Origin of the sequence: Marinobacter sp. UBA3607, from assembly GCF_002375525.1 — a bacterium.
GTDB lineage: Bacteria > Pseudomonadota > Gammaproteobacteria > Pseudomonadales > Oleiphilaceae > Marinobacter > Marinobacter vinifirmus.
In genome coordinates this window covers 239,200-296,870 of the sequence record NZ_DFLY01000032.1, presented here as the reverse complement: position 1 = coordinate 296,870, position 57,671 = coordinate 239,200, and the positions used below count along the sequence as shown (strand labels likewise).

Sequence of the window (57,671 nt, the reverse complement as noted above, 5' to 3'; positions counted from 1 at the left end):
AAATTACAGGAAGGCTCAGGGAAACACGCCTATCACCCCTCTCCTTGATAAGAGCCTTGATGCAATCATTGTTTCGCATTTGAGCGACGGATCATTGTGGAGTGCGGATGACTTCCCTGATGAAACTATTCTCGAGGTGCGTCCGGCTAGCCGCATTTCGGATAGTAGCCTCGACATGCTGGGTTTTGATGGCGAAAAGATCCAAGCCTGGATAGATCAGGGGCGTGCAGATACCGATGTGATCCTGGACAAGTTATCCCGTTACGCTGGTGCCAGGTCTAGCCTGAGAGAGGCAGATGCAACGCTTGGGGACAAGGTGGATAAGCACGCGGAGGGGCTTGAGAGTACTTCTTTGGAGGCAGTGATGCGGAGATTGCGGGGTTCGGATTAAACAGGTTAAAGACTTTTAGTATAGGACTAATCACCAAAGGAACTGACATTGATCCCTATGAACAATATTACCGAAGCGGCTGAACAAAAAGGATTTTTCTCCAAACTCTCTACCGGCGATTTCGGCCTGGCTAAAACCTATTGGCTGTACGGTGTTGTGGTCGGCATCGTTATTAACGTCGTCATACAGATTGTGCCATCTATTGGCGCAATTGCTGTCGTCCTCGCATTAGCGACTGTCTATCAGGTGATGGTTCTGCTGGGTATATGGCGCGCTGCAACCCGGTACCAGGGCCGGAAGGTATGGGCCATTTTGGCGAAGATCGCCACGGTGCTGGGTTGGATGGGGGTGCTCACTAATATTGGTGTGTTCTTCCAGATTGTTGGCTACCTGTAAGGAACAGGGCATGAGAACTTTCCTGCTTATGGTGTGGTTGCTTGTATGTGCCACACCGCTAAAAGCCATTGAAGTGAATCAGGGAAACCTCCCTGGCCTGGCGGAGGCTTATGGCTTTGTGCTTGGCCAGAAACTGTCGTTGGAACGCATTGCACGTGAGTATCCTGATCTGGCTCGGGACGCTTTACTAGCAAGGCTATCGTTTGAGCGAACGTTTGGAGATATTCATGGAAAGCTCCGACCGAAGATGGTTGCGTTCATGGGCCAGGAGCTTTTCCAACAATTCCATTCGGATTTGAACGCTCAGTTAGAACAAATAAACGGGCAACAAGAAATAACACGGGAGATTGCAGAGCAGTTCCTCGAGGAGGTGGGTAACCGCCGAGCCAAGGGCGATATTTACAGCCCCACACTGGAATACCTGCTGGCTATAAGGTTTGGCGATAACCCCGCGCAGGAATACACGAAAGGTTTTCGCCAGCGATACCACACTGATGGCACCGGCAAATCTCTTGGTGTGATTTTAAACCTGCAGTTGCCGAAATCCTGGCAGGAGCTTGAGGGAAACCGTCCGCATATCGTACGCAAATGGAAAAGCGAAGCAGGCACAGGCATGGAGCTGATTATGCTCCAGGTTAGAGGGACTGAGGGTGTTTCCGTAACCCGCGCAGATGTCGCGGAGATGATGCAATCAGGCGAGATAGAGGGGCTTATTCCGGAAGGTGGCGCTTTGCTGGATTACGGTATGGTGTCGGTTGAGGGGTTGCCGGGTTACTTCATGGATTTCGATGTACTGATGGAGCGGGCAGGGATGGCTGTGTACCAAAAAATGCGGCAATACTCATTCTTCTATCACGACCGCATGATTTCTGTGCAGTGCTCTGCCGGTGCACTCGAAAGTGATTATGAGAGCGCCGAGGTTCGGTTTGAGAGGGTGAAGCCGCTATGTGTGCAGGTTTTTAATTCCGTGGTGTTGCCGGATAAGTATTTGCGGCCGGAGCCGGAAAGGCGCGGTAATGAGGGTGTATTAATGCCGGCTATTTAGGGTTGTCTTAAAGGTATTCAGTGTGTGAATGAATTGCTGGGCTCAGGATGAGCATGTTGTTTCGAAGGATTTGAAGCTGCGTTGTATCTAACTTCGAAGATATGGAGTTCTTATGTTCTCGGCACCTCTGGAGAACGCGGTAGCGTCTGTTGAGATTGGTCTGGTTACCGATGTATTTCTTGGCCTTTTGTTGGCTGTATTTTTGTTGTCGTGTGTTTGGAAGCGCGGTAACAAACATCATCCTTTCACCCAGTACGCACCAACACTGCTAACAACGCTGGGTATCTTGGGGACCTTCTTCGGTATTGTTGCCGGCCTCCTGGCTTTCGACGTTCAAGACATTGATGGCAGCATCCAGGGCCTGTTGTCCGGGATGAAAACCGCTTTTATCACCAGTTTGGCCGGTATGCTCCTGTCCATCGTTTACAAAGTCCTGGTGTCCACAGGGATCCTGACCGTGGCGGCCACGGAAGAGATCGATGAAGACCAGATAGGTGCCGCAGAACTTTATGGCGTAATGGTTGAGCAGCGTGAGGGTATTTCCGCGCTGAATCAGGCCATTGGCAGTGGCGATGAGTCCAGCCTGACCGGCCAGATGAAGTTACTCCGCTCTGATGTGAACGATGCTGAAAAGCAGTCCCGCAAGGAATTCAGCGAGTTTCAGGAAAAGCTCTGGATCAAGCTTCAGGATTTTGCCGATATGATGTCGAAGTCCGCGACTGAGGCGGTGATCGATGCGCTCCGCCAGGTGATTACTGACTTCAACCAGAATCTGACCGAGCAGTTTGGCGATAACTTCAAACAGCTGAATGAAGCGGTTGAGAAGCTGGTTGAGTGGCAGGATAACTATAAAGGCCAGCTGGATGACATGACCCAGCAGTACGCCCAGGGCGTTACTGCGATTACGGAAACCCAAACGGCGGTTTCCAGTATTCGGGAGAGTGCGGGCCAGATTCCGGAATCCATGAACCGGCTTGGTGAGGTGATGACGGTGAACCAGCATCAGATTCAAGAGCTGGGCCGGCACCTGGATGCGTTCAAGGATGTTCGGGACAAGGCGGTTGAGGCTGTCCCGCAGTTGAAGGAGCAGATTGGGTTGACGGTTGAAGGCGTTGAAAGCGCTTCGAAAATGCTGACCGATGGTATCGCCAAAACCAGTGAGGCTCTCAAGGAGTCGATCTCTCAGAGTGCGAGTGAATTCCAGGAAAGCGCATTCAGTGCCAACCAGTCTTTGGTCAGCGCGTCGGATGTTATCCAGAAGAGTTCAGAGCAAACCGGTGAGCTGTTGAAAGACCTGAGTGAAGAGCTGAATAACAGCTTCCGAAACCTCGTGGCTGATATGAACGAGCAGAACAAATCGATCTCAGAAGCACTTCGAGATTCTGGCAAAGCGGTTGTAGAAGAAGCGGCGCGCAGTCGTGAAAGCTTCGAGACCGGCCTTGAGTCTATGCGCAATCAGTTGGTTAACAGCCTGGAGCAGATGGCTGAGCAGCAAGCTAATCAGGTTCAGGGGCTGATCGCTGGTCTGAAACAGTCCATGGAAGAAGCGATGCGCAAGAGCGCGGAGTCTGTTGAGGGTAGTGTGGAAATTCTGGATCAGGCTCTGCAAACCGAGATTAACCGCTCAATGGAGCAGATGGGGCAGGCGCTGGTTTCGATTACCGGTAAGTTCACAGAGGACTACCAAGGCCTGGTGCAGGAAATGAATCGTGTTGTCCGGACTCAGTCTGCGTAAGGAATCGACATGGCTGAGTTTTTGAAACCCAAGGCTTCCGAACAGGAAGAGAACCATTGGCTTTCGGTGTCGGACCTGATGGCAGGTTTGATGGTGGTGTTTCTGTTCATCGCGATTGCCCTGATGCGCGACGCGTTGATTGAGCGTGACCGGATTAAGGAAGTGGCGGTGGCCTATCAGGAAACCCAGGTGAATATCTACAAGGCGTTGATGGGGGAGTTCTCTGATGACCTTCCTCGCTGGGACGCGGAGATCGATAAAGATACCCTCACTTTTACGTTCAACTCGCCAGAGGTTCTGTTCGCGAGGGGAAAGATTGAGCTGAGTGACGACTACCAGGAGTTACTTTCCGACTTTTTCCCGCGGTATATGGAAGTACTGAATCAGTTCAAAGATTCTATCAATGAGGTGCGGATTGAAGGGCACACCAGCAGTGTCTGGAACAACTCCACCAGCCCCACTGATGCCTACTTCCTGAACATGGCGCTCTCTCAGGGGCGAACGCGGAGCGTGCTTGAATATGTTTACCGGCTGGCTGAGGTTAGCCCGCATCAGGACTGGATCAAGTCTCACGTGGCGGCTGTTGGTTTTTCATCTGCAAAGCCTGTGTTGAATTCTCAAGGCACCGAGAACTTTGAGAAAAGTCGTAGAGTGACTTTTCGGGTTATCTCCAATGCTGATATTCGGATAAAGCAGATCCTGGAGATTGAAGGATGAAACTGCGGTTTCCGGTTGATGCGTTGTGGGCTCAGGTTAACAAGATGGGATGCAGCAAGCGTGAGTACTCCCTGAATCATCGCATTCAGACACCGCTTCCTGAAATCGTGACATCGAAGAAAGGGGTTGATGTCACGATTGATGAGGTCGATACCGAGTTTGGCCTGCTTAGTTGTAATGGTGCCCAGGTTGTTCTTTATATTCCGGATCATGGCCGAAATGTTGATGGCGTGCTAAAGGATGCAAGCACCGGCAGAAGGGTGCACGTGGCAGACTGCACAACTCTGGAACAGATGCGCCAGAAGAATCGGTTTCAGCGCTATCGTGCCGTTGTGAATGTGACCGGTGATTTCGAGGTTTTCGGCTTTTCAATGCTGAGCCAAAAGAGCGTTGAGGGCACTGCAAGGCTTCAGGTTTGTATTAACTGCCTCAAGCACCTCAATTACCGGGGCTATGTGACAGACCCCCGGAGGCAGTCAGAGATTCGGCGTAGCTTTAGCCTGAAGGATTTCTTCGCCGAACACAGCACGCTTTTTCGTTATTTGCCCAGCTCGTTTATTGAACGAAAAGAAGGCTATACGCCGGACTGGCCGCAGATCTCGGAGAACTTCAGGGCCAGCAAAGGCTATCACTGCGAGAGTTGCCGACTGGACCTCGGTTCACACAAGCATCTTCTGCATACTCATCATATTGACGGCAACAAACGGAATAATCAGGAAAGCAATCTGCAGGCTCTATGTGCTGACTGCCACCGAAAGCAGCCATTACACGACTATATGTCGATCAAGAGCAAGGATATGGCGCTGATCCAGCGACTCCGGAAAGAGCAGGGCATACTGGGCAGTGCGGCTGACTGGGACGACCTGTACAAACTGGTGGACCCGCCCTATGACGGGCTTTTGCGTTATCTGAAAGGTGCCGGAGGCGGTAAGCCGGAAATTGGTTATGAGATAACCGACGCCAACGGGGCGGTTGTGGCGGAAGTTGAGATTGCCTGGCCACACGCGAAAGATGGCATTGTTGCCGATGATGAGGAGAAGAAGGTGCTGGAAGGGTTGGGCTGGAAGGCCAAGACGCTTAAGGTGGCTCTTCGGGAGTTTAGGGAGAAGCGGTAAGCATGATTCTTCAGATCAAGCAGGCTGAGTACCTCTTGATCAAAATAAACTGACACGGGATGTAACATGAAAATCTCCACCCTCCTGGATCAAATCGAAATCGGCCAGATTGCCCTGCCGGAGTTTCAGCGAGGCTACGTCTGGAACCGGGATCAGGTTCGTGGCCTGGTGCGGTCTTTGTACAAACGCTATCCGGTGGGCAGCTTGCTCGCCTGGATTACGGACTCTTCTGAGGCGCAGGGGAGGGGGACCAGTGCGCTGGCGTCTGGGCAACAGGTGAAGATGTTGTTGGATGGCCAGCAGCGAATGACCTCGTTGTACGGCATTATTAAGGGTGAGCCCCCTGCTTTTTTTGACGGCGATGCCAATGCCTTCAAGGGGCTGTATTTCCATGCGGAAACAGAAGAGTTTTCCTTCTACATGGCTTCGAAGATGCAGGGCAATCCGCTGTGGGTGGATGTGACGCGTCTGATGAAAGAGGGCGTGGATACCATTCTTGAGGAGATTCTGGAGTCCACCCAGGATTTCAAGCGCACTACTCACTGTGGCAATCGCCTTAACCGGCTGCGGGATATCCGTGAGATTGATGTTCACATCGAAGACGTCTCCGGCCCGGAAATGACTCTGGATGTGGTGGTGGACATCTTCAACCGGGTAAACAGTGGCGGTCGCAAGCTGTCCAAGGGTGATCTCGCCCTGGCCCGGATCTGCTCGGTAGAGCCGGATGCCCGTTCCCGTATGCGCAAGGCCCTGGATGACTGGAACGAGGCAGGGTTTGCTTTCACGCTGGACTGGCTGCTGCGCAGTGTGACCACGATTGCCACGGGCGATGCGCGTTTCGTGGCGCTTCACGACCTGGATGCCGCGACTTTTAACACGGCCCTGCAGCGCGCTGTTAACCATATCAACACAGTTCTCGATTTGATCGGCGCCCGGTTAGGCCTCGACCATCAGCAGGTGCTGACCGGCCACTTCGCTTTCCCGATTCTGGCGCGTTTCCTGGATGATGCCGGTGGCGCTGCACAGGGCCATGCAACTCAGAACAAGATCCTGTTCTGGTATGTGCAAACTGCCATCTGGGGTCGTTATTCCGGTTCCACTGAGAGTGTGCTCTCCCGAGATCTGAATATCCTGCTGGACGCCGGGCCGGAGGAAGGGCTGGACGCGCTCATCCGGGAGTTGCAGCTGTGGCGAGGCAACCTGCGTATTCGACCTGAGCACTTCACGGGCTGGAGCCGTGGTAACCGGTTCTATTCCATCCTTTACATGCTGACCCGGGTTGGCGAAGCACAGGACTGGGGCTCGGGCCTTCCGCTGAAAAAAGGGTTGTTGGGCAAGAACACATCCCTGGAAGTTCACCATGTTTTCCCGCGGGATTACCTCAAGAAAAACGGCCATGACGACAAGAAGGCGGTCAACGCCCTGGGCAACTTCTGCTTTCTGACCAAGAGCAGCAACCTGAAGATCAGTAACCGGCCACCCCGGGACTATTTCCCCGAAGTGGAGGGCCAGCACCCGGGTGCCCTCGCCAGTCAGTGGATTCCTCAAGATCCGGAGCTACGTAAGCCGGAAAACTATATGGAGTTCCTGCGCCAGCGCCAGGCACTGCTGGCTGAAGCGGCTAATCGTTTTCTGGATACTTTGTATGACCTGCCATCGGACGAAGAAGCTCCTGAATATCAGGTTGTAGAGCAGGGCGAATCTGCTCCGGGTGGAATTGCGGATGAGCAGGAGGAGAAGCTTCTGGATGAGGTGAATGCCTGGATTACGGAGCGGGGCCTACCGTCGGGAGATAAGGAGTTCGAGTTGAGAGACCCGGATACAGGTGAACTGAAGGCTTTTCTGGATCTTGCCTGGCCGGAAGGTTTGCAGGAGGGGTTGTCCGACCCGGTTGCATTGATTCTCAATGAGGAGATGGATGTCTTTAAACTGGCGACTAATGCGGGATTTCAGGTGTTTGATGATGCCGAGAGCTTCCGGGTTCATACTGCCCGTAAGGTACTTGGTGACCTACATTATGGCCTGCCTGATTGGGCGCAGCAGGTTGAAGAGGCTGCTATTCCGGTAGTGAACCATATTCTGAAGAGCGAGCTGCCTGCGCCTGAGTGCGGCGCTGAGATCCAGATGGATACCGGTGAGGTAGCCGGTGAGTTCGAGTTTGTGTGGGATGATCAGCGGGTTGCTGTGTGGGTGTCGGCAGAAAGGGCACCCCAGCGTGCAATGCTGGCAGCCCAGGGCTGGCGGTTATTCTCCCTTGAGGAGGTGGTGGAGTTGCCTAAGTTGTTGGAGGTGGCTTTGGAGAGGTCTTAGTTGAGGTGGCAATCACACCTGGGAAGGTTTACGATTACTAAAGTTAATTTAGTTTTGTAAACCGGTGATTCTATGATTGGTGACCGCTTGAAACGCGCCCGGGCTGCTGCTGGCCTTTCAATGAAGGCTTTGGGGGAGCAGGTTGGGGTAAGTGCGAACATGATCAAGAAGTACGAGCATGACGATAGTATGCCGACTTCTCCTGTGCTTATTCGCTTGTCTCGTGCCCTCGGTGTCCGCTCAGAATACTTCTTCCGTCCAGTTCGGGTATCGCTTAATCGCGTCGAGTATCGAAAACGTGCCAGCACGACTAAAGCAGAGCTCAAGAGAATCGAAGCAGATGTTCTCGATCAGGCTGAGCGTTGGCAGGAACTTGCTGACCTGTGGCCCGAGTTTCCGGTTGCCGGGTTTTCGGGTGTTGAGGGATTGCCTGAGAGAATAACCGATTACGCTGAGCTGGAAAGCGTTGCCAACCAGGTTCGCCGCAGCTGGAAGCTGGGCCTGAATCCGCTGCCGGACGTCATTGATGTTCTGGAGTCCAAGGGCATTCTGGTGATTACTACCGATGTTGATGTGGCTGGCAAGTTTGATGGTTTGCAGGCAACCGTAGCCGGGCAGCCATTAATCGTCGTCTCTAATCAGTGGCATGGTGACCGGCAGCGGTTCACGCTGGCACATGAGTTTGGCCATCTACTTCTGGAGGGACGGTTATCGTCAGATCTTGATGAGGAGAAAGCGTGTAACTATTTTGCGTCTGCGTTCCTTTTGCCCGCTGAGAGCGCGTGCGAACAGATAGGAGAATCTCGCCACAGCATCGAGGTTCGTGAACTCTACATGCTCAAGCATGAGTATGGTCTCAGCATGCAGGCGTGCTTGTATCGCCTCAAAGTGCTCAAGATTATCTCCGATAGCTTGTTTGATAAGTTAATCAAACGATTTTCTGCGGCGGGATGGCGCAAGCAGGAGCCCGGAGACCAGGTGCCTCAAGAGAGCACCATTCTATTTCAACAGCTCGTTTATCGTGCGCTGGCAGAGGGAATTGTTGGTGAGTCAAAGGCTGCAGAGCTTCTCAAACTTCCCTTGATGCAATTCCATCAGATGCGGAAGTTGGAGGCGTTTGATGCAGTTGCTGATCAGTGATGCAAACATCCTTATTGACCTTGAAGAGGGTGGGTTACTGAAGCAGCTCTTCGGCCTTCCGTATGAATTCCGGGTGCCGGATATTCTGTTCTACGAGGAGCTGGAAGACCAGCATGGTTACCTGGTAGAGCTTGGGTTGGGGTTGGGGGAACTGGATGAAGAGGGAATGCGTTCAGCCTTCGAGTACACCCGCAAATACAATGGCCCCAGCCGAAACGATTGCTTTGCACTGGCACTGGCCCGTCAGGAAAGATGTCCACTGCTGACAGGTGACATGGCCCTGAGGAAAGCTGCTGAGAAAGAGGCGATATTGGTCAATGGAACCTTGTGGGTTGTCGAGCAACTGGTCATTCACTCTGTGGTTACTATTGATCAGGCCAGAAATGCCTACCAACGGATGAAAAATAGTGGGCGCAGATTGCCTTGGGCTCTTGCTTTGCAGCGGCTGGAGGCTCTTTGAAGCAATAGAGATGTTGTTGTCTTGGCCCCGAGCCTTCAGCTATACCTCATTCAAAACAAAGACATATTTCTGAATCTAAGCTAAGGTTACTATCTTGTAGTAACCACCCACGGAGCCCTCATGATCCCCGGTTTGTTGGCCACGGAAGTTTCAGCAGCCCTGCGTGAATTCATTGTTACCGGTTACGAAACCGAGACCGATCCCTTCAAGGGGGAGTTCCGCCGCCTGGTGGAGGAGCAGCAAGACGGTGAGGCGTTTATCAAAGGGCCTTATGTTTCTGTTGGCCTGCCTTTTCTGACCGGCTCTTCTGGCCAGGATTTCTTCAAAAGTTTTGAAACCGAACACCCGCCTTATGCCCATCAGGAGCAGGCCTGGCAGAGGTTGGCTTCAGATCGCCGTGCTGCAAATACCCTGGTAGCTACGGGCACCGGCTCGGGTAAGACCGAGTGTTTTATGTATCCGGTTCTTGATCACTGCCAGCGTGCGGCCGCGCCGGGTATCAAGGCGATTGTAATTTATCCGATGAACGCTCTGGCAACGGATCAGGCCAAGCGCTTTGCTGCGGAGATTCATCGGCAGCCGAGATTAAAGGGCTTACGTGTCGGGCTGTTTGTGGGCGGGGATGGCCAGGGCGCCAAGGCCATGGGCCCAGACCAGGTGATCACCGACAAGGAAACCCTGCGCAATAACCCGCCGGATGTGCTGCTCACCAACTACAAGATGCTGGATTACCTGTTGATGCGCCCGCAGGACCAGAAGCTGTGGGCCCATAACGGGCCGGATACCCTCCGTTACCTGGTGGTGGATGAGCTGCATACCTTTGATGGGGCCCAGGGCACGGATTTGTCGTTGTTGATCCGCCGGTTGCGCGCCCGGTTTGATTTGAAGCCTGATCAGCTTGTATGTGCGGGTACATCCGCCACCTTGGGTGGTGATGACAGCATTAATGGCCTGCTTGCCTATGCTTCGGATATTTTCTCAAGCCCGTTCCGGCGTGATTCGGTGATTGCCGAGCAGCGGCAGAGTGATTCGGAGTTTCTGGATAATCTGGCGTTTCTGGGCTTGAACAAGGAAATCGGGCCGGAAGATCTTTCCCTGGCGTTGAACGAAGGCCTGCAGGCGTATCTTTTGAAGGCCTACGAGCTTTATTTCAGCAAGCAGCCGGAAGTGCCACTGGATTCTAAAGAAGGAAGGATTCAGCTGGGCAAGGACCTGAAGCAACATGGCCAGCTGGCGAACCTGCTAAGGCAGCTCAAGTTGGGGCAGGGTACACCCCGATTCCGCGAGTTGGTAGAAAAGCTGGCCTCACAGATCCCACCGCTGTTCAGGCGCCAGCCGGAGCAGGCTTTGATTGCTCTGCTGGCATTGCTGTCCCATGCCCGGAATGATGTTGGCCTGCCTTTCGTGCAGCTGCGCTTGCAGCTATGGTCCCGTGAACTCCGGCGTATTGTTGGGACTTTGCGGGAGCCCAAGCCCCTTGGACTTGTCGACGACGACTCTGAAAACGGGCGCTCTTCGGTATTACCGCCATTGCTGGCGTTCGGTGATGATAAACCTCCGAAAGATCAGCGCCAGGTTCGCTTGCCGCTGGTGCAGTGCCGCGAATGTCACGGTACCGCCTGGTTGACTCGCATGGAGAAGAGCCACGTTTCTGAACAGGTGGTGGAAACAGAGCTGCAGAATATCTATAGCGCGTTTTTTGGAAACCACGAGGAAACAGCTTTGCTGCTGCCCTGGCAACAGGGAGCGGGAATATCTCCGGCTGGCATGCACCTGGATAATTTTCGGGTGTGTCGGGACTGTGGCCGCACCGCAACCGCGGATTATTCCGGTGAGTGTAAGGGGTGCCAGGCCGGGAACGAGGCTCTGGTGCGAGTGAGCAAGCCGCATCAGCTGAAGGAGGTGAAGCGGGACAATGTAAATCGGATGGTTCACGAACACGATTGCCCGTACTGCTCAGCTAAATCTTCGTTGGTGGTATTTGGTGCCCGGGCCGCTAGCTTGAGTGCGGTGGCCATTCACCAGTTGTTCAGCAGTCGTGATAACGATGACCGCAAGTTGCTTACCTTCAGTGATTCCGTTCAGGACGCCACCCACCGGGCCGGTTTCTTCGCGGCGCGTACCTGGCAGAACAACGTGCGCATGGCGCTGACGCAGCTTCTTGAAAGCCAGCTGGAACCGGCTCAGTTACTCCAATTGCCGGAGCTGTTTGAGGCTTACTGGCTAAACCATGGCGAACACCAGGGGCGGTTGGACCTTCCCAAATACCTGCGCGAGTTTATGCCGCCGGACAAGCGCTTTACCTCCGAGTTCGAACATTTCGAAACGACAGGTGAGGTGCGTGATTCCGCCTGGTTGCTCAAGCTGATTCGCGGGCGCATGTTGTGGCAGGTGCTGGAAGATCTGGGCTGGCGGTCTCAGGTGGGGCGTTCTCTTAATCGGTTGGGTATTGCCGCGCTGGACTGGCCGGTGGAACCCGTGGCCCGTGCTGCTGCATCGTGGCGCGAGATCGCTGATAACACACTGGGTTATCGGATTGATAAAGAAGCGGCTGATGGCCTGATGACAGGACTGGTTCAGCACATGGTGAATCTGGGCGCTTTCGGGCTGAAAGACCTGGCCTTTTACCGTGAGAAATCCGGCAAAAGTTACCTGCTCAAGTTTGTGGATTATGCTCCGCCTTTGGGGCCGTCATCGCCCAGGCCCCGATACCCCGCGCTCGCCACAGCGGAAGGTTATGAGCCGTTGAGCCATAACAACGCCTCGCGCTCCTGGTATGAAAACTGGCTGAGCTGCCTTAACCCGGATGCCATGGCGGACCGCAAGCAACTGGAACACGTGCTTGCCGCGGCACTGGATGCGTTAGCCGGCGCCGGCATGGTGCAAACCGAAACCAACGAACGTGGCGTTAAACTCTGGGCCCTGAACCCGGAGGTGTTGACTATCGCTACGGATATTCAGGCGGTGGAGTGTGAAGGCTACCGCCCGGTGCATGTGCCGGCAGGTAAAGCTCGTGGCTGGCTCGGGCTGCCAATGATCAGTGCGGCCGGGCCGGAGCTGTTGTACGAAAACGTGGTACCTGTGCGCAACACGCTGTACCGGAATTTGTATCGCCACGGTGAAATTCACCGGGTAATTGCCCACGAGCACACCGGGTTGCTGGCGGCCAGTGAGCGTATTCGTGTGGAGAATAGCTTTATCAAGGGTGACAAACCCTGGGAATACAACCTGTTGTCGGCCACGCCAACCCTGGAAATGGGTATCGATATTGGTGATCTCTCCAGCGTGCTGCTGTGTTCGGTGCCGCCGGCCCAGGCGAATTATCTTCAGCGGGTTGGCCGGGGTGGCCGCCGCGACGGCAACTCCTTTGTACTGACAGTGGCCAACGGCCGCCCGCACGATCTGGTGTTCTACGCCGATCCGGGACGGATGCTGGACACTCCGGTTGAGCCCCCCGCAGTGTTCCTGAAAGCCCGCCATGTACTGCGCCGGCAGTTACTGGCTTACACCATGGATTGCTGGACCCGTTCAGCCAAGGGTGATAACCAGGTGCCGCATACCATGCAGCCGGTGCTGGACGCCGTGGAAAAGGCGCAGGAGGACCGCTTTCCGTACACGCTGCTCAGATTTCTGAAGCACAACATGCAGGAAATCTGGGATGGCTTCAGCAGTCATGTTGCGACGGAGTTGAGCGGAGAAGACCTCGAGCTGCTTCGGCAGTATTTGTTTGGTGGGCCGCAGTTTGATGAGGACCGCCTGGAGCTATACCTCGTCAACCGGCTCAAGTTGGTGGCGGATGAGCGTAATCTCATGGCCACGACCATCAAGAATCTGGACAAGCAGCTGGAGAAGTTGCGCAAGCTACCCCAAGACGAGCACACCCAGGCCGAGATTCTGGAATTGGAACGCGAAGCCGCCGGTTATCGGGGAATGCGAATTCGCTTGAACAAGCGAGAAACCCTGAATTTCTTTACCGACGAAGGCCTGCTGCCAAATTACGCTTTTCCGGAGGAGGGTGCCACGTTGCATTCGGTGATCTTCCGCTCCGAGAAAGGCGGAGGTGACGGAGCAGATCACGAATTCGTGAAGCGCGAGTACGAATACCAGCGCCCGGCTCAGGCCGCGTTAACGGAGTTGGCACCGGAATCGGTGTTCTACGCCGGCAACCGCAAGGTAAAAGTGACCCGGGTAGAGACTTCCAAAGGCCGTAACATTCAAGACTGGCGCTTTTGCCCTCGCTGCCATTATTCCGCGCCGGCTGATGACCCGACAGCGGGCTTCAGCGATAAAACCTGCCCTCGTTGCCACACAAACCAGTGGGGTGATGAAAGCGCCCGCACCAAGATGCTGAAGATGACCCAGGTCTATGCGTTCACCAACGCAAGGGATGCGATTCTGGATGACCGCTCTGATGACCGGGAGCCGGTGTTCTTCAACAAGCAGATGCTGATCGACTTCAAGCCCTCTGATGTGCCGATTACCTGGGTGCTGGATGATAAAGACAAGCCGTTTGGCTTCGAATTCATTCGTTCTGCCAACTTTCTTGAGGTGAATTTTGGCCGTCGCGAAGGGGAGGAGATGTACTTCGATGTGGCCGGTGAGCATATCCAGCGGGCGGGCTTCCCGATCTGCCGCGAATGCGGCTCGGTGCAGACCAAGGCTGTAGCCAAGGGCAAGAGAGAAGCGGAACATCTGAAATCCTGCAGCTATGCTCGTGGGCCCAAAAAGTTGCCGGGCGGCAAGGAAGATACCGGGCTGGAAAATTGTCTGTACCTGTACCGGCAGTTCTCATCCGAGGCCTTGCGAATTCTCTTGCCGAGGTTGTCTACCGGTGGCACTGAGGAACAAGTGAATTCGTTTGTGGCGGCCTTGCAGCTTGGCCTGAAGCGGCGGTTCGGGGGCAAGGTGGACCATCTGCGAGTGGCTTATCAGAGTGAGCCGATTGGCGAAACCGATGAGCGCCGGCACTTTATCGTTCTTTATGATTCGGTTCCGGGCGGCACAGGTTATCTGCACGAGTTGCTCAGCCGTGCCGAAAACATGCAGGAAGTCTTCCGTAAAGCCTACGACGTGATGGATGCCTGTGATTGTTACGACAACACCATGGATGGCTGTTATCGCTGCCTGCTGGAATACCGTAATGCCTACGGCATGGAAAGCACCAGCAAGGAGCTGGCGCTGGAAATGCTCAAGGATATCGTTGATGGCGATCACAAGTGGGTTCAGGACAAGCAAGGCCTGAGCGCGTTGGGTGGTAACCCCTGGATAGATTCTGAGCTGGAGGCCCGCTTTCCGGAGGCCCTGGCGCGATTCTCCGGCGAAGACTGCGTGGGTAGCCACAAGGTGCGGGTAGGTAAGGATATTATCCGAGGCAAAAGTGGTTACCGGCTGACGATTGGTGATCTCGCCTATGAAATCGAGCCCCAGGTAAATCTTGGCATGGCAGAGGGCGTTCAGTTCGCCAGCAAACCTGATTTCGTGCTCTGGCCAGTGCGCTCTGGTTTGCTGCCGGTCGCTATTTTCCTGGACGGCTATAAGTTCCACGGTGACAAAGCCAGTGAGGACTTGCTTAAACGCCAGGCATTAATGCGGGCCGGCTTCGTGGTCTGGACCCTGAACTGGTATGACGTCAACAAGGTGATGGGCGATAAGGCTATGGACGTGCCCCTGCCATTGAGCATGACTTCGCCGGAACAACATCACCAGGCGATCGCCGGGCTGGCCAAAGTGGCTGGGGTAAATAACACGGCACAACACCTGAACAAGTGCACCTTCGACTTGCTAATGCATTTCCTCACTGAGCAGGATGCCACATTACTTCGGCAACAGGCGTTATTCTTCCTGTTGCAATGTCTGCCAGCCCGTTCGCTGGCGGAACCTGGCGTAAAAACAGCCGTTCTTGAAAGTCTGAATGGGCTGCCAGCAAGTTTCACTGACCTGATGCCGGAACCGGCCGCGTTGGCGGGTTCGGTTGAGCTGACTGACGATAAAGCAGCCGCCGTAATTTCACTGAGCCTGTTGGCAGGGCGCGAACTGTTAAAGAGCTTCGACCTCAACAAAGCGCTGGTCTCCGCCAGTTACACCCTGAAGAAAGGCAGCGAAGACCAGGCCCGTTACCAGTGGCAGCGATTCTGGAGCGCGGTTAATTTCCTTCAATTCCTGCCGGTGTTTTACGCCTGGACCCCGAACTCCAAGAACAGCGGCATAGCCGCCGGCCTTGAGTGGGGTCAGACCCGGGGTCAGACCCAGGCCCAGAATGACAAGTCTGAAAAGCAGGGGCAGACACCTGCCTGGTTTGAGAATCTTGAGGATGAACTCCGCATAGAGCTGGAAGTTCACCAGATTAGTTGGCCTGAAGACGCGTTAGTGGCTGAGGCTGTGGTTGCCGGTGAGCTGGACGAGGTGGTGGGCGAGGCCGAGCTGATGTTTGCGAATGCAAAGATCGCTTTGCTGCTTGAGGACATTGAGGATCAGGTGGCGGCCAGACCTTACCTGGAAGCCGATGGATGGCGGCTCTGCGCTTCGGTTGAAGAGCTGGTTGATGCCGTGAATGAACTGGAATCGGGAGCCTGAGATGGCGAGTGTTGCGTTCTCTGACAAGTACTTTGAAAGCCTGCTGAAGCTGACACCCAACGAGCAAAGCCAGGCCAATAAAGCCGTCATGTTGTTCCAGCAGGACCGGAACCACCCCAGTCTGAACTATGAAAAACTGCCGTCTTTCAGGGATGACAAGGTGCGTTCGATTCGAGCCAATCAGGATGTGCGCATTATTCTGGCCGCCGCCGAGAAAGAAGATTTGTACTTGATGCTGTATGTGAATCACCACGATACGGCCTACAAATGGGCGGAAAAGCGAAAGATCGAGATCAACCCGAATACCGGTAGCTTGCAGGTGTTCACGGTTGAGGAGAGTGCGCTGGAGCCGGCATCGGGAACCCAAGAGACGCCCGCTCAGCCCGGTTTGTTTGATGCGATACGAGACCGCCAACTGCTGCAGCTCGGTGTGCCTGAAGACGCTCTGGCGGTGGTTCGTAGCATGAAAATTGAGGCAGATCTGGAAACGGCCCTGATTAACGAGCAGATACCCAAGGATGCTCATGATGGTCTGTTCATGTTGATGGCCGGAGCCAGTTTCGAGGAAGCCTGGAACGAAGTGGTTCCAGCGGCACCGGAGTCGGTGGATACCGAAGACTTCACTACTGCACTGACACGCCCCGAATCTCGTGCTCTGTTCACGGTCGCGGAGAACGAGCAGGCTCTGCAGGAAGTGCTTAATCAGTCCATTGAGAAATGGCGCGTCTTCCTGCATCCGGCCCAGCGTCGCTTGGCAGAGGGTAAAAAGAACGGGCCGGTTCGGGTACTGGGTGGTGCCGGTACGGGTAAGACGGTGGTTGCCATGCACCGCGCCAAGTGGTTAGCCAATCATCTTGATGAAGGTGATGGGAAAATTCTGTTCACGACCTTTACCAAAAACCTGGCTGCGGATATTCAGCAAAACCTGAACAAGATCTGCAGCCAGGAGTCGCTGGCAAAGATTGAGGTGCTGAACCTGGACGCATGGGTGATGAACTTCCTGAAAAAGCAGGGCTACGATTACGGATTGCTTCTGGATAGCCGTGAGGAGAAGAAGCTCTGGGAGCAGGCCTATTCGGAAAAACCTGCCAGTATTGATCTTGGAATGGCGTTCTTTCAGGAAGAGTGGGCGAGGGTGGTTCAGCCTCAGTCAGTCGGCAGTGTGGATGAGTACAAGAAGGCATCCCGTATTGGCCGCGGTACCCGCCTGAATCGTCAGCAGCGGGTTGAAATCTGGCCGGTTTTCGAGCGCTACCGCCATCTGCTTGCCAGCAACTATCTGAAAGAAACCGATGATGCCTACCGGGATGCCCGCGAATTGATTGAGAATAAGCCGGAGCTTCGTCCTGACTTGGCCGCTGTAATTGTGGATGAGGCCCAGGACATGGGCAGTCAGGCATTCATGCTGATTCGCGCGCTGGTGCCACCTGGCCTGAATGATCTGTTTATTGTGGGGGACGGTCATCAGAGAATCTATGGCAAGAACAAGGTGGTTCTCGGCCAGTGCGGTATTGATATTCGGGGCCGTAGTGCCCGCCTGAAGATTAATTATCGAACCACTGACGAAACCCGAAAGATGGCCGTTGGCATTTTGGAAGGGGTTCAGGTAGATGACCTGGACGGTGGGGAAGACACTCAGCAGTTCTATCATTCCCTGATGCATGGCCCGGCACCCGAGGTGTGTTGTTTCGACTCTTTGGAGCAGCAGGCGGAAGCTATTCTGACAGCCATTAAATCCAATAATCTGGCACCGGAAGCTTGCTGCGTTATTGCCCGCACCCGCAGGGAAGTGAATGAACTAAAAGCAGCACTCGAAAGCCGGCAACAGCTTTGCCATGTTCTGGAAGGACAGAGTGCCGCCACTCCAGATGATGCTTTGAACCTGGCCACCATGCACCGGGTAAAGGGCCTGGAATTTGATGGGGTGTTTCTGGCATCTGCTAATCAGGGGCTTGTGCCGCTGGACTTTGTGGTGAACTCCGCCGCCGATGCGGTTACCCGCCGGCAGCGAGAGAATGAAGAGCGTGCATTGGTCTATGTAAGCCTAACCCGCGCAAGGAAGTTAGCCTTTGTGTTTGGCTATGGGCGGATGAGTGAGTGGTTTTCAGGGTTTACTGATTGACGTTCATGAAAGGGAGTTTTGACCATGGAGCAGCAGACTCTGCAGGCCAAACGTGACCAGAATGACCAAACCCAAGAGCGATACACCGCCTGCCTCCTCGGCGGAGCCATAGGCGATGCCCTCGGTGCCTCCGTGGAGTTCATGTCCCGCGCTGAAATCCTGAACCGCTTCGGCCCCGAAGGTATAACTGACTACGCCCCGGCTTATGGTGGCAAAGGCAAGATAACCGACGACACCCAAATGACTCTGTTCAGCGCCGAAGGCCTGTTGCGGGGGCGAATGCGGGGAGTCAGTAAAGGCATTGCCGGGTTCGACCACACAGTTGCCAATGCCTATTTGCGATGGCTGGCAACACAGGGCCACGAGTGTCGTGCGGTAACCGCAGAAAAAGACGGGTGGATGTTTCAGCAGCGAGAGCTGCACAGCCAGCGTGCTCCCGGAATGACGTGCCTGAGTGCGCTGCGGGATTACCCGGGTGTTCCAGAGACCGCCGACAATAACAGTAAGGGGTGTGGCGGGGTAATGCGGGTGGCTCCGGTAGGGCTTTACTGGCGCACCTTCAGCGGCAACTCCGGCTTGGAAAGGGTATTTGAAGATGGGTGTATGTGCGCCGGCCTCACCCACGGCCATCCCAGCGGTTATCTGACCGGTGGCGTGTTGGCCGTTTTGATCTTTGAGTTATTGAATGATCAAACACTGCTAAATGCCCTGGGTGCCGCCAAGACATTACTGGTTGCAGAGCGCGGTCACGAGGAGACGTTGGCGGCCCTGGATAAGGCGGTAGAACTGAGCCAGTCCGGCAAGCCCCACCATATCGCTATTCAGGAACTCGGCGAAGGCTGGGTCGCAGAGGAAGCACTGGCGATTTCTGTTTATTGCGCCCTGGTGGCTGAAAGTTTCGAGCAGGGCATTGTGCTGGCAGTGAATCACGATGGGGATTCAGACTCCACGGGGGCTATCACCGGGAATATGCTTGGCGCCATGCTTGGCACCGGGGTGATTCCGCAGCGCTGGTTAGAGCCGTTGGAGCTTCGGGACGTTATTGAGGCCGTCGCGTCCGATTTGTGGACGTGCCAGGAGTGGCATTCTTTTATGGATGACGATGGGCTTTGGGAGCGGTATCCGGGGTATTGAACCAGCCACTTAGCAAGTGGAGTCATCAGTCTCATCGCAGCACCAATATCGCCGCCGAAGCGCAAGATATTTATATCCGAGAACATCTTAACTTAGATATCAGGATGACATTCAGGTTCAGCTTGTAGACGCCAGGCCTTTAAGAACCTGCGGCCAACAAGCCTTGCAGCGGCTGCGCAGTAGGTCACTGTGGCCAATTTCTTTCAGTCCAAAACTGGATGGTTTCAGAAACTGTTTTTCTATCCTGGCGTTGGGCAGAAGGCGCAGAAAATCTTCCACGTTTGCAGGCACGGCGATGTGGTCATCTGTCGCGGTTAGTGACAGCACGGGCGCTTTTATATCCGAATAGTGATGCCGCTGTATTTCCCTTCCAATACTGTTTTCTACATATCCGGGTGAGCTGCACCACCGTCGCCACTGCCTGGCGACGCCAGCGGGCAGGTCTTCGCCAAAACCGATGAGTTTGGTGGGCCAGTAGCCTTTCACCGCAACGGAAACGGGTTGCCAGCCATGGAACAGCAGCTTGGCTGCCAGCCTGGTTTTGGGTTTCAGGTTGTTGAAATGCCCCGACGATGCGGCAATCAGAACATAGCGGTCAATTTGGGCGAAATTGGGCATCAAACCGATCAACTGCGCACCGGCACTGTGGCCCACCAGGGTCACCGGCAGGTTCGGGGCCAGGGCGACCAGCTGGTCCAGCGCTGCCGGCAAATCCAGGGTCCCCCAGTCCACCAGGTCGGCAGAGAGTTCCGCGAGGGGGGTATTGTTGCGGGAGTCCCCGATGCCCCGGTTGGAAAACGCCAGCACGGCAAAGCCCTGTTCGCTCAACATGGTGGCAAAATTGAAATAGACCTGGTGCCGAAACCCCGTGGCCGGGGAGAGCAGGACGGCACCGCGAGGTGACTCTGTGGCTGGCCTGAAAAAGTGCCCGGTGAGCCTATAGCCGTCTTCACAGGTTATTAGGGTTTTTTCCATTGTCGATCCATTTAATCATCAGCTAAAAATAGATAGCGCAGAAATTGCGGCAAGGCTGTATTGGCCAAGATGCCGGGCATGTGGATTAACCCTCAGCCCGGAATCCTGAGGTATCCGTTCAGTTTCACGTTCATGGTGATTTCTTTTCTTGAAGGTGTGGCACAAAAAACAGAACAATATTCTTTAAAGGAAGGATATTCTGTTTCGGCCAAAGCTGTCAAACGGTAGAATGCAGGCCATGGCGAGTTCAATCAGGCGAATATCCATTTAATGAACCAATCCAATATTTTAGAGAATCGGTTTCCGGGCCGCAGAGCTGCGCTGAAAAGAGAGATTCTGGAACAGGCGCTGCATTGCTTTAACGATCTGGGGGTGGAAGCGACGACTATCGATGCCATCAAAGCCCGATGCGACACCAGTGTGGGGGCGATTTACCATCACTTCGGGAACAAAGAGGGCATCCTGAGTGCGCTCTTTTTTGCGGCCATGGATGATCAGCGACAGCAACTGGAGCGAGAGTTGGCCGGGGCAAACAATCTGCGCGAGGCGGTGTTTTGCATTATCGAGAGCTATCTGGACTGGGTCGCGGCCAACCGCGAATGGGCCAGATTCCTTTATCAGGCACGTTCCCCATTGGCTAAGGGACCATTTCAGCAGGAACTGAAGGATCGAAATATCCAGAATTACCAGAAGCTGAAAGAGCAGTTAATTGGTTTGGGCAAGGGCGATATCAACATTGTCCAGCCCTTCGAGATGCTCTTCTCTCTCATCATAGGTCCGTCGGAAAACTATTGCAGGGCTTGGCTGTCTGGCCGGGTAAAGACATCGCCTCAGGAGTACCGAAAAGAATTTGCGGAATCCGCATGGCGCTCGCTAAAGAGGTGATCGGCCTGGTCATCGACTCACCGGAAGTCAGAACCCTTCCGCAGCGATGGCTGAATCCTTGAGTAGTTTGCCTCGATAAGCGTAATCTATTCAACGGCGAACACCGCAGATCCAAGAAGCCACTTTCTATACCCCGGGCCTGGTAAAGCAACAATGAGTTCAAACGAACTAAAGCTCAAACGCCGGCGCTCAGCCCTTCGTGGCCGTCAACTGGAACCGGCTGTAATGTCGGAGCTGCGGGGTCTGCTCGGTGACGAAGGTGTCGATCCGTCATTGCGACACCGCGATCGCCTGATCGAGCACCTTCATGCACTGCAGGACACCTACGGTTACCTGTCCATGCCCCGTCTCCGGGCCCTTGCGACTTTCATGAATCTGCCCATGGCCGCCATTTATGAAACGGCCACTTTCTATGCCCATTTTGATGTCATTCACGACGAACAAACACCACCGCCCGAGATAACTCTGCGGGTGTGTGACTCACTTTCCTGCCGCTCGGCAGGAGCGGAAGCGTTGCATCGAGCGCTATCTGATGGAGCTGATCCCGCCACGGTGACGGTACAGCGAGCGCCCTGCATGGGGCGCTGCGCCCGGCGTCGCTGGCCCACGCCCGGGGCCATGACACCACTCATTCTGCCATGAACGTCAATCTGGACGCCTGCATCACCTGTGGCTTATGCGAGCGTGCCTGCCGCGAAGTGCAGGGCAACGATGTCATAGGTCTGGCGCACCGTGGTGCTGCGTCCAAAGTGGTGTTTGATTTTGATGACTCCATGGGCGACAGCACCTGCGTTGCCTGCGGCGAATGTGTGCAGGCCTGTCCGACCGGGGCCCTGATGCCCGCCACCCTGATTGATGTCGAGGGCTGCGGAGACTCCGCCACCGCTGACCGAACCGTAGATTCCGTTTGCCCCTATTGCGGTGTGGGCTGCCAACTGACCTATCACGTGAAGGATGAACCTGCGCCTGCCGAAACAGAAACATGCGAGCATCGTGCCCGCATCCTTTTTGTTGAAGGCAAAGATGGGCCGTCAAACCAGGGCCGGCTCTGCGTTAAGGGGCGTTTCGGCTCATCATCGATCCCCGAGGGCAGGCCCTGGATGCCTATGCCTGGCGCAGCGTGCGTTTTTCACCCGGAGGCGATGTTGCACTGTTCAACGCCATGCTCCACGTGATCATCCACGAGGCACTCTTTGATCAGGCCTACATTGATGCCCACACCGAGGGCTTCGGGGCACTGGCGTCAAGTGTTGCCGATATGACACCGGAGGTGATGAGCCCGCTCTGCGGTGTTGAACCAGAGCTCATTCGCCAAGTGGCCCGCGCCTACGCGGGGGCCGACAGAGCGATGATCTTCTGGGGCATGGGCATTTCCCAGCACGTGCATGGCACTGATAACGCTCGCTGCCTGATCTCAATGGCCCTGGCCTGCGGGCATACGGGCCGGCCGGGCACGGGCCTGCACCCGTTGCGTGGCCAGAACAATGTGCAGGGTGCCTCCGATGCCGGGCTGATCCCCATGGTATTGCCCGACTACCAACCGGTAGGAGATGCCCAGCTACGGGCCGCTTTCGAAGAACTCTGGGGCACTGAACTTGACCCGGAGCCCGGGCTCACGGTGGTGGAGATTATGGATGCCATCACAACGGGCACGATAAAGGGAATGTACATCCTCGGCGAGAACCCCGCCATGTCAGACCCGGATCTGACTCACGCGAGGGCCGCGCTGGCTGCCCTCGAGCATCTGGTGGTACAGGATCTGTTCGTCACCGAGACCGCCCAGTTCGCCGACGTTATTCTGCCTGCGGCCGCCTGGTCGGAAAAATCAGGTACCGTCACCAACACCAACCGGCAGGTGCAAATGGGCCGTGCTGCGCTGTCGCCGCCAGGGGAGGCAAGACCTGACTGGTGGATTATTCAGGAAATGGCCCGGCGTTTCGGACTGGGTTGGGACTATCACGGCCCGGAGCAAGTGTTCGCTGAGATGAAGCAGGGCATGCATTCATTGGATCACATCTCCTGGTCCCGACTGGAACGCGAAGGTTCTGTGACCTATCCCTGCTCCGCCGATGATGCGCCAGGGCAGGACGTTGTCTTCTCGGATGCCTTCCCGCGGGCCGGGGGCCGGGGCAGATTTTCGCCGGCCTGGCCACTGCCGCCGGACGAGCCGGTGGATGAAGCCTATCCCATCGTGTTGACCACAGGGCGATTGCTTGAACACTGGCATACCGGCGCCATGACCCGTCGCAGCCGGGTACTGGATGAGCGGGAGCCCGAAGCGGCCGCTTTTCTGGCATCAGAGGAATTGGATCGCCTGGGCGTAACACCGGGTGATGCAATCAAGATTGCCACCCGGCGTGGCAGCATCACCCTGACGGCGCGGGCCGATCAGGCTATGCCCGAGGGCATGGTGTTTGTGCCCTTCGCGTTTGTTGAGGCAGCCGCCAACCTGCTCACCAACCCGGCCCTGGACCCGGATGGTAAGATTCCGGAGTTCAAGTATGCTGCATGTCGGCTGAGCGCCATTGCACCCGATTCCGGCCAGCCTCTTTAGCGGCATAAAGCGCTTTATCCGCGCGCTTGATGGCCGGCTTCAATGAGCTTTCATCCGAACGCACCAGAGTCACCCCCAAAGAAGTTGTGTAAGCCAAACTGCCATCCTCCGATGTATCAATGCCAACCTCTGCCGGGTTAGTCTCGACGGCTGCCCGAAGCCGCTCTGCCACCATCAAGGCATGCTCTTTACTGGTGTTGGGCAGTAGAACGGTGAATTCCTCACCGCCCATACGGCAAAGGATATCGCCATCACGTAATTCGGTCTGAGCCGTCTTTGCGAACTCCTGGAGTACCCGGTCACCCACATCGTGGCCATAGTCATCGTTGATTCGCTTGAACCGGTCCAGGTCTACGGCAATCAGGGTAAGAGGCTCGCCATTTCTGCGGGCCCGGGGTATTTCCAGTTCCGCCTGGGTTTCCAGGAATCGCCGGTTGCCCAGACCTGTCAGCGGGTCGGTCATGGCCTGCGTGGTCAGCAGGTCTTCCAGTTGTTTACGTTCGGTGAGATCGAACACCATGGCCCGGCTGTACTGGAAACCGTTGGCGTTTGTCTGGGCCGTGGCTTCGATGGCGACGGGGAGTTTCTCGCCGTTTTTGCACATCAGTTCAATCTCGGCGGAGCCTTCATGGCCGTCAGCCAGCACCGCCTTGAAGGCCTCGTCGAAAGCGTCCCGGGTTTCCGGGCTGACCAGGTCCCGGTAGTAGCGCTTTCCAACCAACTCGTCCCGGGAATAACCCAGCCACTGAAGTTCCTTGCGGTTGATCTTCTGTATGACGCCCTGTTCATCCAGGGAGTGGTAGCCACAGGGGGCGTTCTCGTAGAGGTCGGTCAGTTCACGGGCGTAGGATCTCGCGTTTTGAGACAGGTTCTGCGCCTTTTCTTTCAAAGAGCGCTGGTGGTGGTTGCTCAGCACCCAGAACACACTGAACCCGATGGCTAATCCGTAAGTCAGAACCACCAGGCTCGTTTTCCATGGACTTTCTGCTATCAGGAACGCCACGTCCGGGCGGGGTACGCTAATCGCGATGCGCCAGGGCTGGCTGCCCGGCACACTGAGAACCTGCATGGCCGCAGTACGGAAATGATGGATACGAAGGTCATGGGTCTGGAAAACCACAAGTTGGTCATCCAGTAGTAATTCACCCCGGTTACGGGGCTCCATTTCGCGCCAGATTCCGGGCGTATGGTCCTTCAGAGAGTCTCCAAAGGCGATTGGGCCATGGTTGCCGGGTAGCAGGGAATGCCCTTTTCTATCAACAAGAAGGGCAGACGCGTTTGTATGTGCGCCCATTGCATGGGGAAGGGTGCTCAGCAGGTAGTTCCAGTTCAGGGTTAGCAACAACACTCCCAGTTGCTCGCCTTCCGAGTCCACAATCGGCGTCGAAATATCAATAACGTATATCTCCTGTCCGCTCCGGGAGGGATCCGGGTAGGGCGCCGAGAGATAGAGGCTGCGAGAGTTCATTGTCATGGCTTCTCTAAAATACAGCTGATTCTGGTGCAGGATCTCAGCCTCCGGAGTGTCTTCGGTAGACAGGCGTTCCTGCCCTTCGGTATCCATCACCACCAGTCGGGTGTAGCGCCCGAAGTGAGTCAGCAGGGTACTGAGCATGCCGCGTATCTGATCTTCGTTCTGGTCAGACCAAACATCCTGATAAGGGTTCTGTGTCTGCCGTATCCGATCGAGGTGCTGCCGGACACTGGGGAACTCTGCAATCGCAAGGGCATGGTTGAGGCTTTCATTCATGCCTTGAAGCAATGCATCGTATTCGGCTTCAAGCAGTGTCTTAGCCGTGAGGCGCGAGCTCTCAAACCGGGTTGTGGTGTTCGACCAGGTAATCGGGATGAGCACAAGGGTGACCAGCACAATGGCTAGAACACTTGCTATTACAAGGCGGTGGGTGAGGGACCTAGGTATCCTCATTCGTTGGAGTTGGCCGGCAAAATTTCAGGTAGTAAGTATAATTCGGCAAGGGGCATTGGTCGGGCAAACAGGTAACCCTGCAGAATGTCACAGTGCCGTCGGGCCAGGTCTTCTTGCTGCTCCCGCGTTTCGATGCCTTCAGCCACAACCATCATATCCATGTGGTGAGCCATAGTTATCACCCCTTGAACAATCGCAGCAATGCGTCGGTCTGTAGCCGTATTCTGTACGAAGCTTCGATCCAGTTTCACTTTGTGTGTCGGCAGGTCCCGCAAATAGCTCAGGCTGGAAAACCCGGTTCCGAAGTCATCCAAAGCCACGCGGATGCCCCGGTCTTTAAGAGCTTCCATCAACTTGATGACGTGCTCGACACCGTCGATCAATACACTTTCAGTGACTTCCAGTTCCAGTAACTGGGGCGAAAGGCCGGTCTCTTCCAGAATCCGGAAGACGTCGTCCAGAAATCCATCGCGAATAAACTGCAACGATGAAATGTTGACGGCCACACGCAGGCTGCGCTCCCGCCGCCCATTGAACTCGGCCATTTCCTGACAGGCTTGCCGAAGAACCCAGAGCCCTAGCGGTACAATCTGCCCGGTCTGCTCTGCCAGCGGGATAAATTCGGCAGGCGACACCATGCCCCGGACTGGATGGTGCCAGCGCACCAGGGCTTCGACACTTCGCATGCGGCCGGTCACTGCATCTACTAAGGGTTGGTAATACAGCTCGAACTGGTTTTCTTTCAAAGCTGTGTGTAGTTCATGTCGCAGGGTGACGCTGTGTCGGGAATGTTCGGCTTTATCAGCGCCATACCATTGCCAGGTATTGCGGCCCTGTCGCTTGGCCCGGTCCAGTGCCAGGTCGGCAAACTGCAGCAGTTGGTGGGGCTGTACGGCCTTATCACTGTTGCTTGCAATGCCGATACTGGCACTGATGTGAATCATTTGCTGATCCACTTCAATAGGTTCACCAAGCGATTGCAAAACCCTCTCTGCCAGTTGAATGATAGCGTTGCGGCCAGGGCAGTCAGGAAGAACAATACCAAATTCGTCCCCAACCAATCGGGCAATCGTGGCCCGTTCGGGCATCACGGCCTTAAGGCGTTGGGCTACAGCCTGCAAAATCCGGTTGCCGATCCGGTGTCCCAGCCCCTCATTGATTGGTTTGAATCCATCCAGGTCCAGATAGAACATAGCGAGCATGTCTGTCCCGGATGTATGCCCGAGAAGTTCTTCAAGGGTTTCAGTAAAAGCCGCCTGATTGGGCAGGCCGGTCAGGAGGTCGTGGGTGGCCTGGAACCGTATCTTGGCTTCCTGCTCTTTTTGCTGCGAGATGTCCTGCTGGATGCCTATAAAATGTGTGCATTCTCCAGTCGTATCCAGGACAGGCCGGATGATCAGGTGGTTCCAGAATGGAGTTCCATCTTTCCGATAGTTGAGCAGGGTGACATCAACATCCGTCTTCTGCTCCAGGCCGAGACGAACAGCCTTGATGGCCTTCGGATCCGTGTCTGAGCCTCGAAGAAAACGGCAGTTCTGGCCTAAAACCTCTTCTCGGGGGTAACCGGTGATCTCACAGAACGCTGGATTCACGTAAACCACGGGATGATCTGGTTGTTGGGCATCCGCCATCAAAATCCCGTGGGGACTGGCTTCAATGCCTCGCTGCAACTGGTGCAGTTCTGCTTCTTGTGCTTTGCGAGCCGTGAGATCCCGGTGCCGGAGAATAGTCAGCGCTGCCAGTGCTGCACCACGGCTCAGGTTCCTTTGTGCACCGTTAGTGGGGGAGACCGCCGAGCGATAGTAGGATGCAAAGGTGCCCAACAGCGCGCCGTCGGCAGTCAGAATGGGCACGGACCAGCAGGCGCGGAGCCCTTCAGCTTCTGCAAGATGGTGGTACCCATCCCATTTCGGATCATTCTGGATATTATCCGTAACCACGGGATCCCGTAAATAAGCCGCCGAACCACAGGTTCCCTGATCTGGCCCAATTGGGATGTTCTGCATTTGATCCACGTAGTCCGGAGAGAACTGATTACTCGGCACCATGCTCAGGGTTTGCGTGTCGGGGTCACACCGCATAATAGAAACCAGGGCGCCGGGCATCATCAGCGAGACCCAGTCTGTGATCGCTGCAAGTGTTTCCTCAAGCGGGTGCTGCTGAGCGATCAATTCATGGATGTTTTGCTGCATTTCCAGCAGAGAAAAATCGTGAGACTGCATACCGAGGGTTACTCTGGGAACTAGAAAGGGCAGTGTCGCCACCACAAGCTCGGGGTGTGATGTGACTCACATTCTGTAGACGATCATGGTTTTCATCAATAGGTGTCGTGTGTCGTTCTTGTGAAAACTTGCAAAAGGGTTATATCGATTTGTAATCAGGATAGAGAGGCAGGTTCCAACAAGGCAATCCAGGCCTCTAACTGTTAGTATTGGCGCCACCGGAACCGCATCATCAGAGTGTAACCCCATGACAACCAAAGCCTTCGAAGCCCTGGCCTGCCCGTTAGACGGCGAGCCGCTATATCGAGAATCTTCTTCCTGGCGTTGCGCCAATGGCCATAACTTTGATGTGGCACGGCAGGGGTATGTGCATTTGTTACCGGTACAGAAGAAGCGCTCGAAAGACCCCGGTGACAGCAAGGAGATGGTTGCGGCCCGCCAGCGTTTTCTTGGGGCCGGTTATTACCAGCCGATAGCCGAGGCGGTTTCAGCAGCGGTTTTGAAGGATGTATCGGAAGGCAGTCACCTTGATTGCCTGGATGCTGGCTGCGGTGAAGGTTATTACCTGCGCCAGCTGGCGTCTCCAGCGGGTGGCCGGGTGTCACTGGCGGTGCTTGGGCTGGATATTTCCAAGTGGGCGGTTCTGGCTGCGGCCAGGAAGGATCGCGCGCCGAGCTGGGTGGTTGGCAGCAATGCCAATCTGCCGGTGCAGCCTGCGTCCCTGGACCGGGTGCTTTGCACGTTCGGCTTTCCGGTGTATTCCGAGTTTGCGCGGGTGCTGAAACCGGGCGGCAAGCTGATTCAGGTGGATGCCGGGCAGGATCATTTGCGGGAGCTGCGGGAGATAATTTATCCGCAGGTGCGTGCAGAGTCGAAAAAGGTGGATGAGGTGCCGGAAGGTTTCCGTCGAGTGGAAACGCAGGATTTGCGCTTCACCCTTCATCTGGAAGGTGCGGAGCCGATTGCTGACCTGCTGGCCATGACTCCCCACCTGTACCGCGCCAGTGCCGAGGGCAGGGCGCGGGCGGCACAACTGGACAGCATCTCCCTGACGGTCGATGTGTGCCTGCAAACCTTCGAGCGTTACGCCCCGGCAGGCTGATTGGCGCCGTCCATTCCCACACGGGTGCCACGGGCTTTCAGCCGGTAAAACTCTTCAACAATGCCGGCCATGGCTTCCGGGCAGTATTCCCGCAGGCCGCCCAGCATCAGGCGCTTGGATACTTCGCCGGCGGTTTTGCCGGATGATATCAGCTGATAGTCCAGGGTTACGTTGCCCCGTTTGCCCGCCACTTCCAGGTCGGCCTTGCTTAATTCCAGGTCCGGTTGCTGGAGTTCCAGCTGGTTCAGGGCCAGGCTCATGCTTTCGTACATCACCATCGGGCGATCCGGGTTAAACATCACCCCGTGGGATTCCATCAACGGCTTGAGGGTGTGAGGAAAGTTTTTGCCGGAAGCCGCCACGTAGCAGCGGGTAAATTCCTCGGTGACCCGTTCATCGCGGGTAATGTCGCCGCTGCGGGTTACCTCCAGGTACACCTTGCCACCCTCATCGACCACTTCGATGGTGCCGCCGTTGTCGCTCTCGCGGAATTCCAGTGGAACCTCGGCGCCCAGGAGGTTGCGAAACCGGAAGGTCATGTTTTCAGACAGCCCGAAGCGGGACACCACAAGCGCGAACAGGAGGTCTCCGGGCACACAGAAACGCCGGGCATCCGGATCGTGGATGGGGTTGAAGTCGCCGGCCACTTCCTTGGCAAAGAAACTGGCCTGGGGTGCGGTAATAACGATGCGTCCGTCCTGGACGGAAAAGAACTGTTCTGAAAACATGCTTTGCCTTTTCTGATTTGCAGCAGCCGGGGGAATCTGGCCGATAGTACAATCCGCGGCCATTCTATGCCTCGCATGGCCAGACCGGTAGCCCGACCATGGTACTACGCAGGAACCGAGGGCACGAACCCCGGGAATCGGCGTCAGGCAATGTGCTCCATCAGTGTTTCCAATTCATGGAACAGTTGGTCGCTCAGTACATCCAGTGCGTTCATCAGGGTAGGGACCTGGTCGCCTTTTGTCGTTGCCGTCATGCACCGGCACGCAGCACCAGGGCAATAACGCAAAAAAGGCAGCCGAAGCTGCCTTTTTCATATCGTATTGGGCTGTTATTTACAGACCAACTACGTTTTCCGCCTGAGGACCTTTCTGGCCCTGAGATACGGTAAATTCAACCTGCTGGCCTTCTGCCAGAGTCTTGAAGCCGCCGCCCTGAATGGAGCTGTAGTGAACAAAAACGTCCGGGCCGCCTTCACGAGTGATAAAACCAAAACCTTTAGCTTCGTTGAAGAACTTAACAGTACCGGTAACAGTAGACATATTTAACTATCCTGAATTCAATCATTTTATGTGCTGTCCAACATCGTTGTGAGGCGGGATCAGCGGTGTGCGGAAACAAAAAACTGGCGTGATCAAAAACAGGACGAGAACTACTTGCTACAACAGCGGTACGTCTTATTGATGAATGCTTTGCTAAATCTTTCCAACGACCGCCACTTTACTCTTGCCAGCCCGGAATGCAAAGCTATTTTTTATAAGCAATAGCACTCATTAGAAAAAGTAACGGTTTCGGGAATTGTACTCATCGCCATTGCAAGGAACACAGTACAATACTGTAAGCCTTTATAACCGGAGCCCAACGCTGATGCCGATGGACCCAATCGAAGAACGCCGCCTTGCCGCCCTGACCAGGCTGGGCATCCTGGATACGCCACCCGAGGAGCGGTTTGACCGCCTGGTGCGTATTGCCCGGAAGGTATACAACGTAAAGATTGCCCTGTTCTCGATCGTGGACGAGGAACGCCAGTGGTTTAAGGCGAAAGACGGGCTGGATGTCCGTGAAACCCATCGCTCCTTCGCGTTTTGTGACCATGCCATCAGGCAGGAAAAGCCCTTTATTGTTGAAGATGCCAGCAAAGATCCTCGTTTTCGAAACAATCCACTGGTAACCGGCGGGCCGCAAATCCGTTTCTATGCCGGTATTCCGGTCAGGGAGCCCGGGGGCTACAAGCTTGGCACTGTCTGCATTATTGACGACAAACCCAGGGACATCCGGGAAGTTGACCTGGATGTGCTTCGAACACTGGCCAGCCTGATTGAAGACGAACTGGAACGGGCCTATGCGGCAGTTAGTGGTGACGACGAGGTGCGTTTTACCCACATTACCCGGGCTATCCAGCGGGCGCAGAATGCCTTCCTGACCAATGACAGCGACCGGGCTGCCTTTGAATTGATGCTGTCGGATTTGCTGGCCATCACCGGCAGCCAGTTCGGCTTTATTGGTGAGGTGTTGCGAAAGGAAGACGACACGCCCTACCTGAAGGTTGAAGCCATCACCAATATTGCCTGGAGCCCGGAAACCCAGGGGCTATTCCAGCAGGTGGAGCGCAGGGGCATGTTGTTTGAGCGGCTCGACAACCTGTTGGGTGCGCCCATGGTGTCCGGTGCCGTGGTGGTGGCTCACGATTACAGCAGCGATCCCCGCAAAGGCGGCCTGCCTCCGGGGCACCCCCCGATCCGTTGCTACATTGGCATGCCGGTGTATTCCAAGAGTGAGATGATTGGCCTGGTGGGCCTGGCCAACCGCGATGCCGGTTATACCGAAGAAATGTCTGACCGGCTTGCACCCTTGTTGCAGACCGTGGGCACCTTGCTGGAGCGCAAGCGCCTGTACCGCGAGCGCCAGGAACATCAGACCAGCCTTGAGAAAGCCGCCAACTACGACGCACTGACCGGGCTGCCGAACCGCCGCAGGCTGACAGAGCTGTTTACCCAGGAACTGTACGAGGCGGACCAGCGTAAAGGCACGGTGTCGGTTTGTTTCCTGGACCTGGACGGGTTCAAGGAAATCAACGACGAGCACGGTCACTCCGTGGGCGATGCCGTGCTGCGGGCGGTAGCCGAACGCCTGAAAACCATTGTTCGCAGCCACGATGTGATTGCCCGGCTCGGTGGCGACGAGTTTGTGGCCATTTTGCGGGATGTGAATGACAGCCGCGTCTATTCCCGGATTCTGGAAGCCATCCGCCAGCCGGTGAATTACCGCCATTACGTGCTGCAGTTGTCCTGCAGTATGGGCATTACCGTATACCCGGATGACGATGTGGAACCGGACATGCTGCTCCGGCACGCAGACCAGGCTATGTATGCTGCCAAGGAGGCCGGTAAGAATGCCTTCAAGATGTTTGACCTTGAGTCACACTTTACCCGCAAGGAGCGGGTGAGGGTGCTCGAACAGATCGGGCCAGCGCTGGCCCGGGACGAGCTGGAGCTCTATTTCCAGCCCAAGGTGGACTTCAACCGCTGCACGGTTGAGGGATTCGAGGCATTGATCCGCTGGAACCATCCGGACGACGGCCTGCTGTTGCCATGTCGCTTTCTGGACCACATCGAGTACACAGAGTATGCCAGCCAGGTTGGTCGGTTTGTACTCGGAGAGGCCATCAAGCGGTTGTTGTATTTTGATGAGCAGGGTTTGCCGTATTCAATCAGCGTAAACCTGAGCCCGTCCTATTTTCTGGGGCAAGCCTTCCTGCCTGACCTGAAAGCGGGGCTGGGGCAATTGCCGGACGGCATCCGGCACCGGCTCATACTGGAAGTGCTGGAAACCACGGCGCTGGATGATACCCGCAAAGTGATCGATATCCTGAAAGTCTGCCAGGCCATGGGCGTTGAGGTTTCCATGGATGATTTCGGCACCGGGTATTCGTCGCTCGATTATTTCCGCCGGTTGCCGGTGCAGGAAATCAAGATCGACCGCACGTTCGTTGGCGATATGGTGAGCGACCGGGAAGATGAAATGGTGGTTAAAGCCATTCTGGGCCTGTCGAAAAGCTTTGGCCGCCGGGTGATCGCTGAAGGGGTGGAAACCCGCGAAGTTCACGAACGGCTGGTGCGGCTCGGCTGCGATCTCGGGCAGGGCTATTTCTATGCCGAGCCTATGCCTTTTGACAACGCGTTGGAATGGGCCCGGAATTTCAGCTTGCCGGCAATGTAAAGGTTTGGCAAAAGCCTGACTTCGCTCTTTTTTTCGATGCGCGGCTTCTCTATGGTTGCCTCTGGTTGTTCATCCACGGAGAAGGTCAATGGCGTCTGGTTCCCCTAAGCGCGGAGTCAAAGGGTTTGCAGTATTGCTGGTGGTTGCCGCTGCCGGGTTTGCTGCCTGGTGGTTTACCGGCGATGCCCGTAAAGCCCCCGAGCCCCTGAATACGGTTGAAGTCACCCGCGGTGACATCCAGCTGCTGGTCAGCGCCACCGGGGTGCTGGAGCCCAGTAACTATGTGGATGTGGGTGCACAGGTCTCGGGCCAGCTGGAAACCATCCATGTTCGTGTCGGCCAGAACGTCAAGGAAGGGGACTTGCTGGCGGAGATTGACCCTACGGTCTACACCGCCAAGGTAGACGCCACCCGGGCTCAGCTGAAAAATCAACAGGCGCAGATTGCCGACCGCAAGGCCCAGTTACGGCTTGCCGAAATCCAGTTCCGGCGCCAGCAGAACCTCTACCGGGAGGAAGCAACTACCCGGGAATCCCTGCAAACCGCCGAGGCAACCCTGGCCTCTGCAAAGGCCCAGCTGGCAATGCTGGAAGCCCAGATTGAACAGACCTCCTCAACCCTGCGTGCCGAAGAAGCCAATCTTGGCTACGCCCGAATCTATGCCCCCATGGACGGCACCGTGGTATCCATCGAAGCCCGCCAGGGCCAGACCCTGAACGCCAGCCAGACCGCGCCTGTACTCATGCGCATCGCCAACCTGGCCACCATGCGGGTGCGGGCCCAGGTTTCGGAAGCGGATATTGGCAAACTGGAACCGGGCATGCGGGTGTACTTCACCACCCTGGGGGGTCCGGATTCCAGGTTATACGGCGAACTCGACTACATCGAACCGACACCGGAAGTGACCAATAACGTGGTGCTTTACAACGCCCTGTTTGAGGCAGAGAACCCGCAGGGCAAGTTATTACCCAACATGACTGCCCAGGTGTTCTTTATCCAGAAAGAGGCCCTGAATGTATTGCGGGTGCCTGCCAGTGCGGTGCAGGGCAGCACGGTGCAGGTTCTTGATGCTGCCGGCAATCCGCAAGCACAGACAGTCACCACCGGCATCTCTAACCGGGTGCAGACTGAAATTCTGAGCGGGCTGGAAGAGGGTCAGGAAGTGGTCCTGGTATCCCGCGACCCCCGCAGCGGTGCCAGCGGTAACCCGTCTTTCCGGGGCATGCTGAGATGACCGGCAATACCCCGCTGATTGAACTGAAAGGCATCACCCGCTCGTTCGGGCAAGGGGATCTGGCGGTGCCTGTGCTGAAGGGGATCAACCTGAAGATCTATCCGGGCGAATTCGTGGCCATCATGGGCCCGTCCGGTTCCGGCAAGTCGACCCTGATGAACATTCTCGGATGCCTGGACCAACCCAGTTCCGGTGAATACTGGTTTGGCGGCCGGGATGTTTCGGCCCTCAGCCGGGATGAACTGGCGTTGCTGCGACGGGAAGCCTTCGGCTTCGTGTTCCAGAGTTACAACCTGTTGCCGGGTATGACGGCCCGGGAAAACGTGGAAATTCCGGCAATCTATGCGGGCATGGCTCCCGCAAGGCGCCACCAGCGGGCGGATGAGTTGCTGACCGGGTTGGGGCTGGGCGAACGGCTGACCCACCGGCCGTCTGAGTTGTCCGGGGGCCAGCAACAGCGGGTATCCATCGCCCGGGCCCTGATGAACGGCGGCCAGATTATCTTTGCCGATGAGCCCACCGGCGCCCTGGACAGCATAAGCAGCCAGGAAGTGATCCGGTTGCTGACCGACCTGTCTGCCCAGGGCCACACGGTTATCCTGATTACCCACGATCAGGATGTGGCCGATGTGGCCCGGCGCCAGATCCACATTGCCGACGGCGAGGTGGTGCGGGATACCGGGGCGGAAACCAGCGTTCAAACCGAGCCGGTGAAATCGGCTGATATCCGCAACGGCGCGGTACTGAGCGATTGGCAGGAAGCCCTGAAAAGCGCCCTGCGTTCGCTCCGCAGCAACCTGTTCCGCACCGCGCTTACCTTGCTCGGTATCGTGATCGGCGTGGCCTCGGTGATTACCATGCTGGCGATTGGTGAAGGCGCCAAGAAAGATGTGGTCGATCGAATCAGCACCATGGGCAGTGACTTGCTGCTGGTGCGCCCCGGCGGGCCAGACCAGCGGGGAGGGCGTTGGTCGGTGACCACCCTGGTAGCTGATGACTATCGGGCAATCAATGAGATAGAAGGTGTTCTTGCGGCAATACCTGAACTTACCGGTGGCCAGACCTTGCGCTACTCAAACCGGGACCACCAGGCCGAAATTAATGCCACCTCGTTCCAGTTCCCGGTGGCGCGGCAATGGCCCGTAGCCGAAGGAACCTTCTTCAGCGCGCAGGATGAAGCCAACTACGCTGCTGTAGCTGTGCTCGGAAAATCCACTGCAGAGGTGTTGTTTCCCGGTGAAAGTCCGCTGGGCAAGCACCTGATGGTGAACAATGTCTTGTTCCAGGTGATTGGGGTTATGGAGGAGAAAGGGGCCTCCCCCATGGGCCAGGACCAGGACGAAGTGGTGTTTGTGCCCTATACCACCGGCAGCTTGCGGATCTTCGGGCAAACCCATCTGCGGAATATTACCGTGGCGGTTGCGGACATCGACCGTATGGCGGAGATCGAGGCCATCATCCACGACACCCTGTTGGCCCGCCATGGCGGTGTTGAAGACTTCACCATCCGCAACATGGCGTCGCTGATTGACACCATTTCCGAAACCCAGAACACGCTGACCTGGCTGTTAGGCTCCATTGCCGCCATCTCGTTGCTGGTGGGCGGCATTGGCGTGATGAACATCATGCTGGTGAGCGTGACCGAGCGCACCCGGGAAATCGGTATCCGCATGGCCACCGGTGCCCGGGCCTGGAATATCCTGCAACAGTTCCTGACTGAAGCCTGGCTGGTGTCGGCCATCGGCGGGCTGATTGGGGTGGGGCTGGGCATTGCCGCTACCCAGCTGATCGGCTCATTCGGTACGCCGGTGCATATGACGGTTCTGCCCATGGTGCTGGCTTTCAGCTGCGCCTTCGCCACCGGCCTTATTTTCGGTTTTCTGCCGGCCCGAAAGGCGGCGCGGCTTGACCCTGTCCATGCGCTGGCTTCGGAGTAATGCCATGATCCCTCGCACAATCCCGTTGTTGTCTTTGATATTGCTGGCCGGCTGTGCGGGTTTCCAGCCGCAGCCTGTTGAGGTGCCAATAACTCCGCCGGACCAGTGGCATCAGGAGTCCGGTAACGGAGCAGCGGTCGATGCCAGCTGGTGGCAGGCATTCGGTGATGAACGGCTGAACCGGTTGATTGCCCGTGCCTTTGACAACAATCCGGACCTGGCCGCAACAGCCCAGGCGGTTATCCAGGCGGACCTTCAGCTGCGCAATGCCGGGGCAGCACTGTTGCCAACGGTTGGCGCATCCGGCAGCGCCGGTAAGCAGGCCAGCCAGGCATCGGGGCAGGACCGGGTAACTGGCGGTTCAACCAGCCTGGGGGTTTCCGTCGATTATGAGCTGGACCTTTGGGGCCGTTTGTCCGCAGCGGAATCTGCTGCCCTGGCGGATTTCGAAGCTACCCGCTACGACTACGATGCTGCCAGGATGACCCTCTCCGCGTCTGTGGCCAGCACCTGGTTCGAATGGCAGGAGTTACAGCAGCGAGTTGAGGTAGCCCGAAAGAACCTGGAACTGGGCGAGCAGACCCTGAAGCTGGTTGAAGCCCGCTACCGAAACGGTGTGGCGGACCGTTCTGAGCTGTCACGCCAGCAGACCGCAGTGCTGAACCTGAGAAATGCAGTGCCGCCACTGGAATACCAGGCCCGGCAGCGGCTGGCAGCGCTTCGTTTGCTGACCGGCGACTACCCGTTTACCGAGGCTGAGCCCCGGGCCTCACTGCTGACTGTTTCGGTGCCCGCTATCGATCCGAAAACCCCTGCCAGCATTATTACCCGTCGCCCGGACCTTGCCGCCGGGGAGGCGCGTTTAGCCGCCGCCAGCGCCGACGTCGAACAGGCGAGGGCGGCGCTGCTGCCATCGGTGTCTTTAAGTGGCGCGGTGCGCCTGTCCACCGACAGCTTTTTCAGCCTGTCGGACCCGCTGAGAACGGCAAGCGCTGTGCTCGGGTTGAGCCAGACCCTGTTTGATGGCGGCCAGCGCCGAAATACCGTGGAGATTTCCGAATCCCGCCGGGTTGCCTTGCTGGAAACCTACCGGGCCAGTTTATTGACGGCTTTCCAGGAAGTGGGCGATGCCCTGGATCGGGAGGCACTGTACAAAGGGCAGGAAACACGGCTCCAAAGCATTCTGGAGCAGGCGGAAGAAACGTTGCGGTTAACGGAAATCCGCTACCGGGAAGGGGCGGATGACTTGCTCACCCTGCTCGAGAGCCAGCGCAGCGTATTCGACGCCCGCCAGCAACTGAGCCAGGTTCGGCTGAACCGGCTGATCGCCGCAGTGGATCTTTACAAGGCCCTGGGGGGCGGCTGGGAGCCGGATGAATCAGTCCCTACGGGTTAAGCTGTTCTTCCAGCCGTTCATTCAGCTTGCGCCAGTGTTCAAGTTTTTCCGCATCACCGATACGCTTGCGCACCCCGGACTGCTGGTTCAGCCATAACCCCTCGCCGTTAAAACTGTAAACCGGTTCCAGGTCAGTGCGCTGCGATGCAGGTTTAATGTGATTTATCAGGTTGTCGAGAATCAGAGGCTCGGCATCCGGCGTCTTGTACCAGGCCAGCACCATGTGGGCCTGGTTTAGTTCCAGGGCTTTGACATAGACAATGCGCAGCTGTTCATCGGGCACCCCCATGGCACGCAGGGTCAGGTACTTGGCGATGGAGAAATCCTCGCAGTCGCCGCCGTTGGTGGTCAGCAGTTCCACCGGGGTTGCCCAGTAGTCTTCCTCGCCCCAGTGGCTTTGGTCACTGACAAATTCGGCCCGGTTGAAAAAGGAGTTGACCAGGTGCAGTTTGCGATCGATGGGTGCGTTAATAGCCAGCCCTTGCAGCCGCTGCCAGTTTTGCAGGCGTTGCTGTGCTTCCAGGCCGAATTCCTGCAGCACGTACTCCATCAAACGGTCACTCAGGTTGATGCCGCTTGCCAGGGAAATGCCCATAAGCACCGGCAAAAGCAGCGGAATCAGGAGGTTGCGGCGAGTACTGCGAATAATTGCCGCTGCCATAACCGGCCTCAGTTGTTGTTCTGCAGGCGTTGTCGTAATTGCTCCAGCCGCTGGCGGATTTCCTCACGGCGCTGCTGGTCACTGGCGGAGCTGCTGTTATTGGCTGCGGGGCGGCGAGCTGCCTGGCGAACCGGCTGGGTCTGCATGGCGGCTTCCGGTTCGCTGGCGCTGGCAACCTCAAAGCGGGTGCGGTCTTCGTTTTCCGGGAAGTAGAGGTTCTCCAGCTTACCGGCCCGTTCGATAACAACCCGGTTGGCGAATACGGTACGGAGCTTGGCGTTGCCGGGTAGCTCGTCACCCACCAGGTAAGCTTCGGTGTCGTTTTTGTCGTCTTCAATCAGGGCGCTGCCCGGGAAATCGCCGTCGGCTGCCAGTACGCCGCGCAGGGAAAGCCTCAGGTTGGTTTCCGGCAGGTTTTCCGTATCGGTAACCGCCGGGCCGTCGCCACTGGTGCCGGTTCCGAACAATGACAGCTTGGCCAGTTCAACATCTGGCACTTCGGGGCCAGTGCTTTCCGGGCCATTTGCAGCCGTGGCTACGGGTGCAGCCTGGCTGGTTTCAGACTGCCAGAACCGGTAGCCTTGCCAGCCGGTAAGGGCAATCATGGCCAGTGCTGCTGCCAGCGCAAGTAACAGTGGAATCCTTCGGTCAATGGCAAACATCGGCGTTCCTGATTGCGATAAAAGTCGAAAATACGAAAAAGCCCACAGGTTATCAGACTGCAATGAATTAGTGGCAGTATAGTGTACAGAGTTGTTCAGTGGTTCCCATTCCTGTGGTACCTTTTCGGGCATTGCTGCCAGCGCCAGGAACCTGGCCTATAACAACAATCGTGACCTGACGGATTCAAACGAGGAAGAGCTTGACCACCGAGACCGAAATTCAGCCGCAGGATGCTCCGCTGGGCCGACTTCCCTTCACCTTTGCCAAGCGCAACGGGGTGATCCTTACCCGCAACGACGATGGCGAGGCGGTCATTCTGGTAAAACCGGGGGCTTCCCACACTGCGCTGGCCGAGGCCAACCGGATCAGTGGTGGCCGGGCCCGCTTTACCACCATTGAAGCCGACCGCTTTGACCAGGCGCTGAACGCTGCCTATCAGAACGATTCCGCCGAAGCCATGCAGATGGTCGAAGGCATCGGCGATGATATGGACCTGGCCTCGCTGGCCGATTCCGTGCCGGAAACCGAAGACCTGCTGGAGCAGGAAGACGACGCGCCGATTATCCGGCTGATCAACGCCATCCTCACCGAAGCGGTGAAAACCAATGCCTCGGACGTGCACATCGAAACCTACGAAAAGCAGTTGGTTGTGCGGTTCCGTATCGATGGCGTGTTACGGGAAGTGGTGCAGCCCAAGCGGGCCCTGGCACCGTTGCTGGTGTCTCGTATCAAGGTAATGGCGAAGCTGGATATTGCCGAAAAGCGGGTGCCCCAGGATGGCCGTATTGCCCTTCGGGTAGCGGGCCGGGAAGTGGATATCCGGGTATCTACCATGCCGTCGTCCAGTGGCGAGCGGGTTGTGCTGCGTCTGCTCGACAAGCAGGCAGGCACCATTCGCCTGGAATCCCTCGGCATGGCAGGGCAGGATCTCAAGGTTCTGCGCAAGCTGATTCACCGGCCTTACGGCATCATGCTGGTCACCGGCCCGACGGGTTCCGGTAAATCCACTACGCTGTACGCCTCGCTGCAGGAAATTAACGACCGCACCCGCAATATTCTGACCGTTGAAGACCCCATCGAATACAATTTGCCGGGCATTGGCCAGACCCAGGTAAACCCCAAGGTTGATATGACCTTTGCCCGTGGCCTGCGTGCCATTCTCCGGCAGGATCCGGATGTGGTGATGATTGGTGAAATCCGGGATCTGGAAACCGCCGAGATCGCCGTGCAGGCGAGTTTGACCGGCCACCTGGTGCTGTCCACCCTGCACACCAACACCGCTGTAGGCGCCATTACCCGTTTGATGGACATGGGCATCGAGCCGTTCCTGATTTCCTCCAGCCTGGTGGGCATTGTCGCCCAGCGGCTGGTGCGGGTGCTGTGTACCCACTGCCGGGAGCCCTATATCCCGACCGAAGAGCATTGCCAGTTCCTGCAGCAGGACCCGGCCAATCCGCCGACGATTTTCCGCGCCAAGGGTTGCGAGCATTGCAACCAACTGGGCTACCGAGGGCGTATAGGCATCTATGAAGTGGTGGAAATAACGGAAGAGATCAGCAGCCTGATCCATAAACGGGCAGGGGAGCTCGACCTGGAGCGGGAAGCACGGCTGCACAGCCCCAGCATTCATTCTGACGGCGTTCAGAAAATCCTGAATGGCGTAACCACCGTGGAAGAAGTTCTGCGCGTAACCCACCGGAGCCAGTAATCCATGCCAGCGTACGAATACAAGGCACTGGACCCTCGGGGCAAGCAGAAGCAAGGGGTATTGGAAGCGGACGCGCCCCGGGCGGTACGCCAGCAACTTCGCGAAAAAGGCTTTACGCCACTGGCGGTAACGCCGGCGGTGGAAAAGCAGGCCCGCAACAACCCGCTGAGCAGTCGTGGTTCCCTGAGCGCGGCAGACCTTGCCCTGGTAACCCGGCAGCTGGCAACGCTGATCCAGTCGGGTATCCCCATCGAACAGGCCTTGAGTGCTGCCGCCCAGCAGTCCAACAAGCCCCGCATTCGCAGTATGCTCATCGCCATCCGGGCCAAGGTCATGGAAGGCTACACACTGGCGGACAGTTTCGGGGAGTTCCCAAAAGCCTTTCCCCGTTTGTACCGTTCAACAGTAGCTGCCGGTGAACACGCCGGGCACCTGGACCTGGTTCTGAACCGGCTTGCGGACTACACCGAAAGCCGCCAGGAAGCGCGACAGAAAATCCAGCTCGCAGCCATCTACCCGATCATTCTGAGCGTGGTGGCCATTGCCATTGTGGTGTTTCTGCTCACCTACGTGGTGCCGGACATCATCGAAGTGTTCCTGAAACAAGGCCAGGACCTGCCGGGGTTGACCGTAGCAATGCTGTCGGTTTCGGAATTTCTGGGCGCTTACGGTGTCTATCTTCTGATACTGCTGGTAATTGGCATTATCGGCTTCCGGGTGGCGCTCACCAAGCCGGCATTCCGGATGAAGTTCCACAAACAGCTGCTGCACTTGCCGCTGTTTGCCGGCATGGTCCGGGGCGTCAATACGGCGCGCTATGCCAGCACACTCAGTATTCTGACAACCAGTGGCGTACCCCTGGTCGAGGCCATGAAAATCGCCGGCGAGGTGTTATCCAATGATTACCTGCGCCAGGAACTGAGGGAAGCAGCGCGAAAGGTCAGTGAAGGTGGCTCGTTGCACCGCTCGCTGGACCAGACCGGTTACTTCCCACCCATGATGCTGCACATGATTGCCAGTGGCGAGGCCAGTGGCGAGCTTGACAGCATGCTGGAACGCACCGCGCGGATGCAGGAAAACACCCTGCAATCGAAGATTGCGGCGATTGTCGGGTTGTTCGAGCCACTGATGCTGCTGGTGATGGGTGTGGTGGTGCTGATTATCGTGCTGGCAATCATGCTGCCGATTCTGAATATGAGCAATCTGGTGGGCTGACAGGTACACCGCAAAGACGTAACACACGGAAAATACAGGTCTGACATGAGTGAAACTATGAGAAACATCCAGAACGCCAACATTACACACAGCCGGGGCTTTACCCTGATCGAAATCATGGTGGTTATGGTTATTCTGGGCCTGCTGGTGGCCATTGTGGCTCCGAACATCATGGGCCGGAGCGACCAGGCCAAGGTAACGGTGGCCGAAACCCAGTTGAGTAACATTGCCAACGCACTCGACCTGTACCGGCTCGATAACAGCCATTATCCGTCAACCCAGCAAGGCCTGGAGGCTCTGGTAAGCAAGCCCAGTGGCAGCCCGGAACCGAAAAACTGGAATGCTGACGGTTACCTGAAGAGCGTGCCGGAAGACCCGTGGGGTAACCCGTACCAGTATGTAAGCCCGGGCACCGAAGGCCCCTATGACTTGTACTCCTATGGCTCTGATGGCAACGAAGGCGGCGAAGGCGATGCTGCCGATATCAGCGTCTGGAACACCGGGAAGTAAGCGATTGTGCGCACCAGGGCGAACCAAGCCGGCTTTACGCTGATCGAAATACTGGTTGTCCTGATTATTGTCGGGCTGCTGGCGGCCCTTGCCGTGTTCAATATGGCCGGCAGTTCCCAGCAGCGCGAACTGGAAAACCAGGTCAGGGATCTTTACCTGTTGATGCAGACTGCCTCGGAGCAGGCGGTTTTGAACAACCTGGAGCTGGGGTTGTTGTTTGAGGAAGACGGCTATCGCTTTGTCGCCTTCCAGGACGATTCCGGAGAATGGAAGCCGCCCGCCGAGCGCATGTATCGCAAACGAACCCTGCCGGACTGGCTGACGGTTACCCAATACGTCGAGAACGACGCCCCGCGCCTGACCAGTGCCGAAGATGAACTCCGGCCCGACGTGGTGTTCTTCTCCAGTGGCGAAACCACGCCGTTCGAAATCGAATTTACCATGGGCCGTGAGACCGACAGCATGCACGTGCTTGCCTCAGACGGCATTTCGCCTATGGAATGGCGACAGCCGGGTGCCGGGGAAGACGAATGGTAAACCGGAATCGTGGCTTTACCTTGCTGGAAGTTCTTGTGGCACTGCTGGTGTTCGGCCTGATTGCCACGGCGGCAGCGGAGGTGGGCAGCAATTATATTTCCAGTTTCGAGCGGGTGCGGGACAAAACCCTGGCCGGCTGGCTGGCTGAAAACCGCGTGAATGAACTGCGCCTGCAGGAACAGCTACCGGATATCTCGGATAACTCTGAAGATACCGACTACGGCAACTACCGCTGGCGGGTAACTACCGTGGTGCTGGGTACCGCCGAGCCGACTATGCGCCGGGTGGAAGTGACCGTGGCCAAGTACCCGGATGGCCAGAGCGAGCCGTTTTCGGTGCACACACTCTCTGCCTTTCTGGGGGAGAAATGACGCCGCTTAAACAACCGGTTCTGCCGCACCAGCAGGGCTTCACCCTGATGGAAGTGCTGATTGCCGTCACCATTACGGCGGTCATCGGCCTGGGCGTGTGGCAGGTGGTGAACGGCGTAGTCAATTCCCGGGACCGGGTAAACGAGCTTGCCGAGCAGTTCGATGGCTTGCAGAAGGCCATGTTGCTGCTGGAACGGGATATCACCCAGGTTGTTAACCGGCCGGTACGGGATGTGTACGGCGACTTTTCACCCGCGCTGACCACCCGGGACGATGCCTTTGCCCTGATGATTACCCGGCAGGGCTGGCGCAATCCCCTGGGGCTGCGGCGCAGTGGTCTGCAGCGGTCGGCCTGGGAGTTTACCGGTAGCGAACTGCGCCGGCGTTACTGGCCGGTGGTGGATGAAGGCCAGGAGGATTCCAGCCGGGACCTGCTGCTGCTTGAGAACGTGACCGAATTCGAGATCCGTTTTATCGATGCCGATGGTAACCGCCATGAACAATGGCCCGATGACGAAGCCCTGGCGGGTTTGTCTCCGGGTGCCCGGCCCGATATCGCCTTGCCCCGGGGTATGGAAGTTACCCTGGAGCACGAGCGCTTTGGTGAACTGGTGAGAACTTTTACCCTGCCGGATTTTGACCCCCGGCAAGCCCAGGGCGTGATCAACCAGCAACTTGAAGCCGCAGAGTCCGACACGGATGAAGAAGAAGCGGAAGAACAGGCCGCTACCCAAGACGGAGGGGGTAGCTGATGCTTTTCCGGAACCAGAAAGGCGTGGCGCTGATCATGGTGCTGCTGGCCATGGCCCTGGTGGTCATGCTGGCCTCCGGTATGACCCGTCAGCAGAGCCTTCGGATCTTCAAGGCCGGCCACTACCTGGCCCAGCAGCAAGGTTACAACATTGCCCTCGGCGCCGAGGAATTCGCCCGCCGGATCCTGGTGAGGGATTTCGAGGAAGACCGGGAAAACAGCCTGATGGTCGACAGCCCCGACGAGTTCTGGGCCATGAACGCTGCCATACTGCCGCTCGATGAAAACGGTGTGGCTGAAGTTCAGATTGACGACCTGGGTGGGCGGATAAACCTGAACGACCTGGTGACCACCAACGGGCAGGTGGATACACTCACCAAAGACCGCCTGACCCGGCTATTCGTAGCCCTGGGGATTACCGGGCTGAACGTGGATGCGCTGATTGACTGGATCGATTCGGACGACCAGACCGTGAGCGCGTACGGTGCCGAAGATGGCCAGTACCTGATGGCCGATCAACCGTTCCGAACCGCGAACCAGCCCTTTGTCTCTATCACCGAATTGCGGCTGATCGAGGGCATGACCGAAGAAATTTATGTGGCATTAAGGCCCCATGTGACAGCGGTTCCGGTCAGTGGAATTGGTATCAATGTAAACTCGGCTACGGTGCCGGTGCTGATGTCGCTGCACAATGAGCTGAACGAGGCCCAGGCGCAGTCTATCGTGGCCCAGCGCGAAGAGGAGCGTTTCGAGGATCTCCAGGATTTTCTCGCACTGTCCGAGTTTTCCGGCCTCGGCCTGAAGCCCGCCGGCCTTGCGCTGCAAACGCGGTTTTTTGAAGTTGTATCACGGATTACCTACGATAATCGTGTCGTTAATATGGTCAGTACGGTGTTTCGCAATCCCGAGGGTGAAGTCCGGACAGTTCACAGGGATACCGGACAGAAAAACCGGATCACAAAAGAACCCTTTACGTTCTCAGAAGGATAACCATGTCTTACCGCCTGTATGCACGGCCGTTGCCGCCGTTTGCGGATCCGGAGCAGAATCCGGACGCCCAGCTGTTTGACTGGGTTCTGCAGGATGCCAGTGGTGATACCCAGGCCCATGGTGAGGCCAGCACCCGCGAACACATCGAGCAGACCCTGGCGCAGAACGCGCTGGAAAAAGTCATTCTCATCGGGCTGATTCCCGGTGATGAGACCACCTTCTGTGTGGCAGATATTCCCGCCAGGCAGAGCCGTTTTATCCAGCAGGCCTTGCCGTTTGCGGTAGAAGAACAGGTGGCGCAGGACATCGAAACGGTGCACCTGGCCCTTGGCCGCCACACGCCGGACGGCTACCAGGTAGCGGCTATCGACAACCTGCAAATGGCGCGCTGGCAGCAACTGTTCAGCGGTTGGCAACACGTCCGCCTCGATGCCATCTATCCGGATGCGGCACTGCTGCCAGCCACCGACGGAGGCTGGAGCCTGTGCCTGGATGGCGAGTCTGTGATGCTGCTGAGCCAGCGTGGCGAATGGCTGCGCATGCAAGCCGACAACCTGCCACTGTTTGCCATGACCATGGCGACGCCGTCGGAAGACGAGGTAGTGGCGGAAATCCCGGTACAGGTGTTTGGCACTGAAGCCGACCTGGACAGCTGGCAGGGCGCAATCAGTGAATTTTCCGGCAGCAGTGGCCGGTTGCAGGTACAAACCAAGCCATTGGAATTCTCGGTGCTGGAACTGCTGGCCTGGGCTCACCATCAACACCTGTCCCAGCCGGTCAACCTTTGCCAGGGAGCGTTTTCTGTAAAAACCTCCGGTGCCAGCCCGCTCAAGCCCTGGAAGCCGCTGATTGCGGTTGCCGCCGTCTGGTTTGTGGTTCAGGTCGCACTCGAGGTGGGTATGGGCTTCTATCACCAGCAAAAGGCTGAGGAACTGCAGGGTCAGGCCATGGCGGTCTACCGGGAAGCCTTTCCTGGCGACCGTCGAACCCATGCCGGCAATGTGCGCCGGGTGATCGAAGGCCAGCTGCGGGTTGCGGGGTCGGGTAGCCAGGATGTTGATTTCATCACGCTGATGAAATTTACCGGTGACCAGTACAGCCGTGTACCGAATGCCAGCGCCATCACCTTTAACTCCATCAACTACAGCCGAACCCGTGGCGAGTTGGTGGTGGATGTGCGGGCCGACAACTACGACCGCCTGAGCCGTTTACGTAACGGCCTGGCCAATCAGGGGTTGCAGGCCCAGATTGGCTCGGTGGTGAATGAAGCAACAGGCGCCCGTGGCCGGCTGACTGTTTCCGGAGGTTAAGAGCATGTGGGCAAGAATCAAGGATCAGCCGGCGGTCGGTAAACTGATTGCAAAGTACGACCAGCTGCCTTCCCGGGACCGCCAGGCACTGGTCGTGCTAGTGGTGGCTTTGCTGCTGGCCGTACTGTATTTCGCAGTTTGGGCTCCGGCGTCTGCGTTCAACGAAAAAGCCCAGGCCAGCCGTGAGAATGCCGGCGAATTGTTGGCCTGGATGCAGGCGAATGAAGCCACAATCAAACGGCTGGGCTCCAGCGGGGCACCGGCGAGTGGCTCGGCTAACGCAGACAAGCCTGAAAGCGGCCGTGAGCTGATGGCCCTGGTTACTCGGTCTGCCGGTGAAGCGGGGCTGGCGCTTCAGCGCTTTGAGCCCAGCGGCGATAGTGCAATCCGCGTGTGGCTGGAAGGCGTACCGTTTGCCGAAGTCGCTGCCTGGCTCGAGACAATGAACGGAAATCATGGCGTGATTATTGACCAGGCTTCCATGGATCGTGGTAATGAACCGGGAACGGTGTCCGTACGACTGACTCTTGCGATATGATTGGCTGGATAACTGATAGTATCCGATACAGATTCATCATGTAGAACGGGAGATGCAGTGTCTGACAGCCACGATTTTGACCTGATAGTGATTGGCGCCGGCTCCGGTGGAGTGCGGCTGGCAAGAATGTCTGCCCAGCGGGGCGCGCGGGTAGCGGTTGTTGAATCCCGCCACCTGGGCGGTACCTGTGTGAATATTGGTTGTGTTCCGAAAAAACTGTTTGTTTACGGGGCACACGTCAGGGAAGAGCTGAAAGACGCCGCTGGCTATGGCTGGAACATCCCCACAGACGACGTAAGCTTCGACTGGCCAACCCTGGTGGCTAACAAGAATGCTGAAATCGAGCGCCTGAACGGCATTTATGGCCGGCTGCTGGAAAACGCCGGTGTTGAAATTATCAACGGCACGGCCAGCCTTCAGGGCCCCAACACCGTTGCTGTCGGTGACAAGACCTACAGCGCAAAACACATTACCGTAGCCACCGGTAGCTGGCCGGTAGTGCCGGATATCCCCGGCAAGGAATGCCTGCTTACCTCCAATGACATGTTCTACCTGCCTCAGTTGCCACGTCACGCGGTGATCTGGGGTGGCGGCTACATTGCCGTTGAATTCGCCGGCATTCTGGCGGGACTGGGTGTGGAAACCACCTTGCTGTACCGGGGTGACCTGTTCCTGCGCGGTTTCGATGGCGACGTTCGCCGTTTTACCGAAACAGAGATGCGCAAGAAAGGCGTGGATCTGCGCTTTGGCGTAACCATCAACTCGGTGGAATCCAGAGACGACCACTACCAGGTCAACCTCAGTAATGGCGACACCCTTGAAACCGGGCTGGTTATGGCGGCAACGGGCCGTCGTGCGCTGGTGGACGGGCTTGGTCTGACCGATCTCGGTGTGGAGCTGACGGCGTCGGGCCATGTGAAGGTGGATGATCACTTCCAGACTGCTGTACCGTCCGTGTATGCGCTGGGTGATGTGATCGGAACGCCGCAGCTGACCCCGGTCGCCCTGGCGCAGGCCATGGTGCTGTCACGCCGTTTGTTTGGCGATGGTCAGGGCGACATGGATTACAGCGCTATCCCGACGGCAGTGTTCTGCCAGCCGAATATCGGTACCGTGGGCCTGACTGAAGAAGAGGCGAGGGAAGCGGGCCATCAGGTGAGTGTTTTCCGGTCAGAATTCCGGCCTATGAAATACACCCTGAGTGGCCGTGAAGAGCGCTGCCTGATGAAGCTCGTGGTCGATAAAGAGACTGATAAGGTGCTGGGCGCCCACATGGTCGGCCCGGATGCCGGTGAAATCACCCAGGGCCTGGCGGTGGCCATCAAGGCCGGAGCCACCAAGGCCCAGTTCGATTCCACCATCGGCATTCACCCTACCTCTGCGGAGGAGTTTGTCACCATGCGGGAGCCGGTGGCTTAATCCTCACCGGATAGCTGGAAGGGCAGGTCAAAGCGGAAATAGGCTCCCTGTCCAAGGTCGGTATCGACCTGGACGTGGCCTCCCATCAGCTCTACCAGCCGCTGCACCATGGATAAACCCAGCCCGCTGCTGACCTGCATGCGGGTTGCGGTTCCTGGCAGCGACTGCTCATAGTGCGGCAACAGGTTGTTGAGCCTCTGGCCGGCACTGTTCGAGCCGGAATCACTGACTGTACAGTTGAGCACCGCTTGCTTGCCATCAGCGGATGACCAGCTGGCCCGGACGCTGATATAGCCGTCTGTGGTGTATTTGAGTGAGTTGCCCAGCAAGCCCGCCAGAACCTGCCGAACCCGGGCAGAATCCCCAAAAACCAGGGCCTTTTCAGGCCAGCTTCCCTGAAAGTGCAGCTCCAGCATCAGCCCTTGTTGCTCGGCCGCAAGGCGGTACGAAGCCGCACAGTTACTGATCAGGTTGCGCAGGTCGAATTCCTGGTGCGCCAGTTCAAAGTGGCCGTTTTCCATCTGCGCGAAGTCCAGCATGTCGGAAATAACCGTCATCAAATCCTGGGTAGACTTACGGGCAGTTTCCAGATAATCCATCTGTTGTTTGCTCAACGGCTCCTGGTGCACCAGGTCAATCATACCTAGCACACCTTTCAGGGGTGTTCGCAATTCCTGGCTCATGCCGGCCAGGAACTCGGACTTGGCCTGGCTGGCGTGTTCGGCCTTTTCCCTGGCGGTTTCCGAGAGGGCGAGGGTCTTTTCCCGGGATTCCCGGGCTTGCCCCAGATGCAGGGCCAGTTGGTTCAGCTGCTGCTGAATACTGGCAATTTCGCGGCCTCCGCCGTGAGTTTCGATGGGCTGTTCTTCGTAATCCCCCTGCATCAACAGGTTTACCCGGCCGGATAACTGGTTGATGGCACGGAAAATAGCACTGAGAAAATGATTCACCAACAGCATGGTGAATAACAGCATGGCAATGCCCACCGACAACGATGACCACAGCACTTCCTGCTGTCTTTCTTCCAGGATCCGAGGGCTGACAGCCACCTCAAGGGTGCCCACACGCAGTGAGCCGGTGCTGAAGTTCCACTGGCCCGCCAGCCAGTCCGTTCCTGAGGAAAGCTCGACCGGTTCCTGCAGTATCTCTGCGGAATAGATCATCGGGGAGCCCGCAGTGCGATCACCAGATTCGGTGCTATTGCCAACAAATCCGATTTCTTCGCCAACCACATCCGTTACCCGGAGCCATTCCGCCTTGCTGCGCCTGAGCGACTGCCGCAGAACCTGTTCCAGGGCCCCGCGGTTACCGGAAACCACGGCGTATTCCAGGGCTGGTGCCAGGCTGTCCGCGAACAGCTGGCTGCTTTCAGCCAGGTCACGGCGCGAATCCTCCAGCCGGGCCGAGGTAAAGAACGCCATCAGCACCACAAACATCACGGCTGCGGGCAACACTCCGATCAATAGCCGGCGGGACAGCGACATGCCGGACTTTTGCTCCGGGCGACTCATTCTCCGGCCCCCTGCTGTTCCTGGATGAAGCGGTCAACCGCCTGTGCAATCCATTCCCGGTCGGGCAGGGGAATGTTCAGGGAGCGTGCGACCTGCTGGTTGACCTCTACGCGATATTCATCCGGATAGGCGGGTGCCGGCAGCTTTCCGGTTTCAAAGAATGCCAGCAAATACTCCGCGGTCTGTTTTGCCATGGTCGTAAAAGGTGCGTAGCTGGATGCCAGGGCGCCGGCCTTGACGTAGGCCTGGCTGGGGCCGATCAGGATTCGGTTACGGCGGTAGGCGGTCAGCAGGATATGTTTGATGTTCCGGGGGTTGTAGATCTTGTCATCCAGCCCCGCCAGTACAAAGTCACCGTAGGTCAGGGCGCGGTTAAGGCTTGGAATCAGCTGGTCGTCGCTGCTGACGATAAACATTCGGCCTTCCAGCCCGTATGCCGGCAACTGTTCGATCAAAGGCTCATACATGTCTGCTGAATCAAGCGTGGCCAGCACGCTGACGCGGGTAGCCTGGGGCAGGATCGCCTTGCCTGTCAGCGCCTGGCGCAGTAGCGGGACGTCGTAGAACACCGCGGCCAGCTGCTCCCCGGTCTTGTCCAGGTAATTCGATATCGCCCGCTTTTCCACCAGTAACGCGATAATCGGTGCCGTGATTTCCTTATCCAGGAGCCCCGAAAAGGCTGCGGGCCCTATGGCTATAACCGGTCTGCCCGAGGCTACGGGCAAATGCTTTGCTTCAAGGGGCACCAGGTCAACCCGGCCATCCAGCTCCTTGCTGACCAGGTTGGTCATATGCTGGTCCAGCGCGGCATTGCCTGAGCCTTCAATGTAGGCAACCGGGTGTGTGATTGCGGCCGCCTGAACTTTCGAGGCCATCCATAAAAAACAAAGCAATAGCCAGAAGGCCATGCCAAGTGAATGTCGCAAAGATTTATGCACGGTTATTGTCATACCTTCCTGGCTGGTGTCGACATACATCATGGGTGCGTTCTGTTTCCATCAGAACCGGAGACCGGCTTCGACAAAGAACTGGTTATGGTCTTCGATATTATTGTCGGAGCTTAGCTCCGGATCCCGGTTCAGGTAGTGCTGCACGGTGAATGCCAGCTCGGCGCTGTATCGCGGGCCGAAAAAGCTCTTGCTGACCCGGGTGTCTATGCGTTCAAACTGGGTATTGAACTCGTCTGCCCAGTAAAACGCAGAGGCGAACCGGAACCCGAGTGGCAAATTCTGGATGGCGGCAAGGCTGCCTGAATGGCGCACAGACATGCGGGTGAGCAGGGCGACGGCTTTGTCCTGGGTATCGGTGTCGACATTGCCGTCCGCTCCGATAATCGGAGTGCCCGAGTACCATGTGTCCTGGTCCAGGTAGCCGTAGCTGGCCCGGAGGGTGGTGCCCGGAAAGTCCAGCGACGCCTCGACCTCGAAACCTTTCTGGTCGACTGCCACGTTGTTGTCGATTGTCCATTCTTTGAGCTGAATGACTCCGCTGATCATATCCCTGAGCTCGTCCTTGAAGCCTCTGACCTCCAGAGAAAACAATGCGGAATCCATCGGGAACTGGCCAAAATAACTTATTTCACGGGAGGTTATGCGCTCTTCCTGCAAGTCTTTGCCAAGAGTTAAAACATCCAGGTCTTCCGCAGCTGCATAGGTATCCACCCGAAAACCCTCGAGGTCTGAATAGATCGCCGGCCGCACATTCGAGAGCGTGTAACCCCAGTCGGGGTTCTGTTCGAATTCATCCGGTGTACGCACGGCTTCGGAATAGACCAGTCGCAGCGCATGGCGGTTGCTCAGCGTGAAGTTGGCGGCAACGCGAGGCGAGAAATAACCTTCGTCGGTGGTGCTGGTGTGTTCCCAGTTGCCGCCGGCGTTCAGGGTCATAAAGGAGATCGGCGTGTATTCCAGGTTACCGAAGTAGCGGGACTGATAGCTGTTGCCATGGCCGTTGAAGTAGGTTTCCGAGCGATAGGTGTCTTTGCGGAAGCCGGCGCCAGAAACAAGCTTCAGGTTGTCGCTGAACAGCAGGGTGTCCTGAAACTCAAATTCCAGGCGGGTGTCTTCGGAGTTGGCGTTTACCGTAGCAAAGGCCATCTCGCCGCCGCTGCTGGTAAAGCACAGTCGTTCACGGTCATCACCATTATCAAAATAGGTATATTCGTAAAGCGGAGTTCCGTCGCGCAGACACTGGGCCGTATTGTCAGGGAAGGAAACGGCGTAGGCCTGCCGGCGATCAAAGTTCTCGACAGCGGCCTGGATGTGGAAAAAATGCCGGTCTGACGTGGCGTAGTTAAACCGGGTTTGCAGGTAGAAATCCCTGACTTCGATATCCGGGTTTTCCAGCGGCTCCAGCTCGCCACTTTTGAAGCGGTCCTGGTTATTGGTGCCATCGACCACGCCGCCGCGAAACTCCAGGTCGGCCTGGCTGTTCATTTGAAGACGTGAATCGTAGGTGAAGGAATTGATCTCGTGGCCGTCGTAAAACGGCACCTGCTCATCCCCTTCAATCTGATAGTCAAAGCCGTCAAACTTGCGCTTTTCGTAAGTCAGGCGCCAGTCATAGTCAGACCCCGTATTGCCGACGGAACCGAAGGTTCTCAGGTGCCCCCGCGAGCCCCGGGTAACCTTGAACTCGGCGCCACCGGTGTCAGCCGGGTCCCGGGTAATGATGTTGATGGTGCCGAGAAACGCATTAATGCCGTAGGCGGCCGAGTTTGGGCCCCTGGCTACTTCGATACGCTCAATCATCTCCAGCGGCACCGGCATGGTTTCCCAGTCCATATCCGACAGGGTGGCCCGGTGAGCGGTGCGGCCATCCACCAGAACCTGCATGCGGCGCTGCTCGTAGTGAACAGTGCCGTGGTAAGTGGTTACCGGTGTGTGGCTTCCAACAAAATTGACCACCATGCCGGGCACCAGGCGGAACACTTCGTACAGGTTAACAATGCCCAGGTTGCGAATCAGGTCGCCATCGATCACGGTGGTGCTGCCGGGAACCCGGGTTTTGGGCTGGCGCAACCGGGTAGTGGTAAGCACTTCCGGGATGTCTTCATTGAAACCGGCATAGAAACCATTACTGAATTCCTGCTCGCTTTGGGCAAGGGCCTGTGGCGCAGCCGCAGCGGTTATGGAAACAGCTAACAAGCCGAGCGTGAATCGGGCTGAAAGTGCCGGTTTTCGGGGCAGGGTTGCTGCCAGGTAATTCGTAATGGGCATGGGTGTCGTTCTATAATTTGCCGAGCAGGCAGATTAGTTGCGTTTATTGCCTAATCGTAGGGTAGATCGGGCGATTTGTCTCGAGAAACATTACAAATCTTCCATGACCGGAGTTGCGAATTTATGAATTGTTGGGACATTCTGGGTATCGAGCCAACCGATAACCGGGAGCGGATACGGCAGGCTTACGAACAACAGATGAAGTTCGCCTCTGACCACGAAGCCGAAGCCCTCAGGCAGGCCTACCAGGAAGCAACGGGCCATGCCCCCTCGGCGGCAAAGGCACCGTCTGAGCCTGAACCACGGCCTGAGCCTCGGGTTGCTGCCGCGGACACCCGGGAACCGATAGCCCCAATGGATGGCAACGACGCCCAGATCGTCCGTGAGGTGATTATCCAGGTTCGCGCACTGCTGAACGACAACTACCGACAGCAGGATGTCAATATCTGGAAGGCGATACTGCGTGAACCGCCAGCAGATCAGATGCCGTTACGGCGCGAGATTGCCAGCCAGCTGGAGCACCAGGTGCGGCCCATGGCCGAAAACGGCAGTTTCCCGGCACCGGTTGCCCGCTTTCTGGGGGACTGGTTTGAATGGTTCAGCGTGCAGGAAGCCAATCAGGAACCGGATGAGAGAAACTATCCGGAATCCGGAATGGCCGATGACCAGGGTTTTGACAACCAGGCCGAACAGCCGCCGCAGATGATGAATTTCTGGCCGGCGGTGATCGGCTGGATTGTCGGGCTGGCTATTCTGGCCGCATTATTCGGTGGTATGGGCGGCGGCTGAGGCCTGCTCGATCTTTACCCGGTACCTCTGGGCCAGGATGGCCCCTACAATCACCTGGATCTGGTTGTAGCACATAATGGGCAGCACGATCATGCCAAACCCGGGGTGGCCGGAGAACAGCACCTTGGCCATCGGCAGTCCTGACGCCAGGCTCTTCTTGGAGCCACAGAACACCACCGCGGCTTCGTCTTCCAGGCTGAAGCCCAGTTTTCTCACCATCAGTCGTGCAATCAGCATAAACAGCGCCAGCAACCCGAAGCAGAGGACAATCGCCAGCACAATGGCCTGAACCGGCAGGTTCTGCCAGAGCCCGCTGACCACAGAGTGGGAGAAGGCGGAATAGACGATAATCCAGATAACGCACTGATCGTAGCGTGCCATCAACTTCTCGTTCCTGCCCAGGAACCCGCCCAGCCAGGGCCGCAGGGCGTGGCCCACCGCAAACGGCAAGAGCAACTGAAGGATAATGTCCTTGAGTGCTTCAAGCACCGCAAATTCGCCGGTGCCAGACGTGGAAACCAGCAACAGCAACAGAAACGGTGTCAGCATCATACCAAACACATTGGAGGCGGCCGCACTGCAGATGGCTGCCGGCACATTGCCCCGGGCCATGGCGGTGTAGGCAATGGAAGAGGACACCGCTGAAGGCAGCACCCCCAGGTAGAGGAATCCCAGCCCCAGGTCTTTCGGCATCCAGTCCGGTGCTATGCCGCTAAGTGCGTTGACCGGAAGTACTGCCAGCGGAAAGAACACGAAGGTGAGGGAAGTGATCAGGATGTGCAGCCGCCAGTGGGTGGCGCCGTCAATAATCTGTTGCCGTGACAATGCCGCACCGTGAAAAAAGAACAGCAGCGCAACCGCAATGGTGCCGGTGGTGGCCAGGGCATCGGCCGCACTTCCGGTTACCGGCAGGAAAGATGCCAGGACAATGGCGCCCAGCAACAACAATGTGAAGGTGTCTATCCGGAACTTCACGGCTTAATCCTCCCCGGTCAGGGCTTTCAGGCTTGGGGTGAGCAGGGCGCGGGACAGCGCTTCGGTCTTGGCTGCATCTTTACGGCGGATAGCCGCCAGCAGCAGTTCATGGTCTTCCTGGGTGGGTTCCGGAAGCTCCGAGTCGGTTTCTGTCTGTTCAATAGTCTGACTGACTGCGTGGGAAAAGTAGTCGTAGAGCTCGATCAGTGCCGAATTGCCTGACGCCCGTACCAGCGCGTGGTGAAAGTGCTCGTCGTGCAGTATGCGCTCGGAAACCCGCTCTCCGGCGGCAGCCCGTGCGTCCAGGGCACTGGTCATGGCCTTCAGGTCCTGCTCGGTTCTCCGCCCGGCGGCGAGCCTGGCCGCTTCGGTTTCCAGCATGATCCGAACCTCTATCTGCTCCGCCAGTTTGCTGCGGGCAATGCGCCGGAGAGTCTCTCCGGCATCCCGATTAGCCCTTACGTAGGTACCGTCGCCCTGACGGGTTTCCAGCATGCCAACGTGAACAAGCACCCGGACCGCTTCCCGGATGGTATTACGGCTGATACCCAGAGCCTCCGAAAGCTCTGCTTCTACAGGTAAGCGAGTACCTACTGGCCATTCACCGCTTTCAATATTCTGACGAAGGCTTTCAATGGCCGTTTCCACCAGGGAGCCTTTCCGGATCGGTTTGAGCATTGTGGATCATCCCTCAATATGATGAACCAATCATCCTATGAATTGGCGATAAGTTCAAGCCGTGCAGGGCTTCGGCTTGAGCGGGAGTCAGGCGTTTTCGGAACGAGGATTCAGGAACTGGTAGTCGGCTGTATCGACAAACCGTGTGGCAAAGCGGTAACTGAAGGTAAAGCCTGGCCAGTTCACAGTGTTGCGACCGTGCTCATCCAGGTACCAGGAGGTACAGCCGGCCTCCCACACGCTGCCGTCCAGCCCTCTTTGTACCACCTGGCTGTACCGGCTCTGGCGGTCTTCCCGCACATCCATTGCCTGCCCCGGATAGCGGGACAGCGCCCTGAGCGCGCTCAACACGTAGCGGAACTGGGATTCCAGCATGTACAGAATAGAGTTATGGGCCAGGTTGGTGTTGGGGCCATACAACATGAACAGGTTCGGAAATCCGCTTACGGTGATGCCTTTGAATGCCTTGCTGCCATTGGCCCAGGCCTCGTTCAGGGACACGCCGTTGCGACCGGTAATGTGGATGGGCGACAGGAATTCAGTGGCCCGGAAGCCGGTGCCGAAAATGATCACATCCGCAGGCCGGTGTTCACCGGTTTCTGACACCACGCCCGTTTCGTCAAACCGGGTGATGCCACCGGTAATCAGGTTCACGTGGGGCTCGTTTACGGCCCGGTACCAGTCGTTGGAAATCAGGATGCGCTTGCAGCCAATCCGGTATTCCGGAATTAATTCGGCGAGCTTGTCCGGGTCAGTTACCCAGCGGCGCGCTTCGTTGCGGGCGCGATTGGCAAAGAACTCGAGTAACCCCGAGAAACGTGTGAACGCCAGGGCGCGCACTTCATTCTTCAGGTAAATCATCCCGCGATACAGCCGGTCCCACAGGGGCAGCTTTGCGAACAGTGTTTGTTCCAGCGGGGTGAAGGTTTTGTCCGGTTTGGGCAGCACCCACGCGGCAGAGCGCTGGTAAAGGTCCAAATGGGCCGCCTTCGCGGTGATTTCCGGCACAAACTGGATGGCGCTCGCGCCGGTGCCGATGACGGCAACCCGTTTGCCCTCCAGGCTGATGTCGTGGTTCCAGCGGGCGGAATGGAAACTCTCACCGCCGAAATCCTCCAGGCCGGGAATATCCGGCATGGCAGGGCGGTTAAGCTGACCGGTTGCGGTGATCAGTACATCGGCCCGGAAAGTGTCGCCGGCGCCGGTGGTTATCTGCCATTGGTTGGTCTGTTCATCAAACTCGGCGGATTCCACCGTCTGGTTGAAGCGGATCAGGGGCTCGAGGTTGTGTTTGCGAACGCAGGATTCGATGTAATCCAGAATCTCGGGCTGGGTGCCGAATTTCCGGGTCCAGTCGTGCTTGGGCTCAAACGAGTAGGAATACAGGTGCGATTGCACGTCGCAGGCAGCGCCGGGGTAGGTGTTGTCCCGCCAGGTTCCGCCCACGGCCCCCGCTTTTTCCAGCAGGGTAATGTCGCGGATACCCGCTTTCTGCAGCTGGATGGCCATGCCAATGCCACCAAAACCGGTGCCGATGATAATAACCGAAGGGGATTTGTGCTGCTGTTTCCGGCGTCGTGTCATGGATACTGCTTCCTGGACGTTTGTTTTTATATGACACGACTATAACCGGCTAACGCCGGAACCAAAAGACTGTTTCAATCAGATCCGATGGCCGGGATGCTCACATATTGGCAGCGCTGGCATGGGCCGTGCTGTGCCAGTCGACGGTTTCCGGCTGGGCGCTGTCTCCGGCAAACAGATGGCCCACCGCAGGGATGGCGTACCACAATTCACCCCGGGTGGGGTTATGGCGGGCAAACTCGCCATGGCTCATGCCCACTTCCCAGATTTCATTGCTTTCCCAGCCTTCCGGAGCCAGCTCGATACGCACCTCCGAACCAATCAGGCTGATGGCTTCAATCCGCAGCGGCAAGCGGGCGTGGGCCACCGGGGCCTTGGCCAGCTGCACTTCGTGGGGGCGAAGGTACAACTGGGCTTCCTGGTTATTCACCACACCGGGCAAGGCCACCCGCGCGTTGCCCTGCACCAGGCTCTGGCCTTTCACCACACCGGACAGCACGTTTACGTGACCGAGGAAGTCGAACACAAAGCGGCTTTCGGGGCGGGCATACAGGCCAGTCGGGCTATTCACCTGCTCCACCTTGCCCTGACTCATTACGACCACCTGGTCAGACAGTTCCAGCGCTTCTTCCTGATCGTGGGTTACAAAGATACTGGTGAAGTGGAATTCATCGTGCAAGGCACGCAGCCAGCGGCGCAGATCCTTACGTACCTTGGCGTCCAGCGCGCCGAACGGCTCGTCCAGCAGCAGGATGCGTGGCTTGGTAGCCAGGGCCCGCGCCAGCGCGACCCGCTGCTTCTGGCCACCGGACAACTGGGCCGGATAGCGGTCTGCCAGCTGTGGCAGCTGAATCATTTCCAGCAGTTTCGCTACCCGTGCGTTGATTTCCTGCTTCGAGGGCCGGCTCCTGCGGGGTAGGGATTCCAG

46 protein-coding genes (2 of these 46 only partly in view) are annotated in these 57,671 nt (G+C 57.0%); 32 read left to right on the top strand and 14 right to left on the bottom strand.

The features are described 5' to 3' along the window. From B2589_RS12970 to B2589_RS12915, 12 genes are all read left to right on the top strand, one after another. Positions 1-391 carry the final stretch of a patatin-like phospholipase family protein gene (locus tag B2589_RS12970; RefSeq protein ID WP_286816860.1) on the top strand. The gene continues 641 nt to the left of window position 1, outside the view, so 391 of the gene's 1,032 nt are visible here — the last part of the coding sequence; its start codon lies beyond the left edge, outside the window; it ends in the stop codon at positions 389-391. Between the two features lie 48 nt (positions 392-439). Beyond that, positions 440-787: a hypothetical protein gene (locus B2589_RS12965; protein ID WP_286816859.1), complete on the top strand. Its 348-nt coding sequence runs from the start codon at positions 440-442 to the stop codon at positions 785-787. 10 nt (positions 788-797) lie between these two features. After that, positions 798-1,832 (top strand): hypothetical protein, encoded by a 1,035-nt coding sequence (locus tag B2589_RS12960; RefSeq protein ID WP_286816858.1) that lies wholly within the window; start codon positions 798-800, stop codon positions 1,830-1,832. Positions 1,833-1,944: 112 nt separating this feature from the next. After that, positions 1,945-3,567, top strand: a complete 1,623-nt coding sequence (locus tag B2589_RS12955) for a MotA/TolQ/ExbB proton channel family protein (protein ID WP_286816857.1) — start codon at positions 1,945-1,947, stop codon at positions 3,565-3,567. A gap of 9 nt (positions 3,568-3,576) precedes the next feature. Next, positions 3,577-4,284, top strand: a complete 708-nt coding sequence (locus B2589_RS12950) for an OmpA/MotB family protein (protein WP_286816856.1) — start codon at positions 3,577-3,579, stop codon at positions 4,282-4,284. Further along, positions 4,281-5,399, top strand: coding sequence for an HNH endonuclease (locus B2589_RS12945; protein ID WP_286816855.1), 1,119 nt, complete (start codon positions 4,281-4,283; stop codon positions 5,397-5,399). Before B2589_RS12950 ends, B2589_RS12945 begins: the two co-directional genes overlap by 4 nt. 66 nt (positions 5,400-5,465) lie before the next feature. Next, positions 5,466-7,709 (top strand): GmrSD restriction endonuclease domain-containing protein, encoded by a 2,244-nt coding sequence (locus B2589_RS12940; RefSeq protein ID WP_286816854.1) that lies wholly within the window; start codon positions 5,466-5,468, stop codon positions 7,707-7,709. A 72-nt stretch (positions 7,710-7,781) separates the two neighbouring features. Continuing rightward, a complete protein-coding gene (locus B2589_RS12935; protein ID WP_286816853.1) occupies positions 7,782-8,849 on the top strand; it encodes a helix-turn-helix domain-containing protein in 1,068 nt (355 codons plus the stop codon). Then, positions 8,830-9,309, top strand: coding sequence for a PIN domain-containing protein (locus B2589_RS12930; protein WP_286816852.1), 480 nt, complete (start codon positions 8,830-8,832; stop codon positions 9,307-9,309). The genes B2589_RS12935 and B2589_RS12930 overlap by 20 nt, the downstream gene beginning before the upstream one ends. A 120-nt stretch (positions 9,310-9,429) precedes the next feature. Then, positions 9,430-15,882, top strand: coding sequence for a DEAD/DEAH box helicase (locus tag B2589_RS12925; RefSeq protein WP_286816851.1), 6,453 nt, complete (start codon positions 9,430-9,432; stop codon positions 15,880-15,882). 1 nt (position 15,883) lies between these two features. Further along, positions 15,884-18,004, top strand: coding sequence for a UvrD-helicase domain-containing protein (locus B2589_RS12920; RefSeq protein ID WP_286816850.1), 2,121 nt, complete (start codon positions 15,884-15,886; stop codon positions 18,002-18,004). A gap of 24 nt (positions 18,005-18,028) precedes the next feature. Beyond that, positions 18,029-19,138, top strand: coding sequence for an ADP-ribosylglycohydrolase family protein (locus B2589_RS12915; RefSeq protein ID WP_286816849.1), 1,110 nt, complete (start codon positions 18,029-18,031; stop codon positions 19,136-19,138). 117 nt (positions 19,139-19,255) lie between these two features. Here B2589_RS12915 and B2589_RS12910 read toward each other — a convergent pair whose 3' ends face one another. Continuing rightward, on the bottom strand, positions 19,256-20,113 hold the full coding sequence (locus tag B2589_RS12910; protein ID WP_286816848.1) for an alpha/beta fold hydrolase: 858 nt from the start codon (positions 20,111-20,113) through the stop codon (positions 19,256-19,258). 270 nt (positions 20,114-20,383) lie between these two features. On the opposite strand from B2589_RS12910, the gene B2589_RS12905 reads away from it, so the two are divergent. From B2589_RS12905 to B2589_RS12890, 4 genes are all read left to right on the top strand, one after another. Beyond that, positions 20,384-20,998 carry a TetR/AcrR family transcriptional regulator gene (locus tag B2589_RS12905; RefSeq protein ID WP_286816847.1) on the top strand — a complete coding sequence of 205 codons (615 nt, stop codon included), beginning with the start codon at positions 20,384-20,386 and terminating at the stop codon, positions 20,996-20,998. A gap of 153 nt (positions 20,999-21,151) precedes the next feature. Next, positions 21,152-21,640, top strand: coding sequence for an NAD(P)H-dependent oxidoreductase subunit E (locus B2589_RS12900; protein ID WP_286816846.1), 489 nt, complete (start codon positions 21,152-21,154; stop codon positions 21,638-21,640). After that, positions 21,637-22,173: a 4Fe-4S binding protein gene (locus B2589_RS12895; RefSeq protein WP_286816845.1), complete on the top strand. Its 537-nt coding sequence runs from the start codon at positions 21,637-21,639 to the stop codon at positions 22,171-22,173. Before B2589_RS12900 ends, B2589_RS12895 begins: the two co-directional genes overlap by 4 nt. Beyond that, positions 22,119-23,552, top strand: coding sequence for a molybdopterin oxidoreductase family protein (locus B2589_RS12890; protein WP_286816844.1), 1,434 nt, complete (start codon positions 22,119-22,121; stop codon positions 23,550-23,552). Before B2589_RS12895 ends, B2589_RS12890 begins: the two co-directional genes overlap by 55 nt. Here B2589_RS12890 and B2589_RS12885 read toward each other — a convergent pair. Beyond that, the gene (locus tag B2589_RS12885; protein WP_286816843.1) at positions 23,494-25,422 is read right to left on the bottom strand and encodes a sensor domain-containing diguanylate cyclase; all 1,929 of its coding nucleotides are present in this window, start codon (positions 25,420-25,422) and stop codon (positions 23,494-23,496) included. The genes B2589_RS12890 and B2589_RS12885 overlap by 59 nt on opposite strands. Positions 25,423-25,475: 53 nt before the next feature. Next, the gene (locus tag B2589_RS12880; protein ID WP_286816842.1) at positions 25,476-27,701 is read right to left on the bottom strand and encodes a putative bifunctional diguanylate cyclase/phosphodiesterase; all 2,226 of its coding nucleotides are present in this window, start codon (positions 27,699-27,701) and stop codon (positions 25,476-25,478) included. A 247-nt stretch (positions 27,702-27,948) separates the two neighbouring features. On the opposite strand from B2589_RS12880, the gene B2589_RS12875 reads away from it, so the two are divergent. Further along, positions 27,949-28,803 (top strand): putative RNA methyltransferase, encoded by an 855-nt coding sequence (locus tag B2589_RS12875; protein ID WP_286816841.1) that lies wholly within the window; start codon positions 27,949-27,951, stop codon positions 28,801-28,803. On the opposite strand, the gene B2589_RS12870 is transcribed toward B2589_RS12875, so the two are convergent. After that, positions 28,785-29,531 carry a DUF3581 family protein gene (locus B2589_RS12870; RefSeq protein WP_286816840.1) on the bottom strand — a complete coding sequence of 249 codons (747 nt, stop codon included), beginning with the start codon at positions 29,529-29,531 and terminating at the stop codon, positions 28,785-28,787. The two genes, B2589_RS12875 and B2589_RS12870, sit on opposite strands and share 19 nt — an antisense overlap. Positions 29,532-29,864: 333 nt before the next feature. After that, a complete protein-coding gene (locus tag B2589_RS12865) occupies positions 29,865-30,071 on the bottom strand; it encodes a cold-shock protein (RefSeq protein WP_022988980.1) in 207 nt (68 codons plus the stop codon). 325 nt (positions 30,072-30,396) lie between these two features. On the opposite strand from B2589_RS12865, the gene B2589_RS12860 reads away from it, so the two are divergent. The 4 genes from B2589_RS12860 (at position 30,397) to B2589_RS12845 (ending at position 37,315) form a co-directional block, all read left to right on the top strand. Then, a complete protein-coding gene (locus tag B2589_RS12860) occupies positions 30,397-32,748 on the top strand; it encodes a sensor domain-containing phosphodiesterase (RefSeq protein WP_286816839.1) in 2,352 nt (783 codons plus the stop codon). 88 nt (positions 32,749-32,836) lie between these two features. Further along, positions 32,837-33,982, top strand: a complete 1,146-nt coding sequence (locus B2589_RS12855) for an efflux RND transporter periplasmic adaptor subunit (RefSeq protein WP_286816838.1) — start codon at positions 32,837-32,839, stop codon at positions 33,980-33,982. Then, entirely contained in the window at positions 33,979-35,919 is a 1,941-nt protein-coding gene (locus B2589_RS12850) for a MacB family efflux pump subunit (RefSeq protein WP_286816837.1), read from the top strand. Before B2589_RS12855 ends, B2589_RS12850 begins: the two co-directional genes overlap by 4 nt. 4 nt (positions 35,920-35,923) lie before the next feature. Beyond that, the gene (locus B2589_RS12845) at positions 35,924-37,315 is read left to right on the top strand and encodes an efflux transporter outer membrane subunit (RefSeq protein WP_286816836.1); all 1,392 of its coding nucleotides are present in this window, start codon (positions 35,924-35,926) and stop codon (positions 37,313-37,315) included. On the opposite strand, the gene B2589_RS12840 is transcribed toward B2589_RS12845, so the two are convergent. Then, positions 37,305-37,910, bottom strand: a complete 606-nt coding sequence (locus tag B2589_RS12840; RefSeq protein WP_414673959.1) for a transglutaminase-like cysteine peptidase — start codon at positions 37,908-37,910, stop codon at positions 37,305-37,307. The two genes, B2589_RS12845 and B2589_RS12840, sit on opposite strands and share 11 nt — an antisense overlap. 74 nt (positions 37,911-37,984) lie before the next feature. Next, the gene (locus B2589_RS12835) at positions 37,985-38,638 is read right to left on the bottom strand and encodes a type II secretion system protein N (protein ID WP_286816834.1); all 654 of its coding nucleotides are present in this window, start codon (positions 38,636-38,638) and stop codon (positions 37,985-37,987) included. 200 nt (positions 38,639-38,838) lie between these two features. On the opposite strand from B2589_RS12835, the gene gspE reads away from it, so the two are divergent. Genes gspE through gorA form a run of 10 tightly spaced genes read left to right on the top strand, consistent with a single transcriptional unit; the run spans position 38,839 to position 47,988 of the window. Further along, the gene (gene gspE, locus B2589_RS12830) at positions 38,839-40,347 is read left to right on the top strand and encodes a type II secretion system ATPase GspE (RefSeq protein ID WP_022988987.1); all 1,509 of its coding nucleotides are present in this window, start codon (positions 38,839-38,841) and stop codon (positions 40,345-40,347) included. 3 nt (positions 40,348-40,350) lie between these two features. Beyond that, on the top strand, positions 40,351-41,562 hold the full coding sequence (gspF, locus tag B2589_RS12825; protein ID WP_286816833.1) for a type II secretion system inner membrane protein GspF: 1,212 nt from the start codon (positions 40,351-40,353) through the stop codon (positions 41,560-41,562). Between the two features lie 57 nt (positions 41,563-41,619). Further along, complete coding sequence (gene gspG / locus B2589_RS12820; protein WP_286816832.1) at positions 41,620-42,072, top strand: type II secretion system major pseudopilin GspG; 453 nt, start codon at positions 41,620-41,622, stop codon at positions 42,070-42,072. A 6-nt stretch (positions 42,073-42,078) separates the two neighbouring features. After that, positions 42,079-42,609: a type II secretion system minor pseudopilin GspH gene (gspH, locus tag B2589_RS12815; RefSeq protein ID WP_286816831.1), complete on the top strand. Its 531-nt coding sequence runs from the start codon at positions 42,079-42,081 to the stop codon at positions 42,607-42,609. Next, positions 42,603-42,980 (top strand): type II secretion system minor pseudopilin GspI, encoded by a 378-nt coding sequence (gspI, locus tag B2589_RS12810; RefSeq protein ID WP_058340963.1) that lies wholly within the window; start codon positions 42,603-42,605, stop codon positions 42,978-42,980. Before gspH ends, gspI begins: the two co-directional genes overlap by 7 nt. Beyond that, positions 42,977-43,732 (top strand): type II secretion system minor pseudopilin GspJ, encoded by a 756-nt coding sequence (gene gspJ / locus B2589_RS12805; RefSeq protein ID WP_286816830.1) that lies wholly within the window; start codon positions 42,977-42,979, stop codon positions 43,730-43,732. The genes gspI and gspJ overlap by 4 nt, the downstream gene beginning before the upstream one ends. Continuing rightward, positions 43,732-44,721, top strand: a complete 990-nt coding sequence (gspK, locus tag B2589_RS12800) for a type II secretion system minor pseudopilin GspK (protein WP_286816829.1) — start codon at positions 43,732-43,734, stop codon at positions 44,719-44,721. The genes gspJ and gspK overlap by 1 nt, the downstream gene beginning before the upstream one ends. A 2-nt stretch (positions 44,722-44,723) precedes the next feature. After that, positions 44,724-46,031: a type II secretion system protein GspL gene (gene gspL, locus B2589_RS12795; protein WP_286816828.1), complete on the top strand. Its 1,308-nt coding sequence runs from the start codon at positions 44,724-44,726 to the stop codon at positions 46,029-46,031. 4 nt (positions 46,032-46,035) lie between these two features. Then, positions 46,036-46,569, top strand: coding sequence for a type II secretion system protein M (locus B2589_RS12790; protein WP_286816827.1), 534 nt, complete (start codon positions 46,036-46,038; stop codon positions 46,567-46,569). Between the two features lie 57 nt (positions 46,570-46,626). After that, positions 46,627-47,988 carry a glutathione-disulfide reductase gene (gorA, locus tag B2589_RS12785; RefSeq protein ID WP_286816826.1) on the top strand — a complete coding sequence of 454 codons (1,362 nt, stop codon included), beginning with the start codon at positions 46,627-46,629 and terminating at the stop codon, positions 47,986-47,988. On the opposite strand, the gene B2589_RS12780 is transcribed toward gorA, so the two are convergent. From B2589_RS12780 to B2589_RS12770, 3 genes are read right to left on the bottom strand one after another with little or no spacing between them, the layout of a single operon-like run. Then, positions 47,985-49,499: a sensor histidine kinase gene (locus B2589_RS12780; RefSeq protein WP_286816825.1), complete on the bottom strand. Its 1,515-nt coding sequence runs from the start codon at positions 49,497-49,499 to the stop codon at positions 47,985-47,987. The genes gorA and B2589_RS12780 overlap by 4 nt on opposite strands. Continuing rightward, a complete protein-coding gene (locus tag B2589_RS12775) occupies positions 49,496-50,479 on the bottom strand; it encodes an ABC transporter substrate-binding protein (RefSeq protein ID WP_286816824.1) in 984 nt (327 codons plus the stop codon). Before B2589_RS12775 ends, B2589_RS12780 begins: the two co-directional genes overlap by 4 nt. 18 nt (positions 50,480-50,497) lie before the next feature. Beyond that, positions 50,498-52,717 carry a TonB-dependent receptor plug domain-containing protein gene (locus B2589_RS12770; RefSeq protein ID WP_286816823.1) on the bottom strand — a complete coding sequence of 740 codons (2,220 nt, stop codon included), beginning with the start codon at positions 52,715-52,717 and terminating at the stop codon, positions 50,498-50,500. A 123-nt stretch (positions 52,718-52,840) separates the two neighbouring features. Here B2589_RS12770 and B2589_RS12765 point away from each other — a divergent pair, with 123 nt between their 5' ends. Beyond that, complete coding sequence (locus B2589_RS12765; protein ID WP_286816822.1) at positions 52,841-53,506, top strand: J domain-containing protein; 666 nt, start codon at positions 52,841-52,843, stop codon at positions 53,504-53,506. Here B2589_RS12765 and B2589_RS12760 read toward each other — a convergent pair. The 4 genes from B2589_RS12760 to B2589_RS12745 all read right to left on the bottom strand — a co-directional run. Further along, positions 53,480-54,481: a bile acid:sodium symporter family protein gene (locus B2589_RS12760; RefSeq protein ID WP_199457495.1), complete on the bottom strand. Its 1,002-nt coding sequence runs from the start codon at positions 54,479-54,481 to the stop codon at positions 53,480-53,482. The genes B2589_RS12765 and B2589_RS12760 overlap by 27 nt on opposite strands. Positions 54,482-54,484: 3 nt before the next feature. Next, on the bottom strand, positions 54,485-55,159 hold the full coding sequence (locus B2589_RS12755) for a FadR/GntR family transcriptional regulator (RefSeq protein WP_286816821.1): 675 nt from the start codon (positions 55,157-55,159) through the stop codon (positions 54,485-54,487). 87 nt (positions 55,160-55,246) lie between these two features. Continuing rightward, the gene (locus B2589_RS12750; protein WP_286816820.1) at positions 55,247-56,743 is read right to left on the bottom strand and encodes a flavin-containing monooxygenase; all 1,497 of its coding nucleotides are present in this window, start codon (positions 56,741-56,743) and stop codon (positions 55,247-55,249) included. A 100-nt stretch (positions 56,744-56,843) separates the two neighbouring features. Then, positions 56,844-57,671, bottom strand: partial view of a sulfate/molybdate ABC transporter ATP-binding protein gene (locus tag B2589_RS12745; protein WP_286816819.1) — the 3' portion only. The gene runs 294 nt beyond the window's last position; only the last 828 of its 1,122 coding nucleotides appear in the window; the start codon falls outside the window, past its right edge — the gene reads right to left on this strand; it ends in the stop codon at positions 56,844-56,846.

Excerpts from the sequence above, each read along its gene's own strand:
- B2589_RS12910 (WP_286816848.1), bottom strand. The coding sequence starts at position 20,113 with ATGGAAAAAACCCTAATAACCTGTGAAGACGGCTATAGGCTCACCGGG.
- B2589_RS12835 (WP_286816834.1), bottom strand. The coding sequence starts at position 38,638 with ATGTTTGCCATTGACCGAAGGATTCCACTGTTACTTGCGCTGGCAGCA.
- B2589_RS12895 (WP_286816845.1), top strand. The coding sequence starts at position 21,637 with ATGAACGTCAATCTGGACGCCTGCATCACCTGTGGCTTATGCGAGCGT.
- gspK (WP_286816829.1), top strand. The coding sequence starts at position 43,732 with ATGCTTTTCCGGAACCAGAAAGGCGTGGCGCTGATCATGGTGCTGCTG.
- gspJ (WP_286816830.1), top strand. The coding sequence starts at position 42,977 with ATGACGCCGCTTAAACAACCGGTTCTGCCGCACCAGCAGGGCTTCACC.
- B2589_RS12855 (WP_286816838.1), top strand. The coding sequence starts at position 32,837 with ATGGCGTCTGGTTCCCCTAAGCGCGGAGTCAAAGGGTTTGCAGTATTG.
- B2589_RS12765 (WP_286816822.1), top strand. The coding sequence starts at position 52,841 with ATGAATTGTTGGGACATTCTGGGTATCGAGCCAACCGATAACCGGGAG.
- B2589_RS12905 (WP_286816847.1), top strand. The coding sequence starts at position 20,384 with ATGAACCAATCCAATATTTTAGAGAATCGGTTTCCGGGCCGCAGAGCT.
- B2589_RS12755 (WP_286816821.1), bottom strand. The coding sequence starts at position 55,159 with ATGCTCAAACCGATCCGGAAAGGCTCCCTGGTGGAAACGGCCATTGAA.
- B2589_RS12790 (WP_286816827.1), top strand. The coding sequence starts at position 46,036 with ATGTGGGCAAGAATCAAGGATCAGCCGGCGGTCGGTAAACTGATTGCA.
- B2589_RS12775 (WP_286816824.1), bottom strand. The coding sequence starts at position 50,479 with ATGATGTATGTCGACACCAGCCAGGAAGGTATGACAATAACCGTGCAT.
- B2589_RS12870 (WP_286816840.1), bottom strand. The coding sequence starts at position 29,531 with ATGTTTTCAGAACAGTTCTTTTCCGTCCAGGACGGACGCATCGTTATT.
- B2589_RS12840 (WP_414673959.1), bottom strand. The coding sequence starts at position 37,910 with ATGGGCATTTCCCTGGCAAGCGGCATCAACCTGAGTGACCGTTTGATG.
- gspI (WP_058340963.1), top strand. The coding sequence starts at position 42,603 with ATGGTAAACCGGAATCGTGGCTTTACCTTGCTGGAAGTTCTTGTGGCA.
- B2589_RS12850 (WP_286816837.1), top strand. The coding sequence starts at position 33,979 with ATGACCGGCAATACCCCGCTGATTGAACTGAAAGGCATCACCCGCTCG.
- B2589_RS12770 (WP_286816823.1), bottom strand. The coding sequence starts at position 52,717 with ATGCCCATTACGAATTACCTGGCAGCAACCCTGCCCCGAAAACCGGCA.
- B2589_RS12865 (WP_022988980.1), bottom strand. The coding sequence starts at position 30,071 with ATGTCTACTGTTACCGGTACTGTTAAGTTCTTCAACGAAGCTAAAGGT.
- B2589_RS12900 (WP_286816846.1), top strand. The coding sequence starts at position 21,152 with ATGAGTTCAAACGAACTAAAGCTCAAACGCCGGCGCTCAGCCCTTCGT.
- gspL (WP_286816828.1), top strand. The coding sequence starts at position 44,724 with ATGTCTTACCGCCTGTATGCACGGCCGTTGCCGCCGTTTGCGGATCCG.
- B2589_RS12875 (WP_286816841.1), top strand. The coding sequence starts at position 27,949 with ATGACAACCAAAGCCTTCGAAGCCCTGGCCTGCCCGTTAGACGGCGAG.
- B2589_RS12930 (WP_286816852.1), top strand. The coding sequence starts at position 8,830 with ATGCAGTTGCTGATCAGTGATGCAAACATCCTTATTGACCTTGAAGAG.
- B2589_RS12950 (WP_286816856.1), top strand. The coding sequence starts at position 3,577 with ATGGCTGAGTTTTTGAAACCCAAGGCTTCCGAACAGGAAGAGAACCAT.
- B2589_RS12955 (WP_286816857.1), top strand. The coding sequence starts at position 1,945 with ATGTTCTCGGCACCTCTGGAGAACGCGGTAGCGTCTGTTGAGATTGGT.
- B2589_RS12960 (WP_286816858.1), top strand. The coding sequence starts at position 798 with ATGAGAACTTTCCTGCTTATGGTGTGGTTGCTTGTATGTGCCACACCG.
- B2589_RS12880 (WP_286816842.1), bottom strand. The coding sequence starts at position 27,701 with ATGCAGTCTCACGATTTTTCTCTGCTGGAAATGCAGCAAAACATCCAT.
- B2589_RS12750 (WP_286816820.1), bottom strand. The coding sequence starts at position 56,743 with ATGACACGACGCCGGAAACAGCAGCACAAATCCCCTTCGGTTATTATC.
- gspG (WP_286816832.1), top strand. The coding sequence starts at position 41,620 with ATGAGAAACATCCAGAACGCCAACATTACACACAGCCGGGGCTTTACC.
- B2589_RS12940 (WP_286816854.1), top strand. The coding sequence starts at position 5,466 with ATGAAAATCTCCACCCTCCTGGATCAAATCGAAATCGGCCAGATTGCC.
- B2589_RS12935 (WP_286816853.1), top strand. The coding sequence starts at position 7,782 with ATGATTGGTGACCGCTTGAAACGCGCCCGGGCTGCTGCTGGCCTTTCA.
- B2589_RS12780 (WP_286816825.1), bottom strand. The coding sequence starts at position 49,499 with ATGAGTCGCCCGGAGCAAAAGTCCGGCATGTCGCTGTCCCGCCGGCTA.
- B2589_RS12920 (WP_286816850.1), top strand. The coding sequence starts at position 15,884 with ATGGCGAGTGTTGCGTTCTCTGACAAGTACTTTGAAAGCCTGCTGAAG.
- B2589_RS12860 (WP_286816839.1), top strand. The coding sequence starts at position 30,397 with ATGCCGATGGACCCAATCGAAGAACGCCGCCTTGCCGCCCTGACCAGG.
- B2589_RS12945 (WP_286816855.1), top strand. The coding sequence starts at position 4,281 with ATGAAACTGCGGTTTCCGGTTGATGCGTTGTGGGCTCAGGTTAACAAG.
- B2589_RS12915 (WP_286816849.1), top strand. The coding sequence starts at position 18,029 with ATGGAGCAGCAGACTCTGCAGGCCAAACGTGACCAGAATGACCAAACC.
- B2589_RS12845 (WP_286816836.1), top strand. The coding sequence starts at position 35,924 with ATGATCCCTCGCACAATCCCGTTGTTGTCTTTGATATTGCTGGCCGGC.
- B2589_RS12925 (WP_286816851.1), top strand. The coding sequence starts at position 9,430 with ATGATCCCCGGTTTGTTGGCCACGGAAGTTTCAGCAGCCCTGCGTGAA.
- gspF (WP_286816833.1), top strand. The coding sequence starts at position 40,351 with ATGCCAGCGTACGAATACAAGGCACTGGACCCTCGGGGCAAGCAGAAG.